We start from the raw sequence: 54,887 nt of genomic DNA, 5'->3' as shown, positions 1-54,887 counted from the left end.
CCAACTCTTCTTGCGTCCATCTTTTACTCTTTCTAGCTGCCTTTAATCTTGTTGATAACATGGTATTCCTCCTCCCTTGATGTACAAGTATATTGTACATCATTGATTAAGAATAAAAATAAAAGTACAAGAAAATTGTATTTAAGTGTTGACGTACAAGAATCTTGTATATATACTAAAAGTACAAGTTGTTCATACATAGGAGGTGAGAAAAATGAAAAATCATAACCTAATTAAAGCTAGGAAGAAAAAGAACCTTACTCAGGATCAGCTTGCAAAGATGCTCGGATACAAAGGAAAACAATCTGTAGCCAACTGGGAGAACAACTACATTTCTCCACCATTAGAAACAGCTATCTTGATTTCACAGTTACTAGATGAAGATATCAACTTTTTATTTAAACAAAATGTACAAGAAACTCATACAAGAAAGCGAGTCGCCATCTAAGGAAGGGGAGGATTTACCGAAAGGATTGCTCTAACCAGGGCATCCTAACCCTTACTAGGAAATATTAAACAAAGAAAAGAGGCGAAAACATGAATCAATTGCAAAATTTTTCCCATTCCAACTTTGGAAGATTAGAGCTGCTTAATTTAGAAGATAAAGTTCATTTTCCTGCAACTGATATGGCTAAGAAATTAGGTTACGCAAATGCAAGCGATGCTATCAATCGTCACTGTAAGAAAGATGGGGTCGTGTTTCACGAGGTCATCGATTCACTTGGAAGAAACCAAAAAAAGAAGTTCATTAATGAAGGTAATCTATATCGCTTGATTGCAAATTCAAAACTTCCTGAAGCCGAACGCTTTGAATCATGGGTATTCGACCAAGTACTTCCGTCGATAAGAAAACATGGAGCATACATGACGCCTGATACGTTGCACCAAGCAATCGCGAATCCGGATTTTGCAATCGGGTTGTTGACTAACTTAAAAGAAGAACAACAGAAACGGCAAGTGGCCGAATTGAAGTTGGAGCAACAAAAGCCGAAAGTTCTTTTTGCAGATTCAGTTGAAGCAAGTGAGTCGTCAATTTTGATTAGAGAGCTTGCAGTGATATTGAAGCAAAACGGAGTGAATACTGGGGAAAAGCGATTATTTGAATGGCTTCGATCTAACGGGTATTTGGTGAAGCGCTTAGGGACCGACCGAAACACGCCAACTCAACGGAGCATGGAAATGGGATTGTTTGAGATTAAAGAAACGCCTATCAACCATAACAGCGGTTTGATCACTGTGAACAAAACCACAAAGGTCACTGGCAAAGGTCAGGTGTATTTCATTAACAAGCTTTTATCTGAAGCGTCTTTAATCGCTCAGTAGAATGATTAGCAGAAGGAGGAATAATAGTGATTTCAAAAATGGATAACGATGTGACACTTTGCAAGATGGGCGATGGAACGTTGTTTTCTGGAGTGTTCAGAGACCAAAACGGAGAGCCAAGAGGTATTGCTTTTACTAAGACGCCTAACGATATTGCTGGCGGTGTAGCGTTTCAAATTGACAATATAGAAGGCTTCACAGGCTTTATGCTTCCGGTAATTGCATTGATGGAAGAATGGCAAAAGGCTGGATTTATAGCTGGTTCAGAAGAAGAACTAAAAGAGTTTTTCGAAGGCATCGCAGGATTAAAAGAAACACTGGAACCATTCAAACCAAAAGCTAAATAGTTCGACCATAAGGTTCATTAAAAACGAGGAAAAGGGCGCGAGGGACGCCCAGTAGAGAAGGGAGAATCACCATGGAACAAACAACAATGATCGTGATGTCTGTCGAGGATTTGCGGAACATCATCCGCGAGGAAGTGGGGAAGGCGGTTGAAAAGGTAGAGCCAAAAAGGGATTTGCCACATTTTCTGACTAGGCAAGAAGCCCAGGAGCTGTTGAGGGTCAGCGAGTCGAAAATGTTTGAACTGATGGGCCGCAAAGACTTTCCGGTATGCCGGGAGTTCGGAGTGAAAATCTATACGGAAAAGCTATTTGACTGGATCGAGCAACATCTGCCTGAGGGTGGGAAGAAGCGCGTTTTTCGTTCCATAAGTTAATTATAAAACAACATTTCGTCGCTAACGGTACACACGGAGTTAACTTGGTAACGAAATGAGACAACTAAATAGGGAAAGGGAGAGTTTTTGTGAAAAAGACAAAATTAACGGAGGCTATGCGGGAGATACGAGGAGAGAAAACCCAACAGCAAATGGCGTTGGACTTCAACTTATCAAGAGAAGCTTACTCAAAAATGGAGAACGGCAGCCGAAAGGTTCAGGCCGATATCGCACTACGAATGATGGAAAGGGGTGACAATGCTCGATTCGCCTTTGAGTTGCGTCACCAGTACACCAACACAGGCCCAAGATGGTTAGACGGCCCGAATGTGGATTTGCATCATGCAAGTGTTAAGGAGAAGACGTTGGAAGAACTGGAAGAAGCGATGAAGGCGCTGCGTGAGTTCAACTTAGCGCGTTCCCTGAAAAGCATTTCGCATTGGGAACGGCCGGAAGCAGAAAAAGTGTTAGAGGAAATGGTCGAAGCCGTGACAGCACTCGAACATATGGTAGCCATACTTTGTGAGAACTTGGAAATCAGTTTCGTGGATACTTGGCAGAATCATTACTTACAACTCAAAGCGAAAGGGTGGCTTTCATGATTATCGAACCCGGCGAATTTCTTCATAACTACATATCGATCAGCATGATTGTTTTGATTAGTTTCGCATTAGGTTCACAGTGGGGCAGCTTAAAAAATGGCAGTAAAAAAGCCGACTGATGGGTCAGCCGGCGTTTCGAAAAATAATCTACTTAAATCATACCACATTAGGAGAGGAAAATAATGATTCAAAATCAAAAACAACCAAAATTATATCAAAAATTCCATAAAGCCATTGTTATTATACTTCAAGTCAATTGGAAAGACGGAAAAGTTGAATCAATGCTTGTTCAATATCCAGAAAAATATCGATTTCAAAAGAAATATTACTACGCTGATGAGTCAAAAGACTTTTCACTCACTTATGAGGGAGAGAGTGTTTTTGAAGAAGTGAAAGAATAAGTGACGACGAGCTTTGGCTCTCGTCAATAAGTCCGGGAATGCCATTCCCCCGAATCAGTCCTGGGCTTATTGATGGGATTCAATCCATCAGAAAAGAGGTGAGTAAGTGGCAGCGCAAGGACAAGCAGCAGTCAGTTTAGCAACATTCAATACATCCGAAAAGATGGCGGATATCCGTAACATCATTCAGATTTCAGAGGCAATGGGCAACATCGCAACCGTCTTTGCTTTAGAATACCTCGGAAGTTCGCGTGAAGCCATCTTTATCATCACGTTGCTGCGGCAAGACGGTTACACCGTGGAACATGTTGAAAATGCAATTATTGTGAAATCACGAAAGGAGAATGAACATGCGGAAAGTTGAAAAAACCTTTCTAAACGGCGTGTTTTGTGAAGGTTGCGGCGCTTTCATTAACGCTGAGCCAGCCGGTCAGCCACAAAAATGTGAAGGTTGCTTTGAAGATGAACTGATCAACGCCATTGAAAATAATGTTTGGCCGGATGGAATGACTTTCTCGGTCTGGCAAGAGGTCAAATGTAAGTATTCGGAACCGGAACATGCTTTTCGGGCATAAAAAAAGCCACTGCGTCAACAGCGGCTCACCGTCTCCCGGGCAAAGAAAGACTAAACATACGCCCATTATAGCATGCGAAATGGAGGGAAATCAATGCGAGCAGAATCGTTAATCTCTACCCAGGAAATGAGCCGCGCGGAGTGGCTGGAACAACGGAGAAAAGGGATAGGCGGCAGTGACGTATCAGCCATTGCCGGTTTGAATAAATGGAAATCGCCCATCGGTGTCTATCTTGATAAAACCGGGCAATCCCCAGACGAAGATAACGCAGGCGAAGCAGCCTACTGGGGCAACGTCATGGAATACATTGTGGCGCAGGAATTTTCGCTAAGAACGGGCATGAGAGTTCGAAAACGGAACGCCATTCTGCAACACCCGGAGCATTCATTCATGCTGGCGAACGTGGATCGGTTGATTGTCGGCAAGAAGGAAGGCCTGGAGTGCAAGACGGCTTCCGAATACCTCAAAGGTGATTGGGAAGACGAAGAGGTTCCGGCAGCGTATCTGCTTCAATGCCAGCATTACATGGCCGTTACCGGTTACAAGGCTTGGCACATCGCCGTGCTGATTGGCGGCAACAAATTCATTCATAAACGAATTGAACGGGATGAAGAACTGATTCAGTACTTAATCGGCATCGAGAAGGACTTTTGGGAGAATCACGTACTTGCGGAAGTTCCGCCGGTATTTGATGGCTCAGACGCTTCCAGTGAGCTTTTAAAGGCACTTTATCCGCAGGCAGAACCGACATCCGAAATTAACTTACCAGGCGATGTTGAACAAATGCTTGAAGCGATGGACCAGCTGGCAGAAGACATTAAGGCCTTCGAAACACAAAAGAAGAAATACGAAAATCGAATTAAAGCGCTCCTGGGCGAAAACGAAAAAGGCTACACGCTTAAACGGGTTGTCACTTGGAAGAATTACGAAACCAACCGAATTGATTCCAAGCGCTTGAAAGCTGAACAACCGGATCTCTATAAAAAATACACAAACACATCAACCGCACGCCGGTTCATCGTGAAATAGGAGGAACTCATTCATGGCAACAAACGAAGCAGTCAAAAATCAATTAGCACAGAAAAGCTCGCAGGTGGCGAAGAAAGAACCAGCACCCGAGCAAACACTGAACGCTCTATTAAAACGGATGGGTCCAGAGATTCAACGGGCTCTCCCTAAACACATGGATGCCGATCGAATCGCTCGTATTGCGCTAACAGCCGTTCGCACCACACCGAAATTACTGGAATGCGACCAAACGTCTTTCTTGGCAGCCATCATGCAATCAGCACAACTTGGTGTGGAGCCAAACACAGGACTCGGTCAGGCTTACCTGATCCCTTATGGTAAGCAAGTTCAATTCCAACTGGGTTATAAAGGCCTCATCGATTTAGCCGTCCGTAGTGGGCAATACAAAGCAATTTATGCCCATGAAGTTTACGCGAATGATGAATTTGAATTTAGCTACGGATTAATTAAGGATTTGATTCACAAACCTGCAGCTGTGCCAGAAGGCGAGCCAGTCGGTTATTACGCAGTCTACCACCTTAAAAACGGGGGTTATGATTTTGTGTACTGGACAAGAGAACGCATCGAGAATCATGCACAGAAGTTCTCGCAAGCTGTTCAAAAAGGCTGGACAAGCCCTTGGAAGACCAATTACGACGCAATGGCCAAGAAGACGGTCTTAAAAGAAGTTCTGAAATACGCACCGAAGTCCATTGAGCTGCAGAAAACGGTTGAAGCTGATTCCACAATTAAAACGGAAATCAACGAAGACATGAGCAGTGTGATCGATGTGACGGACTACACGGTGCTGGATGAGAAACCAGAAGTAACCGAAGAAACAAAAGAGAAAAAGCCAAGCGTGCACGATCAGACATTGGTTTAAGAACTGAATGAGGGGGATTGAGGGATCCCCTTCATTTTAAAAGTTATTGCAATATATGAGGAAGTTGAGGGATTGGCAATGAGCGACGTTAAATGGATCAAGCTAAGTACACAGATGTTTGAGGATGAAAAGATACGTCTGATTGAGAGCATGCCGGAAGCGGATACGATCTTGATCGTATGGGTGAAATTGCTTTCCCAGGCCGGCAGAGCAAACGCCAACGGCTATATTTACCTAAGTGAAACTATTCCTTACACCGATGAAATGCTGGCAACTATATTTAACAGGCCACTATCAACTGTCCGAATGGCGTTAGAAGTTTTCAGGAATTTTGGAATGATTGATGTAGACGAAAATCATTTTATCAGTATATCGAATTGGGAAAAGCATCAAAACGTAGCCGGACTTGATAAGATACGCGAACAGAATAGGTTGCGGAAGCAAAAAGAACGAGAAACTAAACGTCTTGGGCCACCCGAGAAAAACAAAAAAAAAAATGAAATCACACCTATTAATGACAGGTCACGTGACCGTCACGTGACAGTCACGCCAAGTCACGCAACAGAACTAGAACTAGATTTAGAACTAGAACTAGAACTAGAAGAAGAATTAAATATAGAACTAGATAAAGAACTACAACAACAAGAGAAAGAGGATTTAAAACCAAAAGCTGTTGTTGCTGCAGATTCGCCTGGAATGGCTTTTCGATTCTACGGTGACAACATAGCTCTTCTTACTCCACATATTGCAGATCGTCTTAGTGTAATGATTGATGAATCATCTGAGGAGCTGGTTCATGAGGCATTAAAACGGGCAGTCGAAGCAAATGCTAGGCACAAACTAAACTTTGCTGATTCCATCCTTCTTTCTTGGAAGAGCCAGCTTATCAAAACGCTGAATGACGTAGCGGCTGCTGATAAAGAGTTCGAACGTCGCAAGAAAGCACAGCCACAAAATTACCGGAACAAGCCTATTCGCGAAGAACTTCTTCCAGACTGGTTGAATGCACCAGAACCCGAAAAAGCACCGGAAACAGTTCCACCATCACAGGATTTGGATGCTGAAAAACAAAAGCTACTCGAAAAATTAGCGTCGAGAAAGGGCGGTAATAAAGAGTAGCTAGCTTTTTAGCCACTAACTGTCAATATTTTACCAAAAAAGAGGAATAGTTATCCGGTTCAAAAGGGTTAATTGACTGACAATTTAAGGGGGGGATAAGGGATGAAGCATCGCGACCGGCACCGTGAATTTTGGATTGAGGAACTAAAAGGCTACGGAATCCTGCAAGGACCAAACGGGGAGGCTCTTGCAGACTTGGAATACTACGACTTGCGTGCTTATGTAGTGAAGGCGCAGTTGCAACGGGATTTGGAAACGAAAGCGAGCCCGTGGTTCTGATGGCTCGGTCGAAGTGGGTGTTGCTGTATCGCTGGGAAGGCGGACAAAAGGTTTGGTTGTACGAACCGTTACGGCCGATCGGAATCAAAATGAGACAAAAAGAAGGGTGGTACATTGAGGGATGACCTACCAAGAAATGAACGAACTCAAAAAAGGGGACCAGTTGCACGTCTATCATCACGGCTGGAAGACAGGAACGTTCCAAGGCTATATCGCTGGAGCCGATCCATCAGCATGGATTGCATTTGATGCCGGACAGGATGTTCCGAGTAGCCCGATTGTCACGCGAGTCTATACAGGGCTCCAATTCACTGAAGAATATTGGAATGAAAAGTATAAGGGCCAGAAGTTTGAACGGCTCAGTGAAGAAGAATTGAATGCAGAGTTGCTGCAGGCTATGGATAATGTCGGATGAATTGGCTAAATGAGATGCGCGGTCGCCTTAACCAGTGGCTGCGCAATCGTCGCAAAATCAAATACCGTCCCGATCAATCGAATCTATACATGTATTACAACGGCCAGCAGATCCGGCTGAACAAGCGGAAGAAATAACGGTACCGCACTTTTGAATGAAAAGGAGAGGATGAAGAATATGTTTTATGTAGCATTTAAAAGTGGTCTTGGCAGTTATCATGACCACGATGGTTGCGACAAAATCATCGCTGAAATACCAAGCAATAACATCCCATCCAAAGGCGACATTCTTGAATTCGGGGATAAGGACAATCGTGAAAACAAGGAATATTTAGTGATGGAAGTGAAGAGAACGTTCAATCATCAAAATGAAAAACGTAAGTTTGGTGAATGGATTTACGTTTATGTTATTAACTTATAGTCCGCCCAATCGGTACGGTAGTTGAAGATTCGTTTTCAACTCTGTACCGCACTTTAGAATGAAACGGGGTGAATACGTGAAAAAGTATTTGTATTGGTGCAATGAATGCCCGTGGGAAGAGTCGATGGACGAACACAAATATGATTTCTGCCCTCAATGCGGTCACATAAACATTAGCAGGAGAACTAATAGCCTGTATAAACAAAATTTCAATGTAGAAATAGGCAGACATTTAAGTTCTGTTGGTTTGTATCCGAAAGAATAGTTCGACCATAAAGCGCGGTACCAAAAAGAGGAGGTAAATCCATGAGGGTGGATGTGAAAAAAGCAATCAAAGCAAGACGATTACAGCTTCTGTTCCAGATTGATCAGTTAAATCCCTATCGCTGCCAAGAATGTGCAGCATGCACGATAAAAGTAAATTGCCAATGTCCAGCGGCCATTAAAATACGAGCAATCGGAGATCAAATAAACGCCTTGCCTAATCCGAAACGTGAGGAGCGAATTGCTTCTTTAGTGGCACAAGGCAAAGTCTACCTGACTCCAAGAATTTACTTTGAATTACGAGAAGCCGAATTAATAAATCGAGAGATTGCACATAAAATCGGTTGGTCCATCAGTAAACTTCAAAAGTGGAAGAGCGATAAAGGATTGGCTGACGAAAGATTAAGTGCGGTCCGGAAAGCGCAAATGGCCAAACAACGCGAAAAGGAGGTTGCTCAATGAACGCAATTGGGACTCGTATTTCAGTAGGCTGGAACAATCGATGCGAAGCAATCAAGGTTTCGCTTATCTTTTCCGGAAATGTTGCTCTTGGTCTTGTGTGGATCCAGTGGATGTAAACCAATAAGGGGGATTGAAGATGGAATTGAGTAAATTGTTTGAAGTGCAGCGTGTATTGGATGCGGAGATTGAGAAGAAACATCCGACAGAACAACGTGAAAGAATTACGAAAAAGTTCGTGGCCATCTTTGTTGAAGCTGGTGAACTGGCTAATGAACTGCCGGAAATCTTCAAGTTTTGGTCGAACAAGAAAAACAACTACGAAAAAGCATTGGTGGAACTGGTGGATGTCTGGCACTTCACAATCAGCCTTGGATTGGAATTCGGGTACGAGCTATTGGACTTCTCGAAAGTTGTAAAGAATCAGGAGACAGGCGATCGGGCTGCCGAATTCAATAACCTGTTTTACCGCATAACCCGATTTGAGTCAGATGAGGATTCGGTTGAATACATGCGGCTGGTTAGTACGCTTTATCGCATTGGCGAAATGCTCGGGTTTACGTGGGAGCAAATCGAATCGGCGTACATGAACAAGAATCAAATTAATCACGCGAGACAAGAAAATGACTATTAAGAAGCGCACCAAAGGCGAAATCTACCGTCCTGTCGCTAAGGTATTGAAAACTAAGAAAGACGTCCCTACGGTCCTGCAAATCGGGAATCGCCGGTATGTGTTGGATCATGGGAACAAATAAGGAGATGCAGCAAGTGAGCGCAGAAGAACGAGAAGGCATGATTGAAACTCTTTCTGTCATGCTTTTTAAAGACAAAAAATACTTTGAAAACATGAGTGATCGCGAAGTATGTGAAGCATACGACCGAATGATGAAGATTAATTGAGGGGTGAGCATTTGAGAAACAGCCGGCCCAGAACGAAAAAACCAGCACGGCAATACATTTCCAAACAGGCGGAATTCGAGGGTCATCAGTTCGATTCATTGACCGAACTTGCTTATTACAAACAATTGAAAAAGGATCCTGCAGTTCTGAACATCGAGCTGCAGCCATTCTATCAGCTGGTCGATCGGTACCAAGTGGAATGCAAACGATGCAGTGGCACAGGAAAGCTTCCCAGTCCGCGCACAGGCAATCCGATTAACTGCACCTTATGCAAGGGTTACGGCAAGCGAGAGAAGCCAGGAATCGGCTATACAGCAGATTTCCGAGTCACTTACATTGATGGTTTTGAGGAAGTCATTGATGTGAAGGGCGGTCCGGTCGGAAGAGATTTTCCTTTGCGACAGAAGCTGTTTGAAAAACGCTACGGCAAAGAGCTCGTGGTGGTTGAGCGAAAAGGGAAGGGGTGGGGGAGGAGATGATTCAAATACTAGAACTTTTTGGAGGCATCGGCGCACCCCGAAAAGCTTTAAAACGAAAAGAGATTCCACATAAGCTAATTGATTACGTCGAATGGAAGGAAAATCGCGTTCGGGCTTACAATGCTATGAATCCATTTAAGCATAACCAACAAGATATTCGAGGATGGAACTTACGTCCGGACATTTTAGTGCACGGGAGTCCTTGCCAAGATAATTCATCAGCTAATCAAAATAATGATCAAGGCAGGTCAGAATTAATGCTTGAAACTATCCGTATTGTTAAAGAGATGGGTGAATGGCGTCCAAAGTTTATTATCTGGGAAAATGTTCGAGGAGCTCTCTTCAAAAGCAAAAGACCGATATTTGAAGAGTATTTACGAGAAATGGAAGACCTCGGTTATACAAATTCTTATCAGATCTTAAATGCTATGGATTTTGGTATACCGCAAACTCGCGAACGAATATTTTGCATATCCATTCTCGGACATGAAGAGTTTGATTTCAATAAGTTAATGCATAGACCTTTACGGCCAATGAGTGAGTTTAGACAAAAAGAAAATGAAATTAATGATATTGAAAAGTATGTCGTCAAAATACCTTCAATGCTGAATCGCTTAAAAGATTTAGCGAGCGTAGAAGAAATCGAGTCAAATAAAAACAAATTTCGTTATATCGAAACCATAGTCAATGTGTGCAACACCATTACTGAACGTCCGGATCGTTGCCCCAGTGCCGGTGTATTTAAAATGGAAGACGGCCGATATCGTTACCCGACAGAACGTGAATGGTGGAGGTTAATGGATTTTGATGATGAAGATTTTGATCTTATGCTACAAGAATTTCCGACCAAAGAAGGTAAGCGCAATGCGACTCTATATGCTCTTGCTGGGAATAGCATTGTTGTTTCAGTACTTGAAGCGATATTTGATGCAATACTAAGCGGAAATTATGCAAAAGAAGATAGAGAATCTCAACAGTTGAAACTGATTTGCTGAATGAAGCAGGCGAAGGAGGATCGCCATGGACTATCATCTTTTCGAAGACGACAACTTGAACCTGGACCTTGTTTTTGAGGAAAACGAGCTTGCAGATTTCAAGGAGATGTGGGTTGCCGGAATCAGCGTGGAGAACATGGCCAAAAAGATGAAGAGACGGCCCAGTGAGATTGCACTTCTGGTGTTCGATCACGCTGAACGGAATCTGATAACGAAACGGCAGCAAGGGATTTATGGACTTTGAGGGAGGTCGCCATATGAGATTAACTGATGTAAATATTTCGGAGACAGGGGAACTGAAATTGGATATAATGGAACTACCGTTAAGCTGCGCTTTGATTATATCCGAGGGTAAGGTTAAACTGGTCGAACTTCCTTCTCATGCGCATACGAGCATCGTCACGTATAAAGGGAAAGTGAAGCGCGTGAATTTTGATGAGGGGGAAGAGTTTTGAGTGTTAATAAAGAGAGCGATATAAATTTAGATAAAGCATATCGCCTTAATGATACTATTATAGTTTTTGTTGGTCTTGGTATGATAGGAATTCCGATAATAACCAATTTCTTCGGAGGAACCGTTCCTAACGAATTCTTATTCGGGGCTACTGTATCCAGTTTTCTTTTGGCTCTATCAGATGGAATACTGATTGCTGAAAGAATGAACAAATTTATTTTGTGGTTCTATGGTTTATCTTTTATTGGTGGTATTTTGTCAGTAATCTATTTGCCAGTGGTACTAAATATGTTCCCTAGATTGCTAGAGATATTAAATCCCATGTCGGCAGACTTAACATTAATGGCTTTAGGATTCGTATTAATGGTTGTAGGCGTAAGGTCCTTTACCTATAAGCTTTCTACAGTTAAAGAATTAAGAACAGAATTCACTTCTTTGGTTCAGCAAGTTAAAGACCTATATCCTCAATTAGAAGAAGCTAGAAATTCTAATGAAAAGCTCGCTAAAAGTATCGCAGAAAAAAATGAACAGATCAATAAGTTCGGAAGTCAATTAAAGGACCTGGAAAAAGAATATAATCAATTGAAGAGCGAGAATGAAAAATTGAAAGTGTATAAATAAAAACTTTCTACTGGATAATGAAGGCCATTAATACAGCATTTCGCTGTTTTGGTGTGTTCCCAACTATTACAGCTAAGTGGAAACGAACGAATTTAATGAGGGGGAAGATTTTTGAGTACAGAAATATTAGTCGCATTGACTGCTTTAGCGAGCACTGTTCTAGGGGCGTGTCTTTCGGGACTAGGCAAGTTTTTTGAAAACTGGTGGATGCAGAAAGCTCATCATAAAGAGAGGCACGAAAAAGTAGTTAGGGCCATACTTGTTGATTATATACCCACTATTACTTCGGCCATCATTTTTTCAGGATCATACGAAAGCGCGACTAGGCCAGAGCTGAAAGAACAAAATGTTTCTAGGTTTAATAAGGCAATTCAATTTTATGAAAATGATGTGAAGAACCTGATACCTTTAAACATGATTCAAGAGATGTCTGATTTGAATCTTTGTTTAGATCATTTAAAATATATGATTGTAACAGATGATTCTACGTTAACCGAGAAATATAAAGTTCTACTACATCGAACAGAGGAAAAGCTAAAAGAGATTAAGAAAAAAATTGACAATGAATATAGATAGTCCGCACCAGCCAACTGGAGGACATCATTACAGCTTAACCGCTGTTTTGGTGTCCTCTTTTTTATTTCCCAAAAAGGAGAGATGAGGTTATGAGAACGTTGCAGCAACAACTAACAGAAAAAGGGCTCTCAGATAAGCCGGAACTGAAAGAAAAAAACGAACGCCAATTTCAAAAGTTTAAAGAATCGCTCAACGACATTGATTGGGCAGATTTGATGGGCTGTAATAAACAGACTTATAGAAGAGCAAAGGGCGGAGCCATACGACGGAATCGATAGGAGGTAATCAGAATGACGATCTGGGCAGACGAAATGATTTTACTGTACAAGAAGAATCTTGAAGGATATAAAAAGCAGCGAGCGAGATTGAATAAGAAAAATCCAACGGATCGACTGGACCTGACTCAGTACAATAGCATAATCGAAGAAACGGAATTTGTTTTGAAGTGGCTTGAGACAGGCAGAGATCCGAATAACTACAGGGGAGCTGACAAAAAGAACGTCTACCAGCATCGGTCATTCCAAAGCATGGATTTTATTCCGGATATCACCGAGCAATTGGAAGAGGGTCCGAAACACCTCTATATGTCGCCAGAAGAAAAAATCATTATGGCCGACATTTTTGCCGCCCTTTCTTTCCGAGAACGTCATTGTTACATTCTTCATATCGGTAGACAGGTTAGTGTGGCGAAGATTGCGCAAGGCCTAGGAGTAGGGAAATCAACAGCTCAGAGTTATATTGAACGCGCCAAAAAGAAGATAGCACAAAGAGTTTCTTGACCTACGTTTGCCGTACGCTTGCCGTACGAAGTCACTATATATGAAGGGGAGAAAAAAAGAGGGGATGCGTTCGAGAGAACAGTCCCTCCCACAGCCCCGAAAAATTCGGGTGGTTTATACTGACATAAAAGGGTTTCATTCCTTCCGCAGAGAATATAATTAAGCGGGAGGTGAAAGTATGGCTTATTTTGAAGATGAGGTACCAAAATCTTTAGAGCTTGATGAAATGTACTCTTCTCGTGAAATTTACTTGTTTATGCTCGAGAATAGAAATGTGATAATTCTCAGTGGATCTACGCATTTAAATCATCACGATAATGAAAAGAGGTATAGGGTTGTGGATATAAAAGAAAATTATGTCCATAAAACAGCAGATGACAGCAGTAGAACGCATCGTATACCTAGTACTAAAACGAAAATTTATGAAATAAGATAAAGCGAAAGTGGCATCTCTTCGGAGGTGCTTTTTATTATGTCTGAAAAAGCGAATAGCGCGAGAGTGGGTGGTAGAAAGATGGCTAAAGGCAAGTACCTTGAATGGATTACAGAAGAAGGATTAACGCTCCTTAATGGATGGGCAAGAGACGGATTAACTGATGAACAGATTGCTCATAATATCGGTATTAGCCGCTCGACACTAAATGAGTGGAAGAAGAAGTACCCGGACATTTCGGACACCCTAAAAAAGGGCAAGGAAGTCGTTGATCGCCAGGTAGAGAATGCGCTGCTTAAACGTGCTCTTGGATACGATTATGAAGAAGTCACCTATATTAGCGTTGAAGTGGGCCGTGAAGCTTACGACGAAAAGATTGATGCAGAACTGGACGTGTTCAATCAGCAGAATCCTAAAGCGACTACTGAGGAACGTCTTCGGTTCATTGCATCCATTCCTCGAACAGCGGAAGTTGTTAGTAAGCGAGTGGCCAAACAAGTGGCTCCTGATGTTACCGCTCAAATCTTCTGGCTGAAGAACCGGAAGCCTGGACAGTGGCGTGATAAACAGGAAATCGAGCACAGCGGCGGATTGGAAAACAAGCTGGATCTCTCTGGCCTGTCTGTCGAGGAGTTGAGGAAACTTGCTCAAACTGACGGATAAGCAGCGGGAAGAGATTGCTAGACAAGCGCAGGCGGAACTGGCTCGCCGCTCCTATCGCGATTATGTGGTCCATGTCCACCGAGGGAATTACAAGCATTTTCGGCATACTGAATACATTGCTGAACGCTTAGAACCGATTGCTCGAGGCAAACAGAAGTATATGTTCATCGAAATGCCACCGCGGCACGGGAAGTCAATGACTGTTACCGAGAGCTTTCCAAGTTATTATCTTTCCAAACGTCCTGAGAAGCGGGTTATTGCTGCTTCTTATTCGGATACATTGGCCAAGAAGTTTGGGCGCTTGAATCGGGCGAAGCTTGAAGAATACGGTCCAGAGCTATTCGATGTGAAGCTGTCTCAAATAAATGCTTCTCAAAGTAACTGGGATGTAGCTGGTTTTGGTGGCGGTATGATTTCCACGGGTATCGGCGGTTCCATTACTGGCCAAGGGGCAGACCTATTAATCATCGATGACCCGTTTAAAAACTCGGAAGCGGCAAATTCCCAAACCATTCGAGACAAAGTATGGGATGAATGGGAATCCACATTATCCACACGTTTACACAAAGGTGCTTCTGTCATTGTCATTATGACGCGCTGGCATGAAGATGATTTAATCGGGCGATTGCTTGAACGTTCTCCCTATGATTGGGAGCGGATCCGCATGCCGGCCATTGCAGAAGACGAAGATGATTTGCTGGGCCGCGAAATTGGCGAGCCGCTTTGCGCAGAGCTCGGTTATGATGCCAAATGGGCGAAGGATAAGATGACCGAGGTCGGTACCAGAACATGGAACGCTCTTTATCAACAACGTCCCGCTCCTGCAGGCGGTACCATCTTCAAACGGGAGTGGTGGAAGTTCTATAAAGTGGCTCCCGCTCGTTTTGATGAAATCATTCAATCTTGGGACTGTACGTTCAAGGATGCTGAAACCTCCGACTTTGTTTCTGGACAAGTATGGGGGCGCATTGGAGCGGATAAGTATTTGTTGGACCGCGTAAAAGAGAAGATGGGCATCAAGGGAACGATGCAAGCTATTCGAACCATGTCCGCTAAATGGCCGCAAGCCAGAGCAAAACTTATTGAGGACAAGGCAAACGGCACCGCGGTCATTGAGATGCTGACAAAGGAAATACCGGGCCTTATCCCGGTGAATCCAAAAGGCGGGAAAGTGGTGCGAGCTCAAGCGGTGTCCCCAGAGGTGGAAGCGGGCAACGTTTATCTGCCCGACGGCTCTATTGCCCCTTGGATACATGATTACGTAGGGGAATTCAGTACTTTTCCGTTCGGCAAGAACGATGATGACGTTGATAGCATGACACAAGCATTATCTCGCTGGCATGAAGCGCCGGAAGAGAAAAAGCACGTATTGCCGCCAATGATCGGCGGAGTAAAGAGGGGGTGAGTGATTGGGACTCATGGATTGGTTTAAACCGAAACGAGAACGGAAGCTGCGCCAACAAGTAAGAGCGGCTGCAGCTGGTGCAAAACGCACCAAGCAAACGGAATTCAAATGGGAGCAGCAATGGGGACTTTATGAAAAGGTTCTTAGCCGCAAATCATACAGCTCGAAGGAAGTCATTGACAGCTTACGGGTAATTCGCGATTTGAATCCGGATGCCAGCATGGCCATTTGGAATCTACAGCGTTTGGTCAATAGCGGCTTTGAAGTAGAAGCGCAACGGCCGGATGGAACGGTTGATGACGCCATGACTGAACAGCTTGAAGCTTTGGCGAAACGTGTCGGCTTGTTATACGGCGGTGGGATGGACCAGCTAGTAGGCGTTTGGACGATGGCAGGCTACACAAGCGGCGGATTTGCTGCAGAAGTGGAATTGACGGAGAACCTGGACGACGTGGTGGATATTCATGTTGTCGAAGCAACGACCATCGATTTCTTGCGGAATAAAGAAAATAAAATCGAAATGGTACAGAAGCAGTCTGACGGATCACTCAAAGTATTGAATCCGGAGACTGTTTTTTATTATCCGCTAGACCCGGATGTTGGAGATCCATACGGACGTTCGCCGCTCCTGCCGATTTTGCAGATTGTTTTCTTCCAAGTGCAGGTGCTAAAAGATTTGCAGCGGGTTATTCACCATCAAGGTTATGAACGCTTTGATATTTCTATCGTAGAAGAAGCAATCATGAACGCACTGCCCGATGAAATTAAGCATGACGGCGAAGAAGTGCAGAAGTTTGTTCAGCAATTTGTTGGTAGCGTTGAGAAACAATTCTCTGAGTTAGAACCTGACGCGGATTTCATCCATACCGATTCGGTCAAGGTCACAACAGCAGGCGGAGCGGGTAGCAAGTCGATGGATGCGACTCGAGTCATCGAGGTTATCAATCAGCAAATCGTTTCCGCTCTGAAGATGCTGCCGATTCTCTTAGGCCGCAATGAAGGCACAACTGAAACACATGGGACCGTCCAATGGCAAATATTCGTAGCGGGTGTGAAAAGCATCCAGCGAACGATTAAGCGCCTAATGGAGCGGTCTTTTAACGTTTACCTGCAGATACAGGGGTTTCAAGGACGTGCCAAGGTAACGTTCAATGACATTCCAGTACGTAATGCCATGCTTGAAGCGCAGGCAGAGCAATTGCGCACCAGCACCATAATTACACAGGTTCAACAAGGATGGATTGATAACAATGAAGCAGCCAATGAGATTGTAGGGCATGATGCAGTGGGAACACCTACAAATCCAGTCTTAAATCAATTCAGACCACCGACAAGCGCTACCCGAATGATGGGAAAGAACCGAGCCGATGATGAAGTAGAAGAAGGCGCAGAGGCATTCATCGGCGAAACGGAAGAGCCCTGGGCCGAGCAAGTTGCTGAGATTACAGACCAGGCTGAAGATGCATTCGGCCGCTTCTTGGAGTACCAACGGAAAGAATACATTGCACGAATGAAGGCGGCTGGCACTCCATTAAGTTCGGATGAAGAGGCAATTGAAGTTTTCCGCGACTGGGTGGAGAGCAATATCCTTTATGACAGTTCTGAACAATTAGCCTTGTGGAATGAACTGGGGCAAGACTGGATGACGCTGGCTGCTGTGACAGCGGGAGAAGTGAGCGCATTGACGTTCGATGCAGATGTTGTTTTCAATTCGCAGGACGAAGTACTATTACGCGCATTAAGTGACCGCTCCCGCCGCTCGGCTGAATTCATACAGGACGCGACGGACGAGCGTGTCATCATGTCCCTTTGGGATGTGGTCGCTGAAGGTAAATATAGCATTGATAAAGCGGCAAAGGCATTACAGGAAGACGAGGGGTTCAGTAAAGCTAGAGCTCGAGTCATAGCCCGAACAGAAATGCTCGGAGCGGCTCGTACTGGACAGAACGATTCCGACCGGCAAAGTGGCTTGGTTATAGGTAAGATTTGGCGTTCTGCTAAACAAGACCGTACTCGACCAGGGCACCAAAAAGCTAATGATCAAGTCGTCGCTTTTGATGAACCGTTTCGAGTGGAAAACGGAAAAGGGCAAGTCGAAGAGCTGATGTTCCCGGGAGATTCTTCCATGGGTGCATCAGCTTCTAACGTAATTCAGTGCCGTTGTTGGTATAAGCGGATTCTACAAGGTGAAGAACACTTATTGAGAGGAGGTGAATAAATTTGGGGGAAGTCAGCAACATTTTGCATTTGCCGGCCCGTGTTATCCTGACGCCGGACCAAGATATCGACTTGGAAAAAATCAACCGGCACACGCTGGATCCAGTATCAGCTGAGGACGTTTTCACCTTCAGTGGGAATTGCTCCAATGACCGTATGGATGCCTACTTTACCCGCATGGATCCGACAACGACGCTTCGCAATTATGCGGACGATTTGAAGAACGGCGTTTCCTTGCAAGAAGGGCATAACATCCATGTGAATCCATATGGCCGCTCCTATGATGGCGAAGTTATCACGACTGGTGATGAATCCGGAATTTCTAGCAGTGTTCGTGGTAGTTGGTACATCATGCGTGGATTGACGGTAAATGGCAATAAAACAGACGACACAATTCGACAAATCCGAGCGGGTATTATCCGTGATATGTCGGTCGGCTTTGGCGGTGGCTCGTACCGGTGCGGAAGCTGTGGAAAGGATTTATGGGATTCGGATTGTCCACATATTCCAGGACTCGAAGATGAACATAGCCGCATGTCGTTTGCATGGATTGTTGATGCACGATTGCGAGAAGTATCAACCGTCTACAAAGGCGCTACGCCAGGCGCATACATCGACAAAGCACGACAATACGCACAACAGGGCGAACTGGCATTAGACAAAGTACATCGATTAGAGCAGCGATTCAACGTCCGCTTGGACAATGGAAGCCGCTCTTTTTTAATTAAGCAAAAGGAGGTAGGAGCCAATATGAATCTATTGGAACAACTGAGAAGTGATTTGAAAGAAAACAAAATTGAAAAGCGGGCCGTATTTGAGGTGCTGGCAACGGAGGGGGAAACATTCCGTCAGCCAGACGACATTGCAATCCGCAATGAATTAGGCGATGCCGCTACACCAGAAGGCGTGAAACAACTGAAAACGGAAGCGGAGCAAGGGCGCCAGTATTTGGCTGATCTAGTCGACAAAGCAGTTGAATCCCGTGTCCGTGCACAAGGCGAAGGCTTTAAATCGGAGCCTTATAAAAATATGTTGATCCGTTCTGCGGATATCGAATTCATCAAAGGCGAAATTGAATCATATGACGGCATGACGAAGCAGCGCTTCACACCAGGGCGTCAAAGCGAGCCTGATAATGTAGGCGGTCGCCATATCGATGAAAATGGAGAAAAAATCTACGTATCGGAAGCATACAAAGGAGGCAATGAATAATGGATCAAATCGGTGGAGTTTTACCAGATAGCTTTGGACTTTCTTTAACAGTTTTTGCGACAGACGCTACACCAGAAAACCCAATTATGCCGGGAGATATCTTGGTTCTGGCTAATACGGGCCCATATCAAGCGCGTAGAGCGGCAGCAGGCGAGGCTGTTCAATTGGTATCAAAAGACACTGCGCGTGATGTAGAAACACCGCTTGGCGTTCATGCTGCTGGTTTCTCTCGCAACGTTGCAGTTAAATACACTGGAGCAATTGCTGTAGGAAACTCAGTAGAAGCAGACGGAGCTGGCGGAGTACGAGCGGCAGCAGCGGCCAACGGAACTTATGTGGTCAAAGTAGATACAGTTAGACAAAAAGTAGAAGTATTAATTCCGTAAAGGGGGAAAAGACGAATGAATTTTACAGGTAAATTTAAAAACTCACGCGGCGAAATCGTCGAATTTAAGAACGGCGGTGATCTTCGCTCAGCTATGAAAACGGCGGTTCAAAAGGACCGTGCCATTTCAGGTCTAGCAGATGACTTGATGACCAAGAATGATTCACTTACCTTCCGCTCGTATCTAGCAAGCGAAGGATTAACAGTGAAAGATGCCATCCGTGCATTAGGTATTGAAAATATTGGGGCACATCAAGTCCGGGAGCTTTATGCGAACGACAATACGAAACCGCTATTCAATGCCGTATTGGAAGACGGATTCCGTCAGGGCTATGAAGCAGCTGGCCGCGCCGGCGAATTGGTGGCGAAAACCATCCCGATGGACCAGATGAGCTACCAGTATTACACGCGTGAAACGGGCGAGAACGATGAGCTGGACATGAAGAAAATTGGCCAGGCCGCTCCAATTCCGGTTGCGACGATCAAGCTGAACCAAGACAAAACCATCTTTGTTCACAAACGCGGAGCGGGTATCGAAATCACCGATGAAGCACGCTCTATGCGCTTTGATTTACTTGCGTTGCACTTGCTGGAACGCGGTCGTCAAATTGGGCGCACTGACGAGAAAGTGGCTATTCATCGCTTGTTGAACGGTTACTTCAAAGACGGATCTGATGCACCGAAAACAATGGGTGTTAAAACAGCGAACGACTGGAAGCTGTCGGATATCTGGTATGCGACGCAATACCACAACCAGAAATACGGATTGTCATTCAACCGCTGCGCCATGAACTTGAAAACGGCCGAGGCTTGGGCGACTCAGAAAGAAGCGAATGGCACATTGATCTTCATGAATGAATTGAAAGAGGGCAACATGCCAAATGTCTTGAATACGACTCCATTCATCTCGGATCAGATTCCGGATAACCGCATCATGTTGGTCGATACGACTTCAGCACTTGCTGAGTATTCATTCAAACCATTCTCTGTTGAGAACGAACGCAACGTGAAGACACAGGTTGAAGGGTCTTACGCTACGAAAACATCAGACTACGTGCCATTCAATACGGATGCTCGTCTAATCCTGACATTGGATGCAGCACGATAAGGAGGCAGCCCTAATGGCTAAAATCGATACAGCAAAAGAAATCGTCGCTGAGTTTCCCGATAAAGGGTACGATGCAGAGAAATTAAAAGAAGAGCATACGCAGGAAGAGTTGGACCAGCTGCAGGCAGATTTGAGAGCGGAGAATTCCGCTCCTCCTGAAGCTCCACTAGATAGTGAGCCTGAAGTCGCCAAAACAACCACTGAAGAACCAGCCAAGAAGAAATACAAACTCGCTGATTCTAAAACTTCTTATCAGGAAGTCGGCTTTACCTTAATTGGAGACCAAGAGAAAGAGCTGCCAGAGAGTCCGTCGCCATTCCTCGCAGGCTATATCCGCTCCGGTTTTATCGTTGAGGTGAAGTAACATGGCATTTGCAACGGTCACTGAGGTGAAGGAGCGGGTATCATTTGACGAAATCATTGCTTTGGATGACAACAAAATCCAAGACTTGATTAAGCGAGCGGAAGCGTGGATTCGCCGATTCACTGGCCGAAGCTTTGCTGAAGAGACAAATAGCGAGAAACTAGAAGACTTAAAAACGGCAACAGTTCTCCTTGTGGAATTCCTTTGGTTCCAAGATCAGCCGGATATGAAGGAAGAAGCATTCGATAACGTGCAATCAGAGAAATTGGGTTCGTATTCTTACACAAAAAAGAATGCGAATCCAGGGGAAACGACGGGTGTGGTAGAACTAGACCACATCCTTTTGTCGTTGCGTCCGTCTGCCGCAGCAAAGCCGCTAATCTTTTTCGCTTCTCGACCGAGCGGAGGGATTCGATGAGTCTTCGGCGCTTATTGATTCATTCCTGTACAACGGTTACTCCTGGACAACACATAGGAGAAACCGAATACGGAAAACCTATTTATAAAGACGTTGTAAAAAAGAATGTTCCCTGTCGAGCGGATCTTATTCAACAAACGGTCACTTCGGATACTTATAGCACCGATTCAATCACAAAGAACATGCTTTTTTTAGGTCCGGATTCGCTATTCGATGAAAATACCCGTTTTAAAGAGATTCGTGATAAACAAGGGAACGTTATTCTGGAAGGCTCTTTTGTGATGGAAGACAGCAAACCAGCATACGGTAAAAGGCGAATCCATCATCATGAAATCACGTTAAAAAAGGAGAGTGATTCAAGTGGCTAATGGCAGCTTGAATTTCAATTTCCAAATTGATCAAAGCATTATACAGAATTTCACTGATTCTAAGATGAGGGATGCTCGTGAGAAAGCGGTCGAAGCAGCTGGGATGGTATGGGCCGATGAAACGAAAGAAATCGTCCGAGAAGATGATCATATCGATACCGGGTTATTCGTCAATTCGATTGGCTACATCACCAGAATTGGGACTGTTCAAGCAACTGAAGCTGACGTGGTTAATGAAATAGCGTCTAATCGGGACACGACCACCTTGAAAATCGGTTCAGCAGTCGCTTATGCCGCTCCCTTAGAAAAGAAATACAACATTATGGCCAGAGGATTGGACCGAGCTCAAACACGGATGAATCAAGTGGCAGAGCATCAACTTAAATCAAGGCTCGGGCTATAGGAGGGATTGAATGATTGAATATGTAGATCCCATTCCACCAATTCGGCGCTTCTTTAAAGAAAACACTGATGTTCACGTGGACGCTAACACGTTTCAATTAAACATCACAGAAGGCCTACTCGTTCGTTCTGCGGGCGGGTTTGGCTTTTCCCGTATCCAAATGATTTACCGCTCCAAAGATGAAGGGGCGGCCATGTCTGGTCTTATTTCCTGTATGAATTTATTAGAGCGTGAAGCATCTAGTATTACTGCTTTGCAGGGAAGCTGGTGTGAGCGGGAAGGAAATCCGATTCCCTCAAAAGATGAAGAAACTGGCGCATACGAGGCATGGGTTTACATGAGATTTGAACATATAGAAGCATAGGAGGAATCAGCATGGCTGAAAAAATTCAAACCGAAAAGAAAGCGGCTGAACAGCGCAAGATTGTTTGCAAAGGTCCGAAAGATAAAAATAGTGGGGCAGAGGCTATTCGCTTGCCAGAGTTAAGCAAGAAAGATAAGCCTTTTGATATTTACGAAGGTCAAACACTTGTTGTTGGCCGCGATGTTCCCGCGGAAACAGCGGATAAATTATTGAAGATGGATTCTTGGAAATTTGAGGAGGTCAAATAATGACGCCAGATATTTATAACGTAAATTCAAAGAACTTTGTCGGGGGGCCAGGTCGTTTAGTCGTGGCTGATATGAATGTAGAAGCTCCAGTGTCGATTGCAGATGTAATGGATACTACTTCGCCGCATAATTTGAAAGCTGGATGGCGAGATCTTGGTGCCACAAATGAGGGTATCGCCATTTCCCGCGGTTTCGATACAGAAGATTTTGAAGTCGATCAAGTGATGGGAGCGGCAGACACAGATGTGACTGGCTTTACTCATTCGCTTTCAACAAACCTTGCGGAAAATACGGTCATCAACCGTCAATTAGCTCTTGCGGGAGGTGCCATTATTGAAACAACAGCTGCAACTGGTGATGCTCAACTGTTAGCTGGCGCACTTGCGGCCGGAGCAAAAATTGTGACACTTACTACGGCTGATCCAGCCTTTAAAGTGGGCGGATGGTTAGAATTCACTGGTGGTGAACTGAAGAAAATCGCTTCTGTAAATGGTGCTAGTGTTGTATTGGAAAATGGAGTAGATAAAGCTTACGCAACAACAGATAGCGTTGCTCCGGTCACTGCGCTTCCAACAAAACGCATCGGATACGGCACAGATGGAGACATTCCGTTCAAACGTTATGCGCTGATCAGCCAGAAAAAAGATGGGACGCTTTACATGGCCGTTATCCGTAAAGCAAAAGTCACCGGTGATGACAAAGAGCAGAGCTTCAGCAAAGAAAAACGTCTGTTGCCGCTTTCGCTTTCTGCATTCCCAGAAGATGGGGTACCACAAGGCGAAAACGTCTATTACGAAATCGAAGAATCTATCTAATCATAAGAAACGGGAGGCAATACAGACATGGCAAAGAACAACCTGAAATCATTAGATATTAACGACACTATTGGCCAAATTACTTTAACAGATGGGGAGACGTCAATTGACGTCCCTCGTTTATCTATGAGCAAGATTATTCAAATTGTAAAGTTCATTGGTACGGATGGTATTCGCATTTATAAACAAATGAGAGAATTGCTGATGGATGATGAGCTTTCTACATTTGACCGGATTATCGCTGTAATCGATGAATTAAAAGAAGACCAAGTAATTCGCGTTGTGGCCATCATTCTGGGTGTTGAAGACAAAGAAGCGTTGAAGTTGGATCTAAACGAAGTTTTGGACGTTCTTATTATCCTTTCAGAAAATACCAACCTAGATAAAACTTTTACTCAAGTCCGGACTCTGGCGAAAGCGATGTTCAAAGTGGAGATTCCGGACTTTCAAGCTCTGATGCAGGAAAGATTTCCGGTAGCACCGGAAGAGGAACCACAGGCGGAAGTGAGCGCTTAACTTACGATGATTTCATCAATGAAATCGTTAAACAGATTGGGTTCGTCTCTTCTTATTACGGCTATACCGAAGAATATGTGCTCGATCATACGCCCGATTGGGTTAAGCGCAAGTATGAGCAAGCCATTGAAGAACGGTATGCAGAGAGCCAGCAGCGGACTATTGAAAGCTATAAAGGTCTGATGCTTCTTGCAGATACCTTGCTTAATAAAGGCCAAGGGTTCAATGAAATTTTGCCTCCATTTGCTGAATTAAATAAAGAAAAAGTGGAAGCTGCAGAAGAACAATTTGTTGGCGGAAGTTGGTGGAAGTCGGAGTAATTTATCCGGCTTTTTTATTTTGCCAAAGAAAGGAGGAACCAAATGGCAACGGTAGGAAAGAGCAATATCGAAATTACCGCGGATACATCCAAAGCACGGAGATCGCTCGGTGATTTCTTTCGTCAAGCTGAAAACACTGGACGCCAGTTCGCGCGGGTTCTTAATACGTTGGATCCTTTATCATCTATTGAAAGTGATGCCAACAATGCCTCTCAAACCTTTGATCGTTTCAGGGATTCAGTTCGTCGTTTAGAGTCAGACCTAAGCGATGTTGGGGATAATAACTTAAACGATTTGACCTCGGACCTTAGCAATGCAGAACAGAATATGAATGATCTTCAGCAGGAAACAAATGATTTAAGTGATGAGTTGGATAATGCTTCTGATGCAACACGGGGGTTTGGAGATACGGCTGTACGAGAAACCGGGAATGCTGAAAGCTCATTCGGCAAGTTTATCAAAGTCGCGAAAACTTTAGGCGGAGTCTTAGTAGCTGCATTTGCAATTGATAAAATTAAAGATATAGGTACAGAACTAGCTGCGACTGCAGGTTCAGCCAATGCCATGACCGCCCAGTTTTCAAGTGTGTTCGGGGACATGGAAAAAGAAGCGTCTAAAAGGCTTGGTGCAATTGCGGACGAAGCGGGCATCTTAGAAAACCGAATGAAAGAAAGCTTTACCGGAATTGCGGCGTTCGCAAAAACAGGTGGGATGGATACGGCCGATTCGCTTGACTTGGCCGACCGTTCAATGCGGGCAGTAGCAGACAGTGCGGCGTTCTACGATCGTTCGCTTGAAGATACAACCGAAAGCCTTCAATCGTTCTTAAAGGGGAACTATGAGAACGATGCTGCCCTCGGTTTGTCTGCTACGGAAACAACGCGGAACTCGGCGGCAATTGATAACTTCGGTAAGAAATTTAACGAATTGTCTGAAGCGCAGAAGCAATTGACGCTTTTGGATATGGTCGAAGATGCAAACAAAGTTTCCGGAGCGATGGGGCAAGCGGCTCGTGAATCAGAAGGCTGGGAAAACGTGACGGGTAACTTGTCACAAGCCTGGACGGATTTTAAGGCGAAGATCGGTGCGCCAGTCCTTGAGGTAGCAACCGCCGGAATTTTGGGCATGACGAAAGCAATTACAACCTTTCCAACGGACATAATTAAAAATGGACTAGGCGGGGCATTGGACTTTGTGCGAGGCGCAGCTGATCGGCTGAAAACTGGCTTAGAACCGCTGAAAGAAACATTTAAAGGCATAATGGGTTTATTTAAGGACGATGGACAAAAAGGCCGAGATATTCTGAAGGGAATGGGATTCTCTGAAGAAACAATCATGATGCTTGATGGTTATGCCGCGAAGATAGCAGAGTTCCGCTATAAATTAAGTGATTTCATCAAAGGTATTAAGGGATTGTTCCAAGATGATGGCCAAAAAGGACGGGATATATTAGCCTCACTCGGATTCTCACCTGATTTAATTGCCGTTATGGACGAATGGGCAATGAATCTTTCAGCATTTAGAGGGAACGTACAAGATGTATTAGGTGCGTTTGCTCAAATGTTTTCCGGAGATTCTAAAGGCGGAGCGGATATCTTAACGAAGCTCGGCTTTAGCGAAAGATTTGTTTCACAGGCAACAGCAGTCATCGGAACAGTCAGCAAAATAGGAAATTCAATACGAGAAACGCTAATTGCTTTGTGGCCACATGTCCAAGCTGCCGTATCAGCAATCGTCTCTTTCTTAGTTACACATTTTTCTAAGATAATTTCTTTTTGGGCTGAAAACGGACCACAATTCCTAAAAGCAGTATCAAATATTTTTTCCGGAATAATGAAAGTGGTAAATTTTGTAATGCCATTTGTGCTAGCCATCATCCGGTCAGTATGGGGTAATATCAAAGGCGTCATAACTGGAGCGCTAGATATTATTATGGGCGTCGTGAAAATTTTCTCCGGATTATTTACTGGGGATTTCGCGAAAATGTGGGAAGGATTGAAGCAGCTCTTTAAGGGAGCGGTCACTTTTTTGTGGAACTTCGTTCAGTTAACTTTCTACGGAAAAATACTTGGTGGGGCTAAAGCATTCATTCTTGCTTTTAAAGGCGGATTTGCTTCTTTATGGTCAGGGTTGAAATCGCTCTTTACCGGAAATATATCATCGATGGTTTCAAGCTTTAAAAATGGATGGTCAATGATTTCTGGAGCAACGAAAACTGCTTTTTCTGGAATCTGGAATTTCCTTAAAAATACGTACAATTCTATAAAGTCCATAACTACCGGTTTAATATCTGGGGCCAAAACCATATTTACTACTGGGTGGCAGTCAATAAAAACAAATACCGTTACAAAATTTGGTGAAATTTTCAATAGTATTAAGCAAACTTTTGGGAATATCCGTTCAAATCTTTCTGATTCAGCAAGCTCAATTCTAACCAAATTGCGCGATACCTGGTCTTCTTTGAAAACCAATACAACTGGAGCGTTTCGGGATATCTATAACGGAATCAAAACTCGCTTTTCAGACATTGTAAATGCAGCCAAATCTTTACCTGGTCGAATTGGCGATGGAATCGGATCAATGGCGTCAAAAGTAACTTCAGGCGTCACAAAAGTTATAAATAAATTGGCATCGACTCTCGGCAAAGGAATTAACGGGGTTATCGGCGGAGTCAACTGGGTGCTCGGCAAGATAGGCGTCGATAAAGATATTCCGAAATGGACTATCCCTCAGTATCATCAAGGAACCCCAGGAAGAAAAGGACATCCTGGTGGCTTGGCAATGGTCAATGATGGAAAGGGGGCCAATGCAGGACCGGAATTGATTCAAAATCCGGATGGTTCCACGTATATGCTGAAAGGCAAGAACGTCATATCTGATTTCCAGAAAGGAACTCATGTCTGGAGCGCAAAAGAGACCAAGGCAATCTTAGCTAACATTCCAAAGTATGCGAGCGGTACGATAGGGAAAGCGAAAGAAGCGGCAACGCATCTTTGGGGGAAAGTTAAATCTGGTGGCAAAAAAGTTCTTGAAACGGCCATCGATGTTTTTGATTACATCAAGAATCCAAGTAAGTTACTCGATGTTGCACTTAAAACATTGGGAGTTGAAAAGCCTAGCGGCACAAGTTTCGTAGCGAATATGGCCAAAGGTGCATGGGATAAAGTGAAATCTAGCGCGGTAAACTTAGTCAAAGGGAAGCTTAATGAGTTTGGCGATGATGGCGGTCCTGCTCCTGGCTTCGGCCCGTTATTTGGCAAGTCCTCAAGTTACGGTTGGCGAATGCATCCAATCCTTAAAAAACGCGTTTTCCATAACGGGGCCGATTATCCAGCACCGGCCGGAGCACTGATCAAGGCGCAAGCAGCAGGACGTGTTATCCAGTCCGCTTACCATGCTCTTCGTGGGAATTATGTTCGCATTAAATCTGGCATCATGGAACGAATCTATCAACACAACACGAGAAACTTAGTTGGTGTCGGCGACATGGTTAAAAAAGGTCAGGGTATTGGTACAGTCGGATCTACGGGTCGCTCTACCGGTCCTCACTTACACTATGAAGTATTGAAAAACGGAAAGAACATAAATCCGGAGGGTTTCTTTAAAGGTGGCATTGTGAAAGCCAAACAATTGGCATGGGTTGCTGAAAAAGGAATGGAAGCTATTATCCCTCTTGTGACTCATCGTGCAGAAGGGTTGAACCTATGGAAACAGGTAGGCGAACATTTCGGCTTTAACATGGATGCCCTTTTGAATCCGACAGCCCACGAAGTAAATTTTGCTGGCGGTATGGGCACCTCATCTAGCTTATCGACAGTTGGTCAACGAATAGCGATGGGTTCTTCTAGTAATGCTGAACCGGTAATTCACAATCATTATTGGAACGTCAATGCAGATGAAATAAACGATGTTGTGAAACTGAAGAAAATGGTAACCGATTTAGGCATGTCGGTAAAGCAAGGGGTGTGAGGTAATTGGCGTATAGAAGACATAATATACAGTGGCTCGGCGTATACCGGGATGACACCAATGCTTATGTCGGCGGCAGTGATATCCAAGTCAGCGGCTCGCAAGGATATAACTCGTATCTCGGGTTCAACTCTTCTGCCATCTTAAAGGATCTTGAAACTTCGAAGGTGAGACCACGAATTCACTTAGGATTCAACGTGACGAACGCGGCCACCTTCGATTTGGGGATGCACAAGGAAACGAGCGATAAGAAAACGTCCGGTCTGCCGTATTATGCGTGGACTGGGCGTTCTTTTGTGCCGAATACCGGCGAAGCGATTTACGATGTCACCGATTTTCCCATCAGCATGGCAGGTTATCGCTCGGTGCAAACGGCTATAAAAGGCGGCTTCCACGGGTTTGTGCTTTACGGGCCACGGGATTCCGGAAACTACGGTGCAGCTCGGAGTGCTTATATTGAGATTGAAGGGAATTGGAGCTTGCCACCGACCAAACCGGAATTGGAGTTCCCAGTGGGCGGCGAAACATTAAGCGGCTCGACCATTTTCCGTACGGGCCCCTCCACAGATCCAGAAGGTGCGGCGGTCACCTATCAATTCAGCTTAAAAGACGGCAAGACGACACATTATTTCCAACGGCAAAGCAGCCGGACACTGGCGGTCGATTTATCGAAATACACAGAAACGTCAACAGCTGTGGTGGGCGTCCGGGCATATGACGGCGAATCCTACAGCGCATGGGATTATTCCAATGTGTTCACGCTTCGCTACAACATTCCACCAACGCAACCGACGCTTCTTGAACCGTTAGGCGGCATTTCGAGGGACCGGACGAACACCATTCGTTTTGAATGGAATCACAACGACCAGGACCAGCAAAGTTTATTCCGGTTCCGTTGGCGGCTGCAAGGCACGACCAGCTGGAACACGCTGCAAGTGGTGACGACACAGGAATTGTATGCAGTACCGGCTAACACCTTCCCTTACGGCAATATCGAGTGGCAGGTACAGACGGAAGACCAGGGCGGGTTAGCGAGTCCGTGGTCGTCCACAGGATTGTTCCTGGCGGCTGAAAAGTCGGATGCGCCAACCATTCTGTCGCCGGCACCAGGAGCCATCATTCCATCGGAAGAATTAACGGTCAGTTGGTCCAGCAGTGGACAGGTGGAGTATGAAGTGGAAGTTGCGGATGGCGCAGGCGTCTTCTGGCAGGTATCGAGAAGCAGCGGGAATAAAGCAGTTTCTGTTGCGAATCCTTTACAAAACAATACTGCTTATATCGTTAAGGTGCGTGTACGCGATTCGGGAGGCTTGTGGTCGGATTGGGCAACTGTTTCTGTCGCCACTTCTTTTGTGCCTCCTCCACAACCTGAATTGGCTGTAACTGTAGAAAAAGAAGCTGCAGCTTTGTTCCTTGAAATCAATAACCCTTTACCGGGAGTAGACGAGCCAGATGTTCTTTATAACGAACTCTACCGACGCGAACCCAACGGGCAGTGGCTTTTAATTGCAACCAATTTGGAACCGAATGCAGGGTTTATGGATTATACTCCTGCAGGAGAAACTATCTATGAATATTACGTTCATGCAGTTGGCGACAATGGAACGACGATGGACAGCATTCCGGTTATCGGTTCAATAACTCTTGAGCATGTTCGTATTCAGCTTACATCAGACCCGACTTTTTATGTTGATTTGATATTTAACATTGGAAGTTCTCCTAAAAAAGCATTTAGTTACGGGATTGAGTCAACGAAAACCCAATTTGCCGGAAGAAGACGATTGGTAACAGAGTTTGGAGAATTATCTACGCAAGATATTAGTGCCGAATATACTGTTAAAACATCAGATATGATGAAATTAATTGAACTTCTTCAACAGCGTGAGACATTACTATACAGAGATCGAAGAGGACGGAAAATATATGTCACTGCAGAAAACTTACAAATTGGCGATCGAAAGAGTGATTACCATTCAGTAAGCATTCCGATGAGTGAAGTGGATTATATCGAAGGATTAAGGAGGTAGCGCATGATTGACTTAACTAAAGATGGTTTTTTGCATCAACAAGTAAAAGACATGCTGCATGCAAAAACAGGATCTCGAGAGGTTAGATTTCGCTATCATCTTCTAGATATTGAAGATAATTTTATCACTGAATTGACAACCGTAGAAAGTGGTGAAGTTAAACAATCGGCATTCTCTGATATTAAAAGGACTGCTAATTTTACTGTAAGAGAAGCATCTTACCTACAAGAGTCCTACGCTACTTGGGGGGACGTCGGAGCAAAGAAATGGAGTGAGTTGTAGTGCCCCAATATACGTCGAATATTAACCTATACAAGCCGAACCGGTTGGATACGGACTTGGAAATTGATTTAACACTTGCGGAAAACTTCGAAAAGATCGATGCATTTGCGGGTAACGTCGGTGCCGAATTGGAAGAGGGTTTGTCGAATGCGTTGACGAAAGCGCAAGAAAAAGAATTTGATTTGAGCAAAGCAAGTGCTTCCTATCTGTACGACTTGGAATTGTCGAATACGACTATTAACCAGTTCATCGTATTCGATGAAACGGCGAAGGAAATCTACGCAACGCAAGTCTACAATACGTCAGGCGATTCACTGGAAGGTTTTCGCATCTCGCGCGTCACGGAAGGCGGCACGTTGCTGTCGCACATGAACCTGCGGCAAGGCGGACACGGCACGACCATCGGCATTGAACGGGAAAACGGGAAGGTTTATATTTGGTCGAACCTGATTGTGGCCAATTCAACCGGCGGCATCGGCACCCAGTGGCTCTGTCGCTATCCGTACCTGCCAGGAGAAACCATCACCATTGCAGATTCACGGGTGCAGCGCGTGCTGGAATTCCCGATTGCGGCGCAGTACATGACGCCATTATCGGATATGAAAAACGGATTGCTCGCCATTCGCCATACCAATAACTTGGGGAACGGCAATGTAGCGACGCGTGTCGAAGTCCACACCTACGCAAACGTAAAGGCCGGCGTATTCAATGCGCCACTCTACACATATCACTGGACAGCGGAAATGAACGTCGGGACACTCCAAGGACTCGCTTTTGACGGGCACATGCTGTACGTGACGCTTGGCCAGATTGCGGATGACTTCCATCTGCTCGCTATCGACATGCGAAACGGACAAACCGTTGCACAATGGAAGCAGCCGACCGGTAAAACGTATGCGAATGCCTATGTGGAAGACTTCGGGGAGCCGGAAGGGCTGGCGCTATATACCGACCCGAACACCGGCTTTAAAACGCTTTTTACGGTGATTGTGGGGGATGAAGCGAACAGACGACGGAACCGGTTATTCGCCTTCTCCAACAACGCCGGTGTCAACAAGTTTTTCGGCTATGCGCTGGATCGTACTCAACAATTCCCGTTGATACGGAATGACGGAAAATCCAAGCGGATTAACATGGCCAAAATCACGGCACTGTCGCAAATTGTCGAATCGGGCGATTACTATATGACGGCCGAAGAAGCGGATCAACTAACGGACCATCCCATGAAAGGGGTGGGAGGCTGGTGGCTCTATGTATCCGGAACGAATCCAAATGGCGGCGTCAACCAAACTCTGGTGCGGAACTCAAGCGGAGAAATCACGGTCGCCTACCGCATCGTCTTCAGTGCCGGCAATGCCGGCAGCTGGTGGAAACAAGCACTGACACAAATGTAGAGGAGGGAATTCATGGCCTCTTGGGGTGATTTATACCGAGTCGAACCGAAAGAAGTGGATTGGACGAACAAGCGGATTCAGCCGTACATCGAGTTTAAGATGCCGGATGAGTTCAAACAGAGGCATTGGAAAGAGACCGATTATTTCTTCACTATGCCAAATCAATCGATTCCAGAAGACGTAAAAAAACATATGATTGAACGAGCGCGAAACGGTTGGCTTTCTTATCCGTTAGGCGTTTTTTTAGTTTCTACACCAACAAAACGCGAAAAAGGAATCAGCGTTGTTCGGGATATTGAAGCCTATGACAAGTTGCTGATTCTTAAAGAAGATAAAATTATCGACCGATTAACCTTTGCTGCAGGTCGTAGTTATTACGACTGCATGATCGAGGTATTGAATTCAGCTGGACAATATAGGTACATTATCGAAAATAACGACAAAAAATTGCCCACGGCAAAAGAATACGAACCAGGTACGGAAAAATTGCTGATTCTGAATGATCTGGCTAGTGATTTAAACTTCACGCCGTTCTTTGTGGATGAATATGGATTCTATCAATCGAAACAATACAAGAGCCCACAAGAATCACCTGAATATTATGTGTATGAGGATAATGGGGAATCTGTAGTGATTCCAGGATTGGAAGAAACACTAGATACTTTTAATTTGCCGAATGTTTTTGTCGTGATTGCAACAAATCCTGATACCGATACTGTATTAAAATCAACCTTTGTAAATGACAATCCGGAACATCCGTTATCGACTGTGAATCTCGGGCGCCGTGTTGTTCGGGTTGAAGAGAAAGATGATATTGCAGATCAAGAGACATTGGATAGTTACGTGGAGCGTATTGCGTTTGAAGCATCTCAAATCTATGGAAAAGTTACCTTTTCAACTGCTTTAATGCCTTTTCACGGCTATTCCAATGTTCTCGTCCTAAAAAATCGAACACTCGGTATTGATGCAAAATATGCAGAAACAGATTGGACCATGCCGTTAAAGGCTGGAGCCAGCATGAGTCATGAAGCGCGTAAGGTGGTGTCATTGACATGATGACAGGAAATTGGTTAGTAAATCAAATTAAAGAAATAGTAAAAGGGATAATAGATAAACAGCCAACAGATAAGCTGGGCCGGATAGATTCACAATATACATCTGGTTTGCCTAAGATCATTTTCGACGGTGAGGATGTGGCGAGTGGAAAAGGCTATCCGTTCCTATCCAGCTACAAACCGCAGCCGAATGAGCGAGTGTACTTAAAAGCCGTGAAGGGCTCCTATATCATCCTTGGCCGGATTGAACGGTACGAAGCGGGAGAAGAACCGGTAATGAAATTGCCGCCGAATCCCACGCCGGTCACGCCGACCTTCATCAACGGCTGGTCGAACTTTTACAGTGGATCTTTGGGACTGCGTTACTACAAGAACGGCATGAACCAATTGGTGATGCGCGGCATTATCAAGAACGAAGACCCGACATCGCTTTCTGTGATATTCGTGTTGCCAACTTCCCATTGGCCCAAACAGCGGCAGAATGTGCCGGTATCGATTCAAAATGGCGTCGGGGAGATATCGGTGAATGAAGTGGGCGAAGTGAAATTTAGCGCGTTCTTGGTCGGTTCTCAATCCAATTACGTACACGCAAATTTAATCATTCCGTTGGATTGATGATGGAGGGATGAACATGGAAGAACGATTTGTAAGAATCATAGATGAAGATGGCTACATGATAGGGGAGGCGTTTGTTAAGAGGCTAACACATAATACCATTCCGCATCGATGCCCCGGGGGATTATACAAACCACGTTGGAATGGCGAGGAATGGGTAGAGGGTGGTGAGCCACCACCCTATGAACCACGCCCTGTATCTGATCGGGAACGCTTGGAGATTGCCGAGAGTGACAATGCATTCCTTCTCTATGATGCCATGCAAAAAGAAGTGAAGTTGATGGAAACAGAAGGGAAACTGGCAGAAACGGAGCAGATTAATGCCGAACTGCTTTATGCCGTCATGATGGGAGGAATGTAGATGGACTGGTATGCAGCGATCAAACGAATGTACGACCGTAAGCTGTGGACGAAAGAAATGGTAGCAGACGGCGTTTATGCGGGGAAGCTGTCCACAGAACAATATGAAGAAATTACCGGTGAACCGTATCCAGTAGCGGAAGAACCTGCCGAATCCTCTCCTGTGGAAGGCGGCGCTGCAGGATGAAGCAAACGGAAAATAAAGTAGAAATCGAATCTGTGGAAAGCCAGGTGGAGGCGTCGCTCGTTGACGTATCTTCAACCGGCTTTTTTCTTTCCACATTAAGTATGGCAGTCGAGCATAAGGAGGTAGCGCATGAATCTGAGCATTAAGCAAGGGGATACGCGGCACGCCATCAAAGCGGCGTTGAAGGATGCGAAAGGGAATGTGGTGGATTTAACTGGGGCGCGTGTCCGGTTTGTCATGGCGAAAAGCTTTACCAGTCGGATGATTGACCGGGAAGTACCCATTGTGGACAACCAAGTGATGGTGGTGTTCGAGCCCGGCGAAACAGATGAAGCGGGCAAGATGATGGCGGAGTTTCGCGTGACGTATCCTGATGGCAAGACAGAGACTTTTCCCACAGAAAGCTATATCACAATTTCCATTCAGAAAACATTAGGGGGCGTTTAAATGGCAGCAGTAGACAAAGCGTTGGTGAAAGCAAACGGACAACCGGCACCGCAGTATTACAATCCACAGACAGACCAATTCGAGTACATTACCGGGCGTGACGGTGCGAATGCTTTTATCCAGCACGGGACAGTTGCAGCTGAAGCGTGGGAAGGTAGCGCAACGGAAACTAAAACGTTTTCAGATGCGCGATATGCCTTTTCAATCGCGAATGACGGCATTGCGAATGTGTCTTTTACAATTAACGGACAGACACGCAAAGTGTTTCCTGGAGAATCTTATTATGCGTTATTCGATGCCTTCACCAGCGTGACGATTACCGCAACAAGCGCTTACCGGGCGGAGGTGTTGAAGTAATGCCATGGCAAACGAAGAAGCCGGATTTGAAGAACGATCCGCGGTATTTAGAGGGAAAAGTGAATGACGTTACCGCGCAGTTGGCGGAAAATACGAAAGAAATTAATGTTTTTTCGAAAAGTGTGGCATATGTCGGATCGAGATTAAGCGTTGAAACTTCCGACAATCCGAGAATACAGAGGGCAATCGACAGCATAGCTGCAGGTGAAGTCGTTATCACGGAAGGCACATATATTTGTAACACAGGGTTAACGTTTGACCCAACCAAAATAAGCATTATCGGACGCGGAAAACCGAAATTGGATTTTAGCGGCCTGACAAGTGGCTATGCTTTCAAAACACTCACGTCGAGCTACAGCCATGAATCTGCGACGCAACGAATAGAAGGGTTATTCATTCAAGGACCACTTGATGAAGCTACACTGGCAGATGGTTTCTATCTTCATATTCCTGTTAACGAAGCATTCCAACAACATATTGATCAAATGACGATGCAAAATGTACAAATTGATGGTTTCCGTTATCAGTTTGTTTTTGGTGATAACATTTGGTGTTTTAAAGGCTATAACGTGGTAGCTGGACACGCCCAAAAAGAAATTTTGCGATATGAGGGAAATAAAAATACAGGAGAAAACATTTCCTTCTTTGGCAGTACCTTCTACAGTTCAACCAATGCTGCAAAAAATGCTACTGCTGTTCACATTTTACCGACCGCTGGCGGGTATGTGGATTTACGATTCTTTGGGTGTAGCTTCGATTACAACGATTTGCATTTCAATATTGAACGCGGAAAGGTCTTTATTTTTGGGGGATACATTGAAGATCGCGAAACCACACCCACATTAAAAGTACGGAGGATGAACGCAGATGCGTGGAAAGCAGAACTACACATTCTTGGGACTAGTTTTTATCCCGCGGAGACTGTCAACCGTTCGGCTTTTATTTCCGTAGAGGGCGGGTTATCCCGTGTTGTAGCAAATGACATTTCTATCGAAGGTTTTGGGAAGGAAACCGAATTCATAAAAGTATTAGGAACCGAAGAACCAATCATCAAAGCGAGAGATATTTGGTACGACTTCCGAAAAGGAACCAACACGAATAACAATGGGAACGCTGCTCATATATCAACGTATCTCAATCAATTGATGAACGGTGATTTTACAAGTTTATCTGGTTGGACGGAGGCTTCAAGTCCCAATGGCTCAACATCACTAGACTCTAATGCTCTGAAATGCGCAGTTACTGGGGTAGATCAGACCCACTATGCACGAAGACGGCAAAACCTTCCCACAAAAACAGGGGACTTGGTTTACGTTAAGGCACGTTATAAAACAGATGGCGTAGTTTCTGACGGAGCAGATTGGAAAGGCGCAGTTATTAAACTGGAATTTGTATCATATGATGGAATAGTTATAAAAACAGAAATCATTCACAAGTCAACCGGAACAAGTGACTGGAAGAATTTCCAGTGGTACACGAAAGCGCCTAAAGGATGCTTCAGGGTTTTATTTACAATTGGCGTTGACAATGCAATTGGCTCAGCTTGGTTTGATGACGTTGTTATAAATGTGCTTTAATTTATGCCCCATCTACTTTCGATTAATAGCATTACATCAACTTAGAAGATATGGTAGAATAAAACATATTATTGAAAAGGTGTAGTGCTAAAATGGAAAATTTAGTAAGGAAAGTTGATTCGAAAGAACTTTTACTTTTGGTAGGCGCGCTTATATATGCTTCAGCTGCAGCAGTGTATCATCCTTTGATACTGTTAGCGTTGTTAGGCCTAGTGTACTTTGTTGTTAATAGGAAATTACTTTATTTATTCACTGTTCCTGTTTCTGTTCTTTATATATTTTATCTACCAGTAGGAAATAGTATGTTAAACATAAGTTTTATTCTTGTATTAAGCATAGCGATACTTTCATTACTATTGTCATTCAAATCTCATTTTAGTCAAAAAATTTCATGGATTTATATTGTCTATCTATTGGGATTGAGCACTGGTATTTTATATGCTCCTGATAGAGAATTAGGATTCAAATTAATGTTGATAAATATATTAGGCTTTTTAGTCATTTTAGTGGGTCAAAGGATTGCGGCTAAATCTTCTTCTATAAAATTGTTGGAAAGTTTATCTTTAATCGGTTTACCAATAGGTATACTGAATATCATTTTCTTGCTAATGCCAAATTTAGAGATCAGTTTCCTCCAAGGATCGATTTCAGAATTATTCATTGAACGCGGAACAGTAAATGCTTTATTCGATGCAGGTAAAAATAACATTTTAGATCCAAGTAAGGCAGGGACATTTTTTGTTAATACCAATGTTGCTGCTGTCTTTTTCGGTATTTTATTTTGGATAACATTAGCGGTTAGAATTCAAAGTAATAACAAGGCTCATAATATTACATTGTTTATTTATCTTGGTGCCTTACTAGCTACTAATTCAAGAGCAGGACTTATCGCTTTGTTATTCTCTTTTTTCTTCTTATGGGTATTGAATTCTAATAAGAAAAAAGCTTGGATTCGAAGCGTAATCCTTCTTTTACCTATAATCGTTATAGGGATATTGATTATGAATTCAGGTTATTTTGTTAATATTGTAGACCGTCTTAGTTTAAGTGCACTTCAGAATGACCCAAGGTGGATGATTTGGAATTTCGCATTATCAAATACTCCTTATATCCAAGGATTAGGATATGGAGGTTGGGAACAAATTTCATTTCGAATGGGACCGTACTTGGGTTCTTTCCCTCCTCATAATATTTATCTAATAGCCTGGACGTGGAGTGGTATAGTTGGAGTATTTTCATTATGTTTGCTCTTGTTTGGAGTGTTATTCTCTTCAACAAAGAAGTATAAGCAAACAAAGAATCCGCTATATCTTGCTTTAATTGGGTCTTATATTATCGTTATAGTCCAAGGTATGTTTGATAATTACTTTTTACATGATTACAGAATTTTGTTAATTCTATTTTTAATTACTGGTTCAATTTTGTACAAACCTATAAAAAAAGAAGGTATATAGAAATTGGCATCCTTTTAAGGATGCTTTTTACATTGCATTTGGAATAAACTGCGCGGTAACGAAGCAACTCCTCTTTCTGCGGAAGGCGCCCATTCGACTTGCTACTATTAAGTAGACGGCGAGGTGATAATCATGAAAGAGGAATACAGCAGAGCGATTGCCGAAATGCAAGCGAACCTCAACTTTTTAAGAGTCGAGCATACCGGCAATGAAGAATGCTTGGTGTTGATTGAAGAAATTGAAATGAATTTGGCGAAACTGAATATAAAAATCGGTAGCGTAGAAAACGAGGAGAGTACCCAATAGGGTGCTCTTTTTGTTTTGCATAAATTCAAGGACGTCCATGCGGGCGTTCTTTTTTATATACATTCAAAGAGAAAAAGGGGGGATACAGGATGCCAACTGGAGGCGACGGTATGTTTGAAACGGTTAAAGATCACGGAGAGCGAATCGGCATATTGGAAAAACGTGTTGAGAAAGTCGAAAACAATTACGTGAATCTTGAAAACACTATCTTAAAAGGCAATCAAGCGCAACAAGAATTTTTTCGTGACACGTTAAATAAACAGTGGGATTTAATTACCGAGCGCGATAAAAGCAAAGACGCACAGCGACAACGTGATCATGAAATACTGGTGGGCAAACAAGGCATCATTAAAGGGAATTGGGATAATGCATGGAAGATATTTGGCCAAGTAGCAGGTGCCGGAGGAGTTCTTTATATTGTTATTGAATTTTGGTTAACCAAATAAAGGGAGGAAACACAGATGAAAATCAATTGGAAAGTTCGTTTGCAACACCCTGCATTTTATTTTGCGCTTGCCGGTTTAATCGGGTTGATTTTAACGGATGCCGGTGTAGTGCCTGCAGGCAAATACGAGGTCTATGTTCAACTGCTCTTTGGTTTGCTGACAGCAGCAGGAGTCATTATCGATCCGACAACTGAAGGCATCGGAGATAGTGTAGATGCTTTACAGTACGAAAAACCAAGAGAGGATGTGGATTACTGATGAAGAAAGTCGTTGTATTCGCAGGACATGACCACGATACATGGGAGACACTTGGGGCCAAGGGAGTTAGAACAGATCTAGAGAAAGATGGCGTATACGAGGAGTTTGACACGAATTTTATTATTGCAAAAGGAACCGTAGAGCGCCTTCGCAAAGTTAAGGGACTCACTGTTTATTTCCCGCAGGAAAATGGGCGGAAGATGACACTAAAACAGCGTGTAGATTATGCCAATGAAATAGAGGCTGATTTGCTTGTCGATATCCATAGCAATGCTTCAGCCAGCCGAACAGCGACCGGTGCAGCGGCCTTTTATTGGAAGGGCAGCGAAGATGGCAAACGAGTAGCTGGTTATTATGCGTCGTTGCTTAACCAAAATGGCTTCCCGACATGGCAGGGCGGCACATTCGCTTCAAACCTTACGGATGGGTGGTCCGGTTTCTATATGCTGAGGTATTCGAATATGCCAGCAATTCTGACCGAGAACTTCTTCTTCACCACAAGAAGCGAACTTGAGAACTATCTGCTTAACCCAGTCGTTCAAACGAAGCTAATGAACATCCACGCTGAAATGGTTACACAGTATTTCGGCTTCGCATTTGAAGCATCTAAAACCGTAGAAAAGGAAGTGGTCCAAGTGAGCAAGAGCTATCTCGAAGAAGGCGATACAGGCGTTCAAGTTAAAACACTGCAGACGAATTTAAACGCAGCTGGTGCATCACCTAAGTTAACGGTAGATGGCAGTTACGGACCAGCAACGAAAACAGCGGTCATCGCATTCCAGAAGAAGTACAAGCTCGAAGTGGACGGGTATGCCGGAAAAGAGACGCAGGCGAAGCTGAAAGAAGTGATTGCGGCGGCTGAGAAGAAGGCAGCAGAAAAAAAGGCAGCCGCAGCAAAGCCAAAGTCGTATGACTTCCGTGTGGATATCAATGGCAAGAGAATCGGAACCTTTGGAGAATTGGAGAATATCCAGCGTCAGGTAAAAGATGCATTCGAATCAGGCAAAGAATTCCTTATGGTTCCTAAAAAATGATGATGTGCAAAAGCCCTCTACCAAATTAAGGTGGAGGGCTTTTTTTATTTCCTTAAATAGGATTGCCACAAGCAAAATGGTGGTATAGAATGAGAACAAACGTTCTTATTTTAAGGAGTGGACAGCATGAAAAATCTGAATAAGCATATGAAGCAAGTCGGGGATATCAAGGACAGGGGAACGTTGAAGTGGCAGGGGATGTTTTTGACAGAACATGTGCAGATGCTTCGAGAATTGGCCGAAGAAGATAAGAAGATGCCACAACCGAAACTAGACGAATATGACCTGCAGCTGATCCAGGAAGAAATGGCAATCGGGTTGCAGCGCAAATGCGACGCTATCATTCACACATGGAGAGATGGGGAAGTAACACGGCACCACGGAACGATTATCGACATTAACACTCAAAGCCGGATACTTACTTATGAGGATCCATTTAAAAAGCGCACCTTGAACATTGATGAGATTGTATCGATTAACTTAGTTGATTAAAAAACGAAGCCCTCCACCTAATCTGGTGAAGGGCATTTTTGATTCTAACCTAAAGTCTCACACAAACCCTCGCGCGATTAAAACAGTCTGGAAATGATTCATGGAGTACAAGCCCACTTATTATATAGTAGAAACTCAATTATAAATGAAAGCGAAAGGGTGGAAAAGTACGCTGGATTTCATCGCTCTTACGACGCTTGTAAAACTCATTAATTTTAAAATAAGGTTCGGAACGTTGTCCCAACAGCGTTCCGGGCTTTTTCATTTTGCATTTTTTACGAAACACAAGAATCCCAACAGTTCGGAAAAAGTTTACAAAAGCTTAGTCTGATAAATTCTTAAAGAACATATTTACAAAATGTGTAAATTTCATTAGTATAGGCATTAGAGTGTCTTCCTGGCCGGATTCTCTCTATATATAGAATGGAGGAAAAAGATGAAAAATGATTTTCTTCAACGCCTGCTTGCTTTGCACTACGTTTACCCGAAGCCGTTAAACAAATTGAACCTGCTGATGCAGGAAGACTTGCAGCTTGAACGGTTGCAGGAACTTTCCGCGCAACAACTATCACAGAAACTTTCAATCTCAGCCGCTTCCGCCGCGCGTTTAAAAACAGCTTTTGCTGATTCTTTGCGAATCCCCTTTAAAGACCTTTACTTTAAACATAAAATTACCCCCATATCTTATTTTCATCCCTTATATCCGAAAAGTTTGTTGGAGCTGATTGATCCACCCGCCATTCTCTACGCAAAAGGCCATATTGGTTTATTGGAGAATGAAAACCGGATTGCCATAATCGGTTCCCGGAAAGCGTCAAGCTATTCCCGGAATGCAATGGAGCTTATCATCCCGCCTCTTGTCGAAAATAACTTTATCGTGGTCAGCGGTTTGGCAAAAGGCGCAGATGCCATGGCGCACGAAACGGCGGTTGCTTTTGGCGGTTCGACGATTGCCGTCACGGGCAGCGGGTTTTTACATCCTTATCCAAAAGAGAACTTGAAATTGCATAATATAATAGAAGAAAATCATTTGATTATTAGCGAATATCCCCCTTATATGCAGCCGAAAAAGTGGAATTTTCCGATGCGCAACCGGATTATCAGCGGTTTATCCCGCGGCATAGTGGTGACAGAAGCTCAAACAAAGAGCGGTACATTGAGCACCATCGATCATGCAATAGAGCACGGAAAAGATATTTTTGCGGTGCCGGGAAATATTTTCTCTCCGCTTTCCGAAGGGCCTCATAAGTTGATTGCAGAAGGCGCAAAACCTGTCTGGAATGGCTGGCAAGTGCTCGAAGAATACAGAGAAATGACGGCCAAAAAATAGTTATCAAAACTAAAAGCCTTGCATTAAGGGAAAAACTGTTATACATTTTGCACAGGTAATTCTTATTTATACTATAGTTTTAAGAAACCTCTATGAGGAGGAATATTCATGTCGGATTTTTTAGTGATTGTTGAATCGCCGGCAAAGGCGAAAACAATTGAGCGTTATTTAGGAAAGAAATATAAAGTCCGGGCATCTCTTGGGCATCTTCGTGATCTTCCGCGGAGCCAAATGGCAGTTGACGTTGAGAATAATTATGAGCCTCGCTATATAACCATCAGAGGAAAAGGCCCCATCTTGCAAGATTTGAAAAAAGAAGCAAAAAAAGCAAAAAAAGTCTTTCTCGCGGCTGACCCTGACAGAGAAGGAGAAGCAATTGCATGGCATTTGGCTACAGCGCTCGGGATTGACCAAGACTCAGACTGCCGTGTCGTCTTTAACGAAATTACAAAAGATGCGATCAAAGAGTCTTTCAAACACCCTCGCCAAATTGATATGGACCTTGTGGATGCACAGCAAGCGAGACGGATACTTGATCGCCTAGTCGGATACAGCATCAGTCCGCTGCTCTGGAAAAAAGTCAAAAAAGGATTGTCGGCAGGACGCGTACAATCTGTAGCGCTCCGCCTGATTATCGACCGTGAAAACGAAATCAAAAATTTCGAACCTGAAGAGTATTGGTCAATTACGGGCCAATTCGAGAAAGCGAAGAAAAAATTTGAAGCGCAATTCTATGGCAGTTCAGCAGAAAAAACAAAGTTAAGCAACGAAGAAGACGTTAAAGCAGTACTCGCTTCGATGAATGGCAAAGACTTTACAGTGAACCGCGTGGTGAAAAAAGAAAGAAAGAGAAATCCTTCCCCTTCTTTTACAACCTCATCCCTTCAACAGGAAGCAGCCCGCAAACTTAATTTCCGTGCTAAAAAGACGATGATGCTAGCGCAGCAGCTATACGAAGGAATTTCGGTCGGCAAAGAAGGCGTTACAGGATTGATCACCTATATGCGTACCGACTCCACCCGTATTTCGGAAACCGCAAAAAAAGATGCTCTTGAGTTTATTCTGGGCCAATATGGTGAAGAATACGCAACAAAAACAGCAGCCGGAAAACAGGCGTCAACATCTCAAGATGCGCACGAAGCAGTCCGCCCGACAAGTGTTTACCGCACGCCAGAATCCGTAAAAAATATTTTGTCACGAGATTTATATCGGTTGTACAAATTAATCTGGGAACGGTTTGTCGCCAGCCAGATGGCTCCGGCAGTAATGGATACGGTAATGGCTGAACTGCAAAGCGGTGAAGCGGTCTTCCGGGCGAACGGCTCTCAAGTAAAGTTTCCTGGTTTTATGAAGCTATATGTTGAAGGGACAGACGACCAAGCGGATGAGAAAGACAATATTTTGCCAGATATGAATGAAGGCGATATTGTTAAAGCCGTAGATATCTTACCTAAACAGCATTTTACCCAACCGCCTCCGCGCTATACGGAAGCAAGACTGGTCCGGACGCTGGAAGAGCTGGGCATAGGCCGTCCTTCAACTTATGCGCCTACACTCGATACGATCCAGAAGCGTGGCTATGTAACCCTTGATGCGAAACGCTTTATTCCGACTGAGCTTGGCGAAATCGTCCATCAATTAGTGTCTGAATTCTTCCCGGATAATTTAAATATCGAGTTTACAGCGAAAATGGAACACGATCTTGACAGCATCGAAGAAGGGGAAATCGATTGGAGAGCCATCATTGATGCGTTCTTCCAAGAGTTCGAAAAAGACTTGGAAGTTGCTGAAAGCGAAATGGAAAAAGTCCAAATCAAAGATGAACCAGCAGGAGAAGACTGCGAAGTTTGCGGATCTCCGATGGTCTTTAAATTAGGCCGTTACGGCAAATTTATGGCTTGCAGCAATTTTCCGGATTGCCGGAATACAAAAGCGATCGTCAAGCATATCGGCGTTACTTGCCCAACTTGCAAAGAAGGCGAGATTGTCGAACGCAAAAGCAAGAAAAAGCGCATTTTCTTCGGATGTGAACGTTATCCGGAATGTGATTTCGTGTCATGGGACAAACCGATCGAACGCCCTTGTCCGAAATGCAGCCAATTGCTGGTTGAAAAGAAAGTCAAAAAAGGCGTTCAAATCAATTGCGTGAATTGTGATTACGAAGAAGAAGTTCAATAATTTATAGAGGTGTTATATGATGGAGAAAATTGTAAATGTTATTGGAGCCGGCCTTGCGGGAAGTGAAGCGGCATGGCAAATCGCTAAGCGCGGCGTAAAGGTACGCCTTTATGAAATGCGTCCGGTAAAACAAACACCGGCTCACCACACTGACAAATTTGCTGAATTGGTCTGCAGCAACTCGCTGCGCGCCAATTCGCTGACAAATGCAGTAGGCGTCATCAAAGAAGAAATGCGCCAACTGGATTCGGTTATTATTGAAGCGGCTGATAAGGCTTCTGTTCCGGCCGGTGGAGCCTTGGCAGTAGACCGCCATGAATTTTCACAAGCTGTGACCGACAAAGTGCGTAATCATCCACTAGTGGAAGTGATCAACGAAGAAGTGACTGAGATTCCGGAAGGCATTACGATTATCGCTACAGGTCCATTGACTTCTCCGGCACTTGCGGAAAAGGTGCGTAAACTCACTGGCGAAGAATACTTGTATTTTTACGATGCAGCTGCGCCGATTGTAGAAAAAGACAGTATCGATATGGATAAAGTTTATTTGAAATCCCGTTACGATAAAGGTGAAGCAGCTTACTTGAACTGCCCAATGACAGAAGAGGAATTCAAGCGGTTCCATACGGCATTAGTTGAAGCTGAAGTTGTGCCATTAAAAGAATTTGAAAAAGAAATTTATTTTGAAGGCTGTATGCCAATCGAAGTAATGGCTGCACGAGGCGAAAAAACATTAACGTTCGGGCCGATGAAACCGGTCGGCTTGGAAGACCCGAAAACAGGCAAACGGCCATATGCGGTCGTTCAGCTGCGCCAAGATGACGCAGCAGGCACGCTTTATAACATTGTCGGCTTCCAAACGCATCTTAAATGGGGGCCGCAAAAAGAAGTGCTCAAGCTAATCCCAGGTCTTGAAAATGTTGAAATTGTCCGTTACGGTGTTATGCACCGCAACACATTTATCAATTCGCCAAGAGTATTAGAACCGACGTACCAGCTAAAAGCAAACTCAAATATTTTCTTCGCCGGCCAAATGACAGGCGTTGAGGGGTACGTGGAATCAGCGGGAAGCGGACTCTTAGCTGGCATCAATGCAGCGAAACTGGCACTTGGCGAAGAGCAAGTAGTCTTGCCGGCAGAAACGGCACTTGGAAGCATGGCCCGCTATATCACAGAAGCGGACAGCAAGAACTTCCAGCCGATGAATGTTAACTTTGGATTGTTCCCGGATTTAGGTGAACGCATCAAATCAAAGCAGGAGCGTGCTGAGAAGCATGCTGAACGTGCACTAGCCGCAATTCAAAATTATATGAATACAGTGACTGTTTAATTGATAAAAGCCTCTAAATGTTGGTATAATTTAGAGGCTTTTGTATGTGCAGAAAGGTGGCCTTGTTATGGAGAAAGAAGAAATGCTTCGGTCTTTTATGACGTATATACAACTCGAGAAAAATTATTCCGAACATACGGTCCACCATTACGAACAAGATTTGGCAGGTTTTTTTCTGTTTTTAGAAGGAGAAGGCATTCAGGATTTGAGTGAAGTCGAGTACCTGCATGCTAGAAATTATGTAACCAAATTATATGAAGCGAAACTGACCAGAACCACAATATCGAGGAAAATTTCCGCAATTCGCTCGTTCTTCCGTTACGGCAGCCGGGAATTCGGATTAAGTGAAGCGGCGTTTCGCTCGCTCTACCATCCCAAAAAAGAAGAACGGCTTCCGCAATTTTTTTATGAAGAAGAACTTGAGGTGCTCTTTAAGTCAACTCAAGGAGAAGATAAACTTTCTATCCGGAATTCAGCATTGCTTGAATTGCTTTATGCGACAGGGATGCGGGTAAGTGAGTGTGTCAATATCCGGATGCAGGATTTGGATCGCCGCATCCAAATTGTCAAGGTTATGGGAAAAGGGCGGAAAGAGCGCTACATACCATACGGCCAGTTTGCGCATGACGCATTGGAACATTATATTGAAGAAGCGCGTCCAAAGTTGATGAAGAACCAATCGCATGAAAATTTGTTCGTTAATAACCGGGGGGAAGCACTAACGGATAGAGGCATCAGGCATATCTTAAACGAATGCATGAAAAAGGCTTCTGTCAATTCCGTAATTTATCCTCATATGATTCGGCATACATTTGCCACGCATCTACTAAATAACGGGGCAGATATGCGGACTGTGCAAGAGTTGCTTGGGCATTCGCATTTGAGCTCGACGCAAGTATATACGCACGTAACAAAAGAACATTTAAAGAAAACGTATTTGAATTCACATCCAAGGGCTTAGAAAGGGGATTTCACTATGCACGAATTTCACGCAACCACGATATTTGCTGTACAACATAATGGCGAATGCGCCATAGCAGGGGACGGGCAAGTAACGTTCGGCAACGCTGTCGTCATGAAGCACACTGCGAGAAAAGTCCGGAAATTGTTCAATGGACAAGTATTAACTGGATTTGCAGGTTCAGTCGCAGATGCCTTTACGCTTTTTGAAATGTTCGAAGGCAAATTGACCGAATACAACGGAAATCTTCAACGTGCAGCTGTGGAACTGGCCAAGCAATGGCGCGGCGATAAAATGCTCCGCCAGTTGGAAGCTATGCTTATCGTTATGAATAAAGACGAATTGCTGCTTGTTTCCGGTACAGGCGAAGTAATTGAACCGGATGATGGCATTTTAGCGATCGGCTCAGGCGGCAATTACGCATTGGCAGCCGGGCGAGCTTTGAAAAAATACGCTGGCGACAATATGACGGCAGCGCAAATCGCGAAATCGGCTCTTGAAACAGCGGCCGACATATGCGTTTACACCAATCATCAAATTATCTTGGAGGAGTTGCCAAAATGAAAACCCAGACAGATTTAACTCCTAGACAAATAACAGATCATCTGGACCGTTACATCGTAGGACAAAAAGATGCAAAGCGCTCCATAGCAATTGCTTTGCGGAACCGCTACCGCAGAAGCCGCCTTGAAGAAGAGCTTCGCGATGAAGTGATTCCCAAAAACATACTTATGATCGGACCGACGGGTGTCGGAAAAACCGAAATTGCCCGCCGGATTGCAAGGCTAACAGGAGCTCCGTTCATTAAAGTTGAAGCAACCAAATTTACAGAAGTGGGCTATGTTGGCCGCGATGTAGAATCGATGGTTCGCGATTTAGTGGAAGCGGCGGTAAGAATCGTCAAGGAAGAAAGGTTTGAAGCCGTCAAAGCACAGGCGGAAGCAGCGGCGAACGAACGGATTGTCAAACTGCTTGTGCCCTCTCTTAAAAAGAAGCAAAACAATCAAAATCCATTAGAGATGCTATTTGGCCAAAAGATGGAACAAGAAGACGATGATGCAACAGCGGAAGTGGAAGTGCGGGTAAAGCGCCGGGAAATTGCGGCTGACCTGAAAGCTGGCAAACTCGAGGATGAATGGGTGACTGTCGAAGTGCTCGAGAACATGCCGTCCATGTTTGATGCGCTCCAAGGTTCGGGAATGGAACAAATGGGCGCCAATATGCAAGACGCGCTGTCGTCGCTAATGCCAAAGAAAAAGAAAAAGCGGCGCCTTCAAGTAAAAGAAGCCCGCCGAATTCTAACAGCCGAAGAAGCGGCAAAACTGGTCGATGATGAAGAAGTGGCTTCAGAGGCAATTGAGCGCTCTGAACAGCATGGCATCATTTTTATCGACGAGATGGATAAAATTGCAAGCAAAAACAATTCCTCATCTGCAGACGTTTCAAGAGAAGGCGTTCAGCGAGATATTTTGCCAATAGTGGAAGGCTCTACAGTGGGCACCAAATATGGAGCTGTGAAAACGGACTATATGCTTTTTGTGGCAGCAGGTGCTTTCCACATGTCGAAACCTTCTGATTTGATTCCTGAATTGCAAGGCCGGTTCCCGATCCGCGTAGAATTGCAGAAGCTTGAAGTCGGCGATTTCGTGAAAATTTTGACAGAACCAAGGCATTCATTGATAAATCAATATAAAGCACTTCTCGAAACAGAAGGTATTATGGTAAACTTTACTGATGCCGCAATAACTAGACTGGCTGAGATTGCTTATGAAGTAAACCAAGACACAGACAACATCGGCGCGCGCCGGCTCCATACCATCCTGGAGCGGCTGCTTGAAGATTTGTCTTTCGAAGCATCAGAGATATCACCGGCACAAATTGATATCACACCTCAATATGTGAACGAAAAGCTTGAAAATGTGGCAAAAAACAAAGATTTGTCACAATTTATTTTGTAATCCGAGTCAGAATAGTATCATTAAAGATTAAAAACCTTTAGAATATTGAATAAACACGGTGTAAATATGTAGGAGGTTCATTAGAATGAATTTATTGGAAAAAACAAGACGCATTAACTCTATGCTACAAGCAGCGGCGGGCAAGCCGGTTAACTTTAAAGACATGGCTGAAACGTTGAGCGAAGTTATTGAGTGCAACGCATTCGTCGTAAGCCGCAAAGGGAAATTGCTTGGCTTTGCAATCAACCAGCAAATCGAAAACGATCGTATGAAAGGGATGTTGGAAGAACGCCAATTTCCTTTGGAATATACACAAAACCTTTCAAACATCACTGAAACTTCCGCTAACTTGGACGTAAACAGCGAACACACGATTTTTCCTATCGAAGAACGTGAACTGTTTGAAAAAGGCTTGACTACGATTGTTCCAATCATCGGCGGAGGAGAGCGTTTAGGGACACTTCTTCTTGGCCGCGTCAACGAAGAATTCCAAGACGACGATTTGATTTTGGGCGAATATGGCGCAACAGTGGTTGGAATGGAAATCCTGCGTGAAAAAGGCGACCGCATCGAAGAAGAAGCACGCAGCAAAGCTGTTGTACAAATGGCTATTTCTTCTCTATCTTACAGTGAGCTTGAAGCGATCGAGCATATTTTTGAAGAACTAGACGGCAACGAAGGCTTGCTTGTTGCTTCAAAAATCGCAGACCGCGTCGGCATCACTCGTTCAGTAATCGTTAACGCACTTCGCAAACTTGAAAGTGCCGGTGTTATCGAATCACGCTCTCTAGGAATGAAAGGGACATACATCAAAGTATTGAACACAAAATTCCTGGCAGAACTAGAACAATTGAAAATGAACTAATTAAAATCAAAAGGCGCCGGAGCTTATCCGGCGCCTTTTTTTCTTGCTTGAAATTTCCCGTCGATATTCCGTTAAGCTGAGTGGCTTCGGGTCCATAACATATTTGTTGAGAAGCGCTGTGCCAACTTGTTTTCTGCAGACAACTGTTTTCTCAGGGCCAAGGGATGGATAAGAAGTTATAAAATTTTAAAAGACCAATTTATAAGAGAAACATGTTGCGGTATGCATATAGACCGTGCTATAATTTCAAATGGTGTTAAATACACACGCATTTCGATTTGATTCGTAGGTGCTTATCTTAATAGTCACGGTTCAGAGAAGAAGAATGCGGAGGAAAAATAACCTATCAGGAGGAAACACACAATGTCAGTAATTTCAATGAAACAATTGCTTGAAGCTGGTGTGCACTTTGGCCACCAGACTCGCCGTTGGAACCCGAAAATGAAAAAATACATTTTCGTAGAACGTAACGGTATCTACATCATCGACCTTCAAAAAACAGTCCGTAAACTTGAGGAAGCTTATAACTTCATGAAGCAAGTGGGCGAAGAAGGCGGTAAAGTTTTGTTCGTAGGAACAAAAAAACAAGCTCAAGATGCGATCAAAGAAGAAGCTGAACGCTCTGGCAACTACTACATCAACCAACGCTGGTTGGGTGGTACACTTACTAACTTCGGTACAATCCAAAAACGCGTTAATCGTTTGAAACAAATCGAGCGCATGGAAGAAGATGGAACGTTTGAAGTTCTTCCGAAGAAAGAAGTTGTTCAATTAAGAAAAGAACACGAACGCCTTGTTAAATTCCTTGGCGGTATCCGTGACATGAGTTCACTTCCGGACGTTATGTTCGTAGTTGACCCACGCAAAGAACGCATTGCAGTAGCGGAAGCTATGAAATTGAACATTCCTATCGTAGGTATCGTTGATACAAACTGCGATCCGGATGAAATCGATTATGTAATCCCTGCAAACGATGATGCAATCCGCGCGGTTAAATTATTGACTGGCAAAATGGCTGATGCTTTGCTTGAGTCAAAACCGGAAGAAGACGAAGAAACTCCAGCTGAAGCTGCTGAGTAATTCACAAGTATGACAGGTGATAAGCGGCCAACCCCACTTATCACCTTTTTTTGAGAACTTATAGATATCTTAAGGAGGAATTTAATCATGGCAGTTACAGCTCAAATGGTAAAAGAATTGCGTGAAAAAACTGGCGCAGGTATGATGGATTGCAAAAAAGCGCTAGTGGAAACTAACGGAGATATCGAAGCGGCAATGGACTTCTTGCGTGAAAAAGGCCTTTCAAGCGCTTCTAAAAAAGCAGACCGCATTGCAGCGGACGGAACTACTGCAGTTCTAGTTCAAGGCAATGAAGCTGTTATCTACGAAGTTAACGCTGAAACGGACTTTGTTGCGAAAAACGAAGGCTTCCAAACTCTTGTAAAAGAATTGGGCGAGCACTTGTTGTCAGCAAAACCGGCTACAGTTGAAGAAGCGACTGCTTCTACAATGTCTAACGGCCTGACTGTTGCAGACCACATCTCAAATGCAATCGCTAAAATCGGTGAAAAAATCTCTTTGCGCCGTTTTGAAATCCGCACAAAAACAGATAACGATGCTTTCGGTCCTTACCTGCACATGGGCGGCAGAATTGCGGTTCTAGTTGAACTTGAAAACTCTACAGATTCAGATGCAGCCCGTGATATCGCTATGCACATCGCTGCATTGAAACCTCAATACGTTTCACGCGATGAAGTATCTGCTGAAGAAGTAGAGCGTGAGCGTAAAGTGTTAACTGAACAAGCATTGAACGAAGGCAAACCAGAAAACATCGTTGCGAAAATGGTTGAAGGCCGCCTGGGCAAATTCTTTGAAGATATTTGCTTATTGGATCAAGCTTTTGTTAAAAACTCAGATCAAAAAGTTCGTGATTTCGCAGCTTCAACTGGCGGAACTGTAAAAGGTTTCACTCGTTACGAAGTTGGAGAAGGCATCGAAAAACGCGTTGATAACTTTGCAGACGAAGTAATGAGCCAAGTTAACAAAGGCAACTAATAGTTTCATATGATCGACCTAGGGAACACTGAAATGTGTTCCCTATTTTTCAATAAAAGTGTAACGGAGGAGACCGATGAGTGTTCAACAATATAAACGCATTGTATTAAAACTAAGCGGAGAAGCGATGGCGGGAGAAAAAGGGTTTGGTTTATCTCCGGAAATCATTAAAACAGTGGCTAGCCAAGTGAAAGAAGTTGTCGAGCTTGGTGTTGAAGTGGCTGTAGTTGTCGGCGGCGGCAATATTTGGAGAGGCAAAATCGGTTCGGAAATGGGCATGGACCGTGCTACTGCTGATTACATGGGAATGCTCGCAACCGTCATGAACTCGCTTGCACTGCAAGATTCATTGGAGAAGCAAGGCGTCGAAAGCCGTGTACTTTCTTCTATTGAAATGCGCCAAGTTGCTGAACCGTACATTCGGAGAAGAGCGATTCGCCATTTGGAGAAAAAACGCGTTGTCATTTTTGCAGCAGGAACAGGCAACCCGTATTTTTCTACAGATACGACAGCTGCGCTTCGGGCAGCGGAAATTGAAGCAGACGTCATCTTGATGGCGAAGAACAATGTGGATGGTGTTTATTCAGCCGATCCGAAGACAGATTCGAGCGCGGTTAAATACGAAGAGCTTTCTTATTTTGATGTAATTCAACAAGGGCTTCAAGTAATGGATTCAACAGCTTCCACATTATGTATGGACAACGACATTCCACTCGTAGTATTCTCTATTATGGAAAATGGAAACATAAAACGTGCTGTCCTTGGTGAAAAAATCGGGACTGTAGTGAGGAGAACGATATAATGCCGAAATCTGTTATGAGTGAAACACAACAAAAAATGACTAATGCAATCCAAGCTTTTTCACGCGAGCTTTCATCAATTCGTGCAGGACGGGCTACTCCAGCAATTTTGGACAAATTGACAATCGATTATTACGGTGCGCCTACTCCGGTTAACCAAGTAGCGGGTATTTCAATTCCTGAAGCCCGGTTGATCATGATTCAGCCATACGACAAATCAGTTCTTGGCGATATCGAAAAAGCGATTTTGAAATCTGATTTGGGATTAAGTCCTTCAAACGATGGCTCAGTAATACGTCTTGCGGTCCCTGCGTTGACAGAAGAACGCCGCAAAGACTTGGTTAAGCAAGTGAAGAAAGAGGCGGAAGAAGCGAAAGTGGGCATCCGCAACATTCGCCGCGACGCTAACGATGAGTTCAAAAAGCTTGAGAAGAAAAGTGAGATTACAGTCGATGACCTTCGCGGCTATTCGGATGAAGTCCAAAAATTGACGGATTCCAATATCGCGAAAATTGACGATCTTGCAAAAGCAAAAGAAAAAGAAATTATGGAAGTATAAAACGAACTTCAAAGCGTGTGAAGCGTCCTGTTTTACAGGACGCTTTTTCATGCCAAAAAAAATGAGTATCGTTAAAGAAAGCGCACAATACCATTTTTTTTGTTATGATAAGCAATAGACATGCCGATTTGTAATAGGTGGAGGATTAATTATGTTCAATAAACTAATAAAAAGAATGGCGGATTCATCTTCGGATAATAGAGAGCCCTTGCTTTCTGTTTCAAGCGGAGAAATTCCTGCACATATCGCAATAATTATGGATGGCAATGGAAGATGGGCAAAAAAACGCTCGCTGCCAAGAATTGCGGGCCATCATGAAGGAATGAAGACTGTCCGGAAAATCACAAGGCTAGCTAGCGACCTGGGAGTAAGCGTCTTGACACTATACGCTTTTTCAACTGAGAACTGGAAACGCCCGAAGATGGAAGTGGATTTTTTAATGCGCTTGCCTGAGGAGTTTTTATCAACATTTCTGCCAGAGTTGATCGAGGAGAATGTCCGGGTTGAAATGATGGGCTATCACGATAATTTGCCTTCCCACACGCTTGAAGCTGTTAGAAAGGCAAAAGAAGCAACCCAACACAATACGGGTCTTGTTCTCAATTTTGCTTTGAATTATGGCAGCCGTTCAGAAATTGTGGATGCGGTAAAAGATATTGCTGCCCAAGTGGCGGCCGGGACTTTGGACATAGATAGTATCACCGATGACCACATAACGGAAAGGCTGATGACAAAAGGTCTTCCGGAGCCTGATTTATTAATTCGCACTAGCGGTGAAGTACGTCTCAGCAACTTCATGCTTTGGCAATTGGCATACACTGAATTTTGGTTCACGGATACATTATGGCCAGATTTCAACGAAGACTCTTTGCTCGAAGCGATCGAAATTTATAAAAAACGCAGTCGCCGCTATGGAGGGTTGAAAGGGGAAGAGGCAAATTGAAAGAACGAATCATAACCGGGATCATTGCCGCAGCTCTTTTTATTCCCTTTATTCTCATCGGTGGGGTCCCGTTTATCCTTTTGATGTATGTTCTTGCGACAATCGGTTTTCAAGAACTGTTGAAAATGAAAGGCCGCAACATTTGGAGCCTCCCTGGATTAATCCCTCTAATCGCACTATATGCTTTCATGCTTCCTAATGCTTGGGCCGATCAAATATACGAATGGACAGGTTATATGAAAGTGGAATTCGCATTTTTAGCGGTCATTCTGCTTTTAATACATACAGTAATTGTGAAAAACAACTTTACATTTGATGACGCTGCATTTGCGATTATGAGTTCACTTTATGTCGGAATCGGCTTTTATTACTTGATTGAGACAGTTGAAGTGAAAGCGACGTTTTTGATTTTTGCTTTTCTTATTGTCTGGGCCACAGATTCTGGGGCTTACTTTACTGGACGTAAATTTGGAAAACGGAAGCTTTGGCCGGAAATTTCACCGAACAAAACAGTGGAAGGCTTTTTTGGCGGTATCCTTTGGGCTATCGGCATTGCGCTAGTTTTCGACTTTTTCATCGATTTGGATAAAAACGTGCTAATCATAATAGTTGTTGCCATTGTCGCTTCTGTTTTTGGGCAGTTGGGCGATTTGGTGGAATCGGCTTTGAAGCGGCACTATAACGTGAAAGATTCCGGGAAATTGTTGCCGGGGCATGGCGGGATTTTAGATCGCTTTGACAGCATCTTATTTGTCATGCCGCTTCTTCACTTTTTGCATTTTATATAAGAAAGGAAGCAATTAAATGACTAAAAAAATTGTTTTGCTTGGTGCAACCGGTTCAATCGGTGTACAAACCGCAGATATTATCCGCGAACACAAAGATGAGTTTACTTTAGTCGGTTTCTCGGCTGGAAAGAACATGGAAATCACAAAACAATACCTAAGAGAGTTTGCACCTGAAATCGTCTGTGTTCAGAAAGAAGAAGATGCAAAAGAGCTGCAAGCCGAATTTCCTGCTGTTTCAGTTGTATGCGGCAGCCAAGGATTGATCGAAACAGCTACATACGATGCAGATATTTTAGTCAATGCAGTAATCGGCAGTGTTGGGTTGGAACCAACTCTTGAAGCGATTAA

77 protein-coding genes (2 of these 77 cut by a window edge) are annotated in these 54,887 nt (G+C 44.0%); 76 read left to right on the top strand and 1 reads right to left on the bottom strand.

Annotation, left to right across the window (positions count from 1 at the left end; all coding sequences use genetic code 11):
- Nucleotides 1-61, bottom strand: partial view of a helix-turn-helix domain-containing protein gene (locus tag FQV28_RS08530; protein ID WP_146495522.1) — the 5' portion only. It extends 287 nt beyond the left edge of the window; the window shows 61 of its 348 coding nt (coding positions 1-61); the start codon lies at nt 59-61; its stop codon lies off the left edge, out of view.
- Nucleotides 62-214: 153 nt separating this feature from the next.
- Between FQV28_RS08530 and FQV28_RS08525 the strand changes: the two genes are divergently transcribed.
- From FQV28_RS08525 to dxr, 76 genes are all read left to right on the top strand, one after another.
- Nucleotides 215-448: a helix-turn-helix transcriptional regulator gene (locus FQV28_RS08525; RefSeq protein WP_146495520.1), complete on the top strand. Its 234-nt coding sequence runs from the start codon at nt 215-217 to the stop codon at nt 446-448.
- 89 nt (nt 449-537) lie between these two features.
- The gene (locus FQV28_RS08520) at nt 538-1,323 is read left to right on the top strand and encodes a phage antirepressor (protein WP_146495518.1); all 786 of its coding nucleotides are present in this window, start codon (nt 538-540) and stop codon (nt 1,321-1,323) included.
- A gap of 26 nt (nt 1,324-1,349) precedes the next feature.
- Nucleotides 1,350-1,670, top strand: coding sequence for a hypothetical protein (locus FQV28_RS08515; protein WP_146495516.1), 321 nt, complete (start codon nt 1,350-1,352; stop codon nt 1,668-1,670).
- 71 nt (nt 1,671-1,741) lie between these two features.
- Nucleotides 1,742-2,044, top strand: a complete 303-nt coding sequence (locus tag FQV28_RS08510; RefSeq protein WP_370455124.1) for a DNA-binding protein — start codon at nt 1,742-1,744, stop codon at nt 2,042-2,044.
- 116 nt (nt 2,045-2,160) lie between these two features.
- Nucleotides 2,161-2,646 (top strand): helix-turn-helix domain-containing protein, encoded by a 486-nt coding sequence (locus FQV28_RS08505; RefSeq protein ID WP_146496186.1) that lies wholly within the window; start codon nt 2,161-2,163, stop codon nt 2,644-2,646.
- Entirely contained in the window at nt 2,643-2,765 is a 123-nt protein-coding gene (locus FQV28_RS19465) for a hypothetical protein (protein WP_255472854.1), read from the top strand. Before FQV28_RS08505 ends, FQV28_RS19465 begins: the two co-directional genes overlap by 4 nt.
- A gap of 63 nt (nt 2,766-2,828) precedes the next feature.
- Nucleotides 2,829-3,047: a hypothetical protein gene (locus FQV28_RS08500; protein WP_146495514.1), complete on the top strand. Its 219-nt coding sequence runs from the start codon at nt 2,829-2,831 to the stop codon at nt 3,045-3,047.
- 106 nt (nt 3,048-3,153) lie between these two features.
- Nucleotides 3,154-3,411 (top strand): hypothetical protein, encoded by a 258-nt coding sequence (locus FQV28_RS08495; RefSeq protein WP_146495512.1) that lies wholly within the window; start codon nt 3,154-3,156, stop codon nt 3,409-3,411.
- Nucleotides 3,398-3,622: a hypothetical protein gene (locus FQV28_RS08490; RefSeq protein WP_146495510.1), complete on the top strand. Its 225-nt coding sequence runs from the start codon at nt 3,398-3,400 to the stop codon at nt 3,620-3,622. The genes FQV28_RS08495 and FQV28_RS08490 overlap by 14 nt, the downstream gene beginning before the upstream one ends.
- A gap of 93 nt (nt 3,623-3,715) precedes the next feature.
- Nucleotides 3,716-4,651, top strand: coding sequence for a YqaJ viral recombinase family nuclease (locus FQV28_RS08485; protein ID WP_146495508.1), 936 nt, complete (start codon nt 3,716-3,718; stop codon nt 4,649-4,651).
- A gap of 13 nt (nt 4,652-4,664) precedes the next feature.
- A complete protein-coding gene (locus FQV28_RS08480; protein WP_146495506.1) occupies nt 4,665-5,513 on the top strand; it encodes a recombinase RecT in 849 nt (282 codons plus the stop codon).
- A 78-nt stretch (nt 5,514-5,591) separates the two neighbouring features.
- A complete protein-coding gene (locus tag FQV28_RS08475; protein ID WP_255472881.1) occupies nt 5,592-6,632 on the top strand; it encodes a phage replisome organizer N-terminal domain-containing protein in 1,041 nt (346 codons plus the stop codon).
- A 102-nt stretch (nt 6,633-6,734) separates the two neighbouring features.
- Complete coding sequence (locus FQV28_RS19180) at nt 6,735-6,911, top strand: hypothetical protein (RefSeq protein WP_186763820.1); 177 nt, start codon at nt 6,735-6,737, stop codon at nt 6,909-6,911.
- 121 nt (nt 6,912-7,032) lie between these two features.
- Nucleotides 7,033-7,326, top strand: a complete 294-nt coding sequence (locus tag FQV28_RS08470; RefSeq protein ID WP_146495502.1) for a hypothetical protein — start codon at nt 7,033-7,035, stop codon at nt 7,324-7,326.
- Nucleotides 7,323-7,463 carry a hypothetical protein gene (locus tag FQV28_RS19175; protein WP_186763819.1) on the top strand — a complete coding sequence of 47 codons (141 nt, stop codon included), beginning with the start codon at nt 7,323-7,325 and terminating at the stop codon, nt 7,461-7,463. Before FQV28_RS08470 ends, FQV28_RS19175 begins: the two co-directional genes overlap by 4 nt.
- Nucleotides 7,464-7,503: 40 nt before the next feature.
- Nucleotides 7,504-7,746 (top strand): hypothetical protein, encoded by a 243-nt coding sequence (locus tag FQV28_RS08465; protein WP_186763818.1) that lies wholly within the window; start codon nt 7,504-7,506, stop codon nt 7,744-7,746.
- Nucleotides 7,747-8,052: 306 nt separating this feature from the next.
- Nucleotides 8,053-8,472, top strand: coding sequence for a hypothetical protein (locus FQV28_RS08460; protein WP_146495498.1), 420 nt, complete (start codon nt 8,053-8,055; stop codon nt 8,470-8,472).
- A gap of 136 nt (nt 8,473-8,608) precedes the next feature.
- Nucleotides 8,609-9,103, top strand: a complete 495-nt coding sequence (locus FQV28_RS08455; protein WP_146495496.1) for a dUTP diphosphatase — start codon at nt 8,609-8,611, stop codon at nt 9,101-9,103.
- Nucleotides 9,093-9,224: a hypothetical protein gene (locus tag FQV28_RS19460; RefSeq protein ID WP_255472853.1), complete on the top strand. Its 132-nt coding sequence runs from the start codon at nt 9,093-9,095 to the stop codon at nt 9,222-9,224. Before FQV28_RS08455 ends, FQV28_RS19460 begins: the two co-directional genes overlap by 11 nt.
- A gap of 13 nt (nt 9,225-9,237) precedes the next feature.
- Nucleotides 9,238-9,369, top strand: coding sequence for a hypothetical protein (locus FQV28_RS19455; protein WP_255472852.1), 132 nt, complete (start codon nt 9,238-9,240; stop codon nt 9,367-9,369).
- 11 nt (nt 9,370-9,380) lie between these two features.
- Nucleotides 9,381-9,848, top strand: coding sequence for a DUF1064 domain-containing protein (locus FQV28_RS08450; RefSeq protein WP_255472851.1), 468 nt, complete (start codon nt 9,381-9,383; stop codon nt 9,846-9,848).
- Complete coding sequence (locus FQV28_RS08445; protein ID WP_146495494.1) at nt 9,845-10,843, top strand: DNA cytosine methyltransferase; 999 nt, start codon at nt 9,845-9,847, stop codon at nt 10,841-10,843. The genes FQV28_RS08450 and FQV28_RS08445 overlap by 4 nt, the downstream gene beginning before the upstream one ends.
- A 25-nt stretch (nt 10,844-10,868) precedes the next feature.
- Entirely contained in the window at nt 10,869-11,087 is a 219-nt protein-coding gene (locus FQV28_RS08440) for a hypothetical protein (RefSeq protein ID WP_146495492.1), read from the top strand.
- 13 nt (nt 11,088-11,100) lie between these two features.
- Nucleotides 11,101-11,298, top strand: a complete 198-nt coding sequence (locus FQV28_RS08435) for an XtrA/YqaO family protein (protein ID WP_146495490.1) — start codon at nt 11,101-11,103, stop codon at nt 11,296-11,298.
- On the top strand, nt 11,295-11,918 hold the full coding sequence (locus tag FQV28_RS08430; protein ID WP_146495489.1) for a vacuolar protein sorting family 37 protein: 624 nt from the start codon (nt 11,295-11,297) through the stop codon (nt 11,916-11,918). Before FQV28_RS08435 ends, FQV28_RS08430 begins: the two co-directional genes overlap by 4 nt.
- Nucleotides 11,919-12,029: 111 nt before the next feature.
- Nucleotides 12,030-12,494 carry a hypothetical protein gene (locus tag FQV28_RS08425; protein WP_146495487.1) on the top strand — a complete coding sequence of 155 codons (465 nt, stop codon included), beginning with the start codon at nt 12,030-12,032 and terminating at the stop codon, nt 12,492-12,494.
- Nucleotides 12,495-12,583: 89 nt separating this feature from the next.
- Complete coding sequence (locus tag FQV28_RS08420; RefSeq protein WP_146495484.1) at nt 12,584-12,772, top strand: hypothetical protein; 189 nt, start codon at nt 12,584-12,586, stop codon at nt 12,770-12,772.
- 12 nt (nt 12,773-12,784) lie between these two features.
- Nucleotides 12,785-13,273, top strand: coding sequence for a sigma factor-like helix-turn-helix DNA-binding protein (locus tag FQV28_RS08415; RefSeq protein ID WP_146495482.1), 489 nt, complete (start codon nt 12,785-12,787; stop codon nt 13,271-13,273).
- Between the two features lie 178 nt (nt 13,274-13,451).
- Nucleotides 13,452-13,709 carry a hypothetical protein gene (locus FQV28_RS08410; RefSeq protein ID WP_146495480.1) on the top strand — a complete coding sequence of 86 codons (258 nt, stop codon included), beginning with the start codon at nt 13,452-13,454 and terminating at the stop codon, nt 13,707-13,709.
- A gap of 78 nt (nt 13,710-13,787) precedes the next feature.
- On the top strand, nt 13,788-14,369 hold the full coding sequence (locus FQV28_RS08405; RefSeq protein ID WP_146495478.1) for a helix-turn-helix domain-containing protein: 582 nt from the start codon (nt 13,788-13,790) through the stop codon (nt 14,367-14,369).
- The gene (terL, locus tag FQV28_RS08400) at nt 14,350-15,774 is read left to right on the top strand and encodes a phage terminase large subunit (RefSeq protein WP_146495475.1); all 1,425 of its coding nucleotides are present in this window, start codon (nt 14,350-14,352) and stop codon (nt 15,772-15,774) included. Before FQV28_RS08405 ends, terL begins: the two co-directional genes overlap by 20 nt.
- Nucleotides 15,775-15,787: 13 nt before the next feature.
- Nucleotides 15,788-17,992 (top strand): phage minor head protein, encoded by a 2,205-nt coding sequence (locus tag FQV28_RS08395; RefSeq protein ID WP_255472880.1) that lies wholly within the window; start codon nt 15,788-15,790, stop codon nt 17,990-17,992.
- 2 nt (nt 17,993-17,994) lie between these two features.
- Nucleotides 17,995-19,203, top strand: coding sequence for a hypothetical protein (locus FQV28_RS08390; protein WP_146495471.1), 1,209 nt, complete (start codon nt 17,995-17,997; stop codon nt 19,201-19,203).
- Nucleotides 19,203-19,589 carry a hypothetical protein gene (locus FQV28_RS08385; protein ID WP_146495469.1) on the top strand — a complete coding sequence of 129 codons (387 nt, stop codon included), beginning with the start codon at nt 19,203-19,205 and terminating at the stop codon, nt 19,587-19,589. The genes FQV28_RS08390 and FQV28_RS08385 overlap by 1 nt, the downstream gene beginning before the upstream one ends.
- A gap of 15 nt (nt 19,590-19,604) precedes the next feature.
- Entirely contained in the window at nt 19,605-20,696 is a 1,092-nt protein-coding gene (locus FQV28_RS08380) for a phage major capsid protein (protein WP_146495467.1), read from the top strand.
- A gap of 13 nt (nt 20,697-20,709) precedes the next feature.
- Nucleotides 20,710-21,060, top strand: a complete 351-nt coding sequence (locus FQV28_RS08375) for a hypothetical protein (protein ID WP_146495465.1) — start codon at nt 20,710-20,712, stop codon at nt 21,058-21,060.
- 1 nt (nt 21,061) lies between these two features.
- The gene (locus FQV28_RS08370; protein WP_146495463.1) at nt 21,062-21,478 is read left to right on the top strand and encodes a head-tail connector protein; all 417 of its coding nucleotides are present in this window, start codon (nt 21,062-21,064) and stop codon (nt 21,476-21,478) included.
- Complete coding sequence (locus FQV28_RS08365; RefSeq protein ID WP_146495461.1) at nt 21,475-21,846, top strand: hypothetical protein; 372 nt, start codon at nt 21,475-21,477, stop codon at nt 21,844-21,846. Before FQV28_RS08370 ends, FQV28_RS08365 begins: the two co-directional genes overlap by 4 nt.
- Nucleotides 21,839-22,249, top strand: a complete 411-nt coding sequence (locus tag FQV28_RS08360; protein ID WP_146495459.1) for a hypothetical protein — start codon at nt 21,839-21,841, stop codon at nt 22,247-22,249. Before FQV28_RS08365 ends, FQV28_RS08360 begins: the two co-directional genes overlap by 8 nt.
- Nucleotides 22,250-22,259: 10 nt before the next feature.
- Nucleotides 22,260-22,613: a hypothetical protein gene (locus tag FQV28_RS08355; protein ID WP_146495457.1), complete on the top strand. Its 354-nt coding sequence runs from the start codon at nt 22,260-22,262 to the stop codon at nt 22,611-22,613.
- 11 nt (nt 22,614-22,624) lie between these two features.
- Entirely contained in the window at nt 22,625-22,861 is a 237-nt protein-coding gene (locus tag FQV28_RS08350) for a hypothetical protein (protein ID WP_146495455.1), read from the top strand.
- The gene (locus FQV28_RS08345) at nt 22,861-23,676 is read left to right on the top strand and encodes a hypothetical protein (RefSeq protein WP_146495453.1); all 816 of its coding nucleotides are present in this window, start codon (nt 22,861-22,863) and stop codon (nt 23,674-23,676) included. The genes FQV28_RS08350 and FQV28_RS08345 overlap by 1 nt, the downstream gene beginning before the upstream one ends.
- A 27-nt stretch (nt 23,677-23,703) precedes the next feature.
- Nucleotides 23,704-24,192, top strand: coding sequence for a hypothetical protein (locus FQV28_RS08340; protein ID WP_146495451.1), 489 nt, complete (start codon nt 23,704-23,706; stop codon nt 24,190-24,192).
- Nucleotides 24,193-24,269: 77 nt separating this feature from the next.
- Nucleotides 24,270-24,512, top strand: a complete 243-nt coding sequence (locus FQV28_RS08335) for a hypothetical protein (protein ID WP_146495449.1) — start codon at nt 24,270-24,272, stop codon at nt 24,510-24,512.
- Between the two features lie 42 nt (nt 24,513-24,554).
- Nucleotides 24,555-28,481: a peptidoglycan DD-metalloendopeptidase family protein gene (locus FQV28_RS19635; protein WP_146495448.1), complete on the top strand. Its 3,927-nt coding sequence runs from the start codon at nt 24,555-24,557 to the stop codon at nt 28,479-28,481.
- A gap of 5 nt (nt 28,482-28,486) precedes the next feature.
- Nucleotides 28,487-30,508, top strand: a complete 2,022-nt coding sequence (locus FQV28_RS08325) for a fibronectin type III domain-containing protein (RefSeq protein WP_146495446.1) — start codon at nt 28,487-28,489, stop codon at nt 30,506-30,508.
- 3 nt (nt 30,509-30,511) lie between these two features.
- Nucleotides 30,512-30,790, top strand: coding sequence for a hypothetical protein (locus FQV28_RS08320; protein WP_146495444.1), 279 nt, complete (start codon nt 30,512-30,514; stop codon nt 30,788-30,790).
- Nucleotides 30,790-32,184: a phage baseplate protein gene (locus FQV28_RS08315; RefSeq protein ID WP_146495442.1), complete on the top strand. Its 1,395-nt coding sequence runs from the start codon at nt 30,790-30,792 to the stop codon at nt 32,182-32,184. Before FQV28_RS08320 ends, FQV28_RS08315 begins: the two co-directional genes overlap by 1 nt.
- A 12-nt stretch (nt 32,185-32,196) precedes the next feature.
- On the top strand, nt 32,197-33,240 hold the full coding sequence (locus FQV28_RS08310; RefSeq protein WP_146495440.1) for a hypothetical protein: 1,044 nt from the start codon (nt 32,197-32,199) through the stop codon (nt 33,238-33,240).
- Nucleotides 33,237-33,854 (top strand): hypothetical protein, encoded by a 618-nt coding sequence (locus tag FQV28_RS08305; protein ID WP_146495438.1) that lies wholly within the window; start codon nt 33,237-33,239, stop codon nt 33,852-33,854. Before FQV28_RS08310 ends, FQV28_RS08305 begins: the two co-directional genes overlap by 4 nt.
- Before the next feature lie 16 nt (nt 33,855-33,870).
- A complete protein-coding gene (locus tag FQV28_RS08300) occupies nt 33,871-34,215 on the top strand; it encodes a hypothetical protein (protein ID WP_146495436.1) in 345 nt (114 codons plus the stop codon).
- On the top strand, nt 34,216-34,401 hold the full coding sequence (locus FQV28_RS08295) for an XkdX family protein (RefSeq protein WP_146495434.1): 186 nt from the start codon (nt 34,216-34,218) through the stop codon (nt 34,399-34,401).
- Nucleotides 34,398-34,547, top strand: coding sequence for a hypothetical protein (locus FQV28_RS19170; RefSeq protein WP_186763817.1), 150 nt, complete (start codon nt 34,398-34,400; stop codon nt 34,545-34,547). The genes FQV28_RS08295 and FQV28_RS19170 overlap by 4 nt, the downstream gene beginning before the upstream one ends.
- The gene (locus tag FQV28_RS08290; RefSeq protein ID WP_146495432.1) at nt 34,531-34,848 is read left to right on the top strand and encodes a hypothetical protein; all 318 of its coding nucleotides are present in this window, start codon (nt 34,531-34,533) and stop codon (nt 34,846-34,848) included. Before FQV28_RS19170 ends, FQV28_RS08290 begins: the two co-directional genes overlap by 17 nt.
- Complete coding sequence (locus tag FQV28_RS08285; RefSeq protein WP_146495430.1) at nt 34,849-35,205, top strand: hypothetical protein; 357 nt, start codon at nt 34,849-34,851, stop codon at nt 35,203-35,205.
- The gene (locus tag FQV28_RS08280) at nt 35,205-36,782 is read left to right on the top strand and encodes a hypothetical protein (RefSeq protein ID WP_146495428.1); all 1,578 of its coding nucleotides are present in this window, start codon (nt 35,205-35,207) and stop codon (nt 36,780-36,782) included. Before FQV28_RS08285 ends, FQV28_RS08280 begins: the two co-directional genes overlap by 1 nt.
- Before the next feature lie 92 nt (nt 36,783-36,874).
- On the top strand, nt 36,875-38,236 hold the full coding sequence (locus FQV28_RS08275; protein ID WP_146495426.1) for an O-antigen ligase family protein: 1,362 nt from the start codon (nt 36,875-36,877) through the stop codon (nt 38,234-38,236).
- Between the two features lie 132 nt (nt 38,237-38,368).
- Complete coding sequence (locus tag FQV28_RS19165) at nt 38,369-38,542, top strand: hypothetical protein (protein ID WP_186763816.1); 174 nt, start codon at nt 38,369-38,371, stop codon at nt 38,540-38,542.
- Between the two features lie 89 nt (nt 38,543-38,631).
- The gene (locus FQV28_RS08270; RefSeq protein ID WP_146495424.1) at nt 38,632-38,988 is read left to right on the top strand and encodes a hypothetical protein; all 357 of its coding nucleotides are present in this window, start codon (nt 38,632-38,634) and stop codon (nt 38,986-38,988) included.
- Between the two features lie 15 nt (nt 38,989-39,003).
- The gene (locus FQV28_RS08265; RefSeq protein WP_146495422.1) at nt 39,004-39,246 is read left to right on the top strand and encodes a phage holin; all 243 of its coding nucleotides are present in this window, start codon (nt 39,004-39,006) and stop codon (nt 39,244-39,246) included.
- The gene (locus tag FQV28_RS08260) at nt 39,246-40,280 is read left to right on the top strand and encodes an N-acetylmuramoyl-L-alanine amidase (protein ID WP_146495420.1); all 1,035 of its coding nucleotides are present in this window, start codon (nt 39,246-39,248) and stop codon (nt 40,278-40,280) included. The genes FQV28_RS08265 and FQV28_RS08260 overlap by 1 nt, the downstream gene beginning before the upstream one ends.
- Before the next feature lie 126 nt (nt 40,281-40,406).
- Complete coding sequence (locus FQV28_RS08255; RefSeq protein ID WP_146495418.1) at nt 40,407-40,772, top strand: YolD-like family protein; 366 nt, start codon at nt 40,407-40,409, stop codon at nt 40,770-40,772.
- 436 nt (nt 40,773-41,208) lie between these two features.
- Nucleotides 41,209-42,102 (top strand): DNA-processing protein DprA, encoded by an 894-nt coding sequence (gene dprA, locus FQV28_RS08250; RefSeq protein WP_146495416.1) that lies wholly within the window; start codon nt 41,209-41,211, stop codon nt 42,100-42,102.
- A gap of 108 nt (nt 42,103-42,210) precedes the next feature.
- Nucleotides 42,211-44,280, top strand: coding sequence for a type I DNA topoisomerase (topA, locus tag FQV28_RS08245; protein WP_146495414.1), 2,070 nt, complete (start codon nt 42,211-42,213; stop codon nt 44,278-44,280).
- 16 nt (nt 44,281-44,296) lie between these two features.
- Complete coding sequence (gene trmFO, locus FQV28_RS08240) at nt 44,297-45,610, top strand: FADH(2)-oxidizing methylenetetrahydrofolate--tRNA-(uracil(54)-C(5))-methyltransferase TrmFO (protein ID WP_146495412.1); 1,314 nt, start codon at nt 44,297-44,299, stop codon at nt 45,608-45,610.
- Nucleotides 45,611-45,677: 67 nt separating this feature from the next.
- A complete protein-coding gene (xerC, locus tag FQV28_RS08235; RefSeq protein WP_146495410.1) occupies nt 45,678-46,571 on the top strand; it encodes a tyrosine recombinase XerC in 894 nt (297 codons plus the stop codon).
- A gap of 15 nt (nt 46,572-46,586) precedes the next feature.
- A complete protein-coding gene (gene hslV, locus FQV28_RS08230) occupies nt 46,587-47,135 on the top strand; it encodes an ATP-dependent protease subunit HslV (protein WP_146495408.1) in 549 nt (182 codons plus the stop codon).
- Complete coding sequence (gene hslU, locus FQV28_RS08225; protein WP_146495406.1) at nt 47,132-48,529, top strand: ATP-dependent protease ATPase subunit HslU; 1,398 nt, start codon at nt 47,132-47,134, stop codon at nt 48,527-48,529. Before hslV ends, hslU begins: the two co-directional genes overlap by 4 nt.
- Nucleotides 48,530-48,614: 85 nt before the next feature.
- The gene (gene codY, locus FQV28_RS08220) at nt 48,615-49,394 is read left to right on the top strand and encodes a GTP-sensing pleiotropic transcriptional regulator CodY (RefSeq protein WP_146495404.1); all 780 of its coding nucleotides are present in this window, start codon (nt 48,615-48,617) and stop codon (nt 49,392-49,394) included.
- 363 nt (nt 49,395-49,757) lie between these two features.
- Nucleotides 49,758-50,474: a 30S ribosomal protein S2 gene (gene rpsB, locus FQV28_RS08215; protein WP_146495402.1), complete on the top strand. Its 717-nt coding sequence runs from the start codon at nt 49,758-49,760 to the stop codon at nt 50,472-50,474.
- 87 nt (nt 50,475-50,561) lie between these two features.
- Nucleotides 50,562-51,449 carry a translation elongation factor Ts gene (tsf, locus tag FQV28_RS08210; protein WP_146495400.1) on the top strand — a complete coding sequence of 296 codons (888 nt, stop codon included), beginning with the start codon at nt 50,562-50,564 and terminating at the stop codon, nt 51,447-51,449.
- 76 nt (nt 51,450-51,525) lie between these two features.
- Entirely contained in the window at nt 51,526-52,251 is a 726-nt protein-coding gene (gene pyrH / locus FQV28_RS08205; RefSeq protein ID WP_146495398.1) for a UMP kinase, read from the top strand.
- Entirely contained in the window at nt 52,251-52,808 is a 558-nt protein-coding gene (gene frr, locus FQV28_RS08200; protein ID WP_146495396.1) for a ribosome recycling factor, read from the top strand. The genes pyrH and frr overlap by 1 nt, the downstream gene beginning before the upstream one ends.
- Before the next feature lie 151 nt (nt 52,809-52,959).
- Nucleotides 52,960-53,751: an undecaprenyl pyrophosphate synthase gene (locus tag FQV28_RS08195; RefSeq protein ID WP_146495394.1), complete on the top strand. Its 792-nt coding sequence runs from the start codon at nt 52,960-52,962 to the stop codon at nt 53,749-53,751.
- Complete coding sequence (locus FQV28_RS08190) at nt 53,748-54,539, top strand: phosphatidate cytidylyltransferase (RefSeq protein ID WP_146495392.1); 792 nt, start codon at nt 53,748-53,750, stop codon at nt 54,537-54,539. The genes FQV28_RS08195 and FQV28_RS08190 overlap by 4 nt, the downstream gene beginning before the upstream one ends.
- A gap of 16 nt (nt 54,540-54,555) precedes the next feature.
- Nucleotides 54,556-54,887 carry the beginning of a 1-deoxy-D-xylulose-5-phosphate reductoisomerase gene (dxr, locus tag FQV28_RS08185; protein ID WP_146495390.1) on the top strand. 814 nt of this gene lie beyond the right edge of the window, so only the first 332 of its 1,146 coding nucleotides appear in the window; the start codon lies at nt 54,556-54,558; its stop codon lies beyond the right edge, outside the window.

Source organism: Planomicrobium sp. CPCC 101079, from assembly GCF_007859275.1.
GTDB lineage: Bacteria > Bacillota > Bacilli > Bacillales_A > Planococcaceae > Planococcus.
The sequence above is the reverse complement of the archived record's forward strand: the minus strand, read 5'-3'. Positions and strand labels throughout refer to the sequence as shown.

What these genes read in the sequence shown, in the direction of transcription:
- FQV28_RS08355 (WP_146495457.1), top strand. Translation starts at nt 22,260, where the DNA reads ATGATTGAATATGTAGATCCCATTCCACCAATTCGGCGCTTCTTTAAA.
- topA (WP_146495414.1), top strand. Translation starts at nt 42,211, where the DNA reads ATGTCGGATTTTTTAGTGATTGTTGAATCGCCGGCAAAGGCGAAAACA.
- trmFO (WP_146495412.1), top strand. Translation starts at nt 44,297, where the DNA reads ATGATGGAGAAAATTGTAAATGTTATTGGAGCCGGCCTTGCGGGAAGT.
- FQV28_RS08345 (WP_146495453.1), top strand. Translation starts at nt 22,861, where the DNA reads ATGACGCCAGATATTTATAACGTAAATTCAAAGAACTTTGTCGGGGGG.
- FQV28_RS08255 (WP_146495418.1), top strand. Translation starts at nt 40,407, where the DNA reads ATGAAAAATCTGAATAAGCATATGAAGCAAGTCGGGGATATCAAGGAC.
- FQV28_RS08280 (WP_146495428.1), top strand. Translation starts at nt 35,205, where the DNA reads ATGCCATGGCAAACGAAGAAGCCGGATTTGAAGAACGATCCGCGGTAT.
- dprA (WP_146495416.1), top strand. Translation starts at nt 41,209, where the DNA reads ATGAAAAATGATTTTCTTCAACGCCTGCTTGCTTTGCACTACGTTTAC.
- FQV28_RS08475 (WP_255472881.1), top strand. Translation starts at nt 5,592, where the DNA reads ATGAGCGACGTTAAATGGATCAAGCTAAGTACACAGATGTTTGAGGAT.
- FQV28_RS19460 (WP_255472853.1), top strand. Translation starts at nt 9,093, where the DNA reads ATGACTATTAAGAAGCGCACCAAAGGCGAAATCTACCGTCCTGTCGCT.
- FQV28_RS08415 (WP_146495482.1), top strand. Translation starts at nt 12,785, where the DNA reads ATGACGATCTGGGCAGACGAAATGATTTTACTGTACAAGAAGAATCTT.
- FQV28_RS08490 (WP_146495510.1), top strand. Translation starts at nt 3,398, where the DNA reads ATGCGGAAAGTTGAAAAAACCTTTCTAAACGGCGTGTTTTGTGAAGGT.
- FQV28_RS08295 (WP_146495434.1), top strand. Translation starts at nt 34,216, where the DNA reads ATGGACTGGTATGCAGCGATCAAACGAATGTACGACCGTAAGCTGTGG.
- FQV28_RS08500 (WP_146495514.1), top strand. Translation starts at nt 2,829, where the DNA reads ATGATTCAAAATCAAAAACAACCAAAATTATATCAAAAATTCCATAAA.
- FQV28_RS08405 (WP_146495478.1), top strand. Translation starts at nt 13,788, where the DNA reads ATGGCTAAAGGCAAGTACCTTGAATGGATTACAGAAGAAGGATTAACG.
- hslU (WP_146495406.1), top strand. Translation starts at nt 47,132, where the DNA reads ATGAAAACCCAGACAGATTTAACTCCTAGACAAATAACAGATCATCTG.
- FQV28_RS19180 (WP_186763820.1), top strand. Translation starts at nt 6,735, where the DNA reads ATGAAGCATCGCGACCGGCACCGTGAATTTTGGATTGAGGAACTAAAA.
- FQV28_RS08435 (WP_146495490.1), top strand. Translation starts at nt 11,101, where the DNA reads ATGAGATTAACTGATGTAAATATTTCGGAGACAGGGGAACTGAAATTG.
- xerC (WP_146495410.1), top strand. Translation starts at nt 45,678, where the DNA reads ATGGAGAAAGAAGAAATGCTTCGGTCTTTTATGACGTATATACAACTC.
- FQV28_RS08270 (WP_146495424.1), top strand. Translation starts at nt 38,632, where the DNA reads ATGCCAACTGGAGGCGACGGTATGTTTGAAACGGTTAAAGATCACGGA.
- FQV28_RS08265 (WP_146495422.1), top strand. Translation starts at nt 39,004, where the DNA reads ATGAAAATCAATTGGAAAGTTCGTTTGCAACACCCTGCATTTTATTTT.
- FQV28_RS08385 (WP_146495469.1), top strand. Translation starts at nt 19,203, where the DNA reads ATGGATCAAATCGGTGGAGTTTTACCAGATAGCTTTGGACTTTCTTTA.
- FQV28_RS08285 (WP_146495430.1), top strand. Translation starts at nt 34,849, where the DNA reads ATGGCAGCAGTAGACAAAGCGTTGGTGAAAGCAAACGGACAACCGGCA.
- FQV28_RS08380 (WP_146495467.1), top strand. Translation starts at nt 19,605, where the DNA reads ATGAATTTTACAGGTAAATTTAAAAACTCACGCGGCGAAATCGTCGAA.
- FQV28_RS08320 (WP_146495444.1), top strand. Translation starts at nt 30,512, where the DNA reads ATGATTGACTTAACTAAAGATGGTTTTTTGCATCAACAAGTAAAAGAC.
- FQV28_RS08305 (WP_146495438.1), top strand. Translation starts at nt 33,237, where the DNA reads ATGATGACAGGAAATTGGTTAGTAAATCAAATTAAAGAAATAGTAAAA.
- FQV28_RS08365 (WP_146495461.1), top strand. Translation starts at nt 21,475, where the DNA reads ATGAGTCTTCGGCGCTTATTGATTCATTCCTGTACAACGGTTACTCCT.
- FQV28_RS08370 (WP_146495463.1), top strand. Translation starts at nt 21,062, where the DNA reads ATGGCATTTGCAACGGTCACTGAGGTGAAGGAGCGGGTATCATTTGAC.
- FQV28_RS08290 (WP_146495432.1), top strand. Translation starts at nt 34,531, where the DNA reads ATGAATCTGAGCATTAAGCAAGGGGATACGCGGCACGCCATCAAAGCG.
- FQV28_RS19165 (WP_186763816.1), top strand. Translation starts at nt 38,369, where the DNA reads ATGAAAGAGGAATACAGCAGAGCGATTGCCGAAATGCAAGCGAACCTC.
- FQV28_RS19635 (WP_146495448.1), top strand. Translation starts at nt 24,555, where the DNA reads ATGGCAACGGTAGGAAAGAGCAATATCGAAATTACCGCGGATACATCC.
- FQV28_RS08440 (WP_146495492.1), top strand. Translation starts at nt 10,869, where the DNA reads ATGGACTATCATCTTTTCGAAGACGACAACTTGAACCTGGACCTTGTT.
- FQV28_RS08510 (WP_370455124.1), top strand. Translation starts at nt 1,742, where the DNA reads ATGGAACAAACAACAATGATCGTGATGTCTGTCGAGGATTTGCGGAAC.
- FQV28_RS08525 (WP_146495520.1), top strand. Translation starts at nt 215, where the DNA reads ATGAAAAATCATAACCTAATTAAAGCTAGGAAGAAAAAGAACCTTACT.
- codY (WP_146495404.1), top strand. Translation starts at nt 48,615, where the DNA reads ATGAATTTATTGGAAAAAACAAGACGCATTAACTCTATGCTACAAGCA.
- pyrH (WP_146495398.1), top strand. Translation starts at nt 51,526, where the DNA reads ATGAGTGTTCAACAATATAAACGCATTGTATTAAAACTAAGCGGAGAA.
- rpsB (WP_146495402.1), top strand. Translation starts at nt 49,758, where the DNA reads ATGTCAGTAATTTCAATGAAACAATTGCTTGAAGCTGGTGTGCACTTT.
- FQV28_RS08275 (WP_146495426.1), top strand. Translation starts at nt 36,875, where the DNA reads ATGGAAAATTTAGTAAGGAAAGTTGATTCGAAAGAACTTTTACTTTTG.
- FQV28_RS08445 (WP_146495494.1), top strand. Translation starts at nt 9,845, where the DNA reads ATGATTCAAATACTAGAACTTTTTGGAGGCATCGGCGCACCCCGAAAA.
- FQV28_RS08485 (WP_146495508.1), top strand. Translation starts at nt 3,716, where the DNA reads ATGCGAGCAGAATCGTTAATCTCTACCCAGGAAATGAGCCGCGCGGAG.
- FQV28_RS08350 (WP_146495455.1), top strand. Translation starts at nt 22,625, where the DNA reads ATGGCTGAAAAAATTCAAACCGAAAAGAAAGCGGCTGAACAGCGCAAG.
- FQV28_RS08340 (WP_146495451.1), top strand. Translation starts at nt 23,704, where the DNA reads ATGGCAAAGAACAACCTGAAATCATTAGATATTAACGACACTATTGGC.
- FQV28_RS08465 (WP_186763818.1), top strand. Translation starts at nt 7,504, where the DNA reads ATGTTTTATGTAGCATTTAAAAGTGGTCTTGGCAGTTATCATGACCAC.
- FQV28_RS08505 (WP_146496186.1), top strand. Translation starts at nt 2,161, where the DNA reads ATGCGGGAGATACGAGGAGAGAAAACCCAACAGCAAATGGCGTTGGAC.
- tsf (WP_146495400.1), top strand. Translation starts at nt 50,562, where the DNA reads ATGGCAGTTACAGCTCAAATGGTAAAAGAATTGCGTGAAAAAACTGGC.
- FQV28_RS08260 (WP_146495420.1), top strand. Translation starts at nt 39,246, where the DNA reads ATGAAGAAAGTCGTTGTATTCGCAGGACATGACCACGATACATGGGAG.
- FQV28_RS08480 (WP_146495506.1), top strand. Translation starts at nt 4,665, where the DNA reads ATGGCAACAAACGAAGCAGTCAAAAATCAATTAGCACAGAAAAGCTCG.
- FQV28_RS08420 (WP_146495484.1), top strand. Translation starts at nt 12,584, where the DNA reads ATGAGAACGTTGCAGCAACAACTAACAGAAAAAGGGCTCTCAGATAAG.
- FQV28_RS08460 (WP_146495498.1), top strand. Translation starts at nt 8,053, where the DNA reads ATGAGGGTGGATGTGAAAAAAGCAATCAAAGCAAGACGATTACAGCTT.
- FQV28_RS19465 (WP_255472854.1), top strand. Translation starts at nt 2,643, where the DNA reads ATGATTATCGAACCCGGCGAATTTCTTCATAACTACATATCGATCAGC.
- FQV28_RS08310 (WP_146495440.1), top strand. Translation starts at nt 32,197, where the DNA reads ATGGCCTCTTGGGGTGATTTATACCGAGTCGAACCGAAAGAAGTGGAT.
- FQV28_RS08300 (WP_146495436.1), top strand. Translation starts at nt 33,871, where the DNA reads ATGGAAGAACGATTTGTAAGAATCATAGATGAAGATGGCTACATGATA.
- FQV28_RS19175 (WP_186763819.1), top strand. Translation starts at nt 7,323, where the DNA reads ATGAATTGGCTAAATGAGATGCGCGGTCGCCTTAACCAGTGGCTGCGC.
- FQV28_RS08455 (WP_146495496.1), top strand. Translation starts at nt 8,609, where the DNA reads ATGGAATTGAGTAAATTGTTTGAAGTGCAGCGTGTATTGGATGCGGAG.
- hslV (WP_146495408.1), top strand. Translation starts at nt 46,587, where the DNA reads ATGCACGAATTTCACGCAACCACGATATTTGCTGTACAACATAATGGC.
- FQV28_RS08470 (WP_146495502.1), top strand. Translation starts at nt 7,033, where the DNA reads ATGACCTACCAAGAAATGAACGAACTCAAAAAAGGGGACCAGTTGCAC.
- FQV28_RS08410 (WP_146495480.1), top strand. Translation starts at nt 13,452, where the DNA reads ATGGCTTATTTTGAAGATGAGGTACCAAAATCTTTAGAGCTTGATGAA.
- FQV28_RS08195 (WP_146495394.1), top strand. Translation starts at nt 52,960, where the DNA reads ATGTTCAATAAACTAATAAAAAGAATGGCGGATTCATCTTCGGATAAT.
- FQV28_RS08395 (WP_255472880.1), top strand. Translation starts at nt 15,788, where the DNA reads ATGGATTGGTTTAAACCGAAACGAGAACGGAAGCTGCGCCAACAAGTA.
- FQV28_RS08520 (WP_146495518.1), top strand. Translation starts at nt 538, where the DNA reads ATGAATCAATTGCAAAATTTTTCCCATTCCAACTTTGGAAGATTAGAG.
- frr (WP_146495396.1), top strand. Translation starts at nt 52,251, where the DNA reads ATGCCGAAATCTGTTATGAGTGAAACACAACAAAAAATGACTAATGCA.
- FQV28_RS08375 (WP_146495465.1), top strand. Translation starts at nt 20,710, where the DNA reads ATGGCTAAAATCGATACAGCAAAAGAAATCGTCGCTGAGTTTCCCGAT.
- FQV28_RS19170 (WP_186763817.1), top strand. Translation starts at nt 34,398, where the DNA reads ATGAAGCAAACGGAAAATAAAGTAGAAATCGAATCTGTGGAAAGCCAG.